The 57,671-nt window shown below is 70.1% G+C and carries 20 protein-coding genes (1 of these 20 running past the window's edge); 11 read left to right on the top strand and 9 right to left on the bottom strand.

From position 1 onward, the window contains the following. Positions 1 to 348: the 5' portion of a 50S ribosomal protein L14 gene (gene rplN, locus ACFVHY_RS18110; RefSeq protein WP_004019493.1), read on the bottom strand. The gene continues 21 nt to the left of window position 1, outside the view; only the first 348 of its 369 coding nucleotides appear in the window; its start codon is at positions 346 to 348; its stop codon lies beyond the left edge, outside the window. A gap of 601 nt (positions 349 to 949) precedes the next feature. On the opposite strand from rplN, the gene ACFVHY_RS18105 reads away from it, so the two are divergent. From ACFVHY_RS18105 to ACFVHY_RS18075, 7 genes are all read left to right on the top strand, one after another. Beyond that, entirely contained in the window at positions 950 to 14,818 is a 13,869-nt protein-coding gene (locus tag ACFVHY_RS18105) for an amino acid adenylation domain-containing protein (protein ID WP_390274348.1), read from the top strand. Further along, positions 14,815 to 15,072: an MbtH family protein gene (locus tag ACFVHY_RS18100; protein ID WP_159371338.1), complete on the top strand. Its 258-nt coding sequence runs from the start codon at positions 14,815 to 14,817 to the stop codon at positions 15,070 to 15,072. Before ACFVHY_RS18105 ends, ACFVHY_RS18100 begins: the two co-directional genes overlap by 4 nt. Then, positions 15,050 to 16,309, top strand: coding sequence for an ABC transporter ATP-binding protein (locus ACFVHY_RS18095; RefSeq protein ID WP_390274346.1), 1,260 nt, complete (start codon positions 15,050 to 15,052; stop codon positions 16,307 to 16,309). The genes ACFVHY_RS18100 and ACFVHY_RS18095 overlap by 23 nt, the downstream gene beginning before the upstream one ends. Continuing rightward, entirely contained in the window at positions 16,299 to 17,081 is a 783-nt protein-coding gene (locus tag ACFVHY_RS18090) for an ABC transporter permease (protein WP_390274343.1), read from the top strand. The genes ACFVHY_RS18095 and ACFVHY_RS18090 overlap by 11 nt, the downstream gene beginning before the upstream one ends. Before the next feature lie 91 nt (positions 17,082 to 17,172). Next, entirely contained in the window at positions 17,173 to 17,781 is a 609-nt protein-coding gene (sigK, locus tag ACFVHY_RS18085) for an ECF RNA polymerase sigma factor SigK (protein WP_058252002.1), read from the top strand. Between the two features lie 7 nt (positions 17,782 to 17,788). Continuing rightward, positions 17,789 to 18,727, top strand: a complete 939-nt coding sequence (locus ACFVHY_RS18080) for an anti-sigma factor (protein ID WP_390274340.1) — start codon at positions 17,789 to 17,791, stop codon at positions 18,725 to 18,727. A 144-nt stretch (positions 18,728 to 18,871) separates the two neighbouring features. After that, positions 18,872 to 19,921, top strand: coding sequence for an alpha/beta hydrolase (locus ACFVHY_RS18075; RefSeq protein WP_390274337.1), 1,050 nt, complete (start codon positions 18,872 to 18,874; stop codon positions 19,919 to 19,921). Positions 19,922 to 19,979: 58 nt separating this feature from the next. On the opposite strand, the gene ACFVHY_RS18070 is transcribed toward ACFVHY_RS18075, so the two are convergent. Together ACFVHY_RS18070 and ACFVHY_RS18065 are read right to left on the bottom strand one after the other, a co-directional pair. Then, complete coding sequence (locus ACFVHY_RS18070; RefSeq protein WP_390274335.1) at positions 19,980 to 20,345, bottom strand: response regulator transcription factor; 366 nt, start codon at positions 20,343 to 20,345, stop codon at positions 19,980 to 19,982. Positions 20,346 to 20,569: 224 nt separating this feature from the next. Further along, complete coding sequence (locus ACFVHY_RS18065; protein ID WP_390274333.1) at positions 20,570 to 21,286, bottom strand: helix-turn-helix transcriptional regulator; 717 nt, start codon at positions 21,284 to 21,286, stop codon at positions 20,570 to 20,572. A 321-nt stretch (positions 21,287 to 21,607) separates the two neighbouring features. Here ACFVHY_RS18065 and ACFVHY_RS18060 point away from each other — a divergent pair, with 321 nt between their 5' ends. Then, a complete protein-coding gene (locus ACFVHY_RS18060) occupies positions 21,608 to 22,363 on the top strand; it encodes an acetoacetate decarboxylase family protein (RefSeq protein ID WP_390274331.1) in 756 nt (251 codons plus the stop codon). 57 nt (positions 22,364 to 22,420) lie between these two features. Next, positions 22,421 to 23,437, top strand: coding sequence for a pirin family protein (locus tag ACFVHY_RS18055; protein WP_390274328.1), 1,017 nt, complete (start codon positions 22,421 to 22,423; stop codon positions 23,435 to 23,437). A 7-nt stretch (positions 23,438 to 23,444) separates the two neighbouring features. Here the strand turns inward: ACFVHY_RS18055 and ACFVHY_RS18050 are convergent, their stop codons facing one another. Then, positions 23,445 to 24,116 carry a CE1759 family FMN reductase gene (locus tag ACFVHY_RS18050; protein WP_390274326.1) on the bottom strand — a complete coding sequence of 224 codons (672 nt, stop codon included), beginning with the start codon at positions 24,114 to 24,116 and terminating at the stop codon, positions 23,445 to 23,447. Then, positions 24,113 to 25,213: an LLM class flavin-dependent oxidoreductase gene (locus tag ACFVHY_RS18045; protein ID WP_390274324.1), complete on the bottom strand. Its 1,101-nt coding sequence runs from the start codon at positions 25,211 to 25,213 to the stop codon at positions 24,113 to 24,115. The genes ACFVHY_RS18050 and ACFVHY_RS18045 overlap by 4 nt, the downstream gene beginning before the upstream one ends. A gap of 132 nt (positions 25,214 to 25,345) precedes the next feature. Here ACFVHY_RS18045 and ACFVHY_RS18040 point away from each other — a divergent pair, with 132 nt between their 5' ends. Next, positions 25,346 to 25,879: a DUF4878 domain-containing protein gene (locus ACFVHY_RS18040; RefSeq protein WP_390274322.1), complete on the top strand. Its 534-nt coding sequence runs from the start codon at positions 25,346 to 25,348 to the stop codon at positions 25,877 to 25,879. A gap of 80 nt (positions 25,880 to 25,959) precedes the next feature. Then, positions 25,960 to 26,595, top strand: coding sequence for a DUF4190 domain-containing protein (locus tag ACFVHY_RS18035; RefSeq protein WP_390274320.1), 636 nt, complete (start codon positions 25,960 to 25,962; stop codon positions 26,593 to 26,595). Between the two features lie 121 nt (positions 26,596 to 26,716). Here the strand turns inward: ACFVHY_RS18035 and ACFVHY_RS18030 are convergent, their stop codons facing one another. The 4 genes from ACFVHY_RS18030 to ACFVHY_RS18015 all read right to left on the bottom strand — a co-directional run. After that, the gene (locus ACFVHY_RS18030) at positions 26,717 to 27,034 is read right to left on the bottom strand and encodes a hypothetical protein (protein ID WP_006360233.1); all 318 of its coding nucleotides are present in this window, start codon (positions 27,032 to 27,034) and stop codon (positions 26,717 to 26,719) included. A 304-nt stretch (positions 27,035 to 27,338) separates the two neighbouring features. Continuing rightward, positions 27,339 to 27,566 (bottom strand): MbtH family protein, encoded by a 228-nt coding sequence (locus ACFVHY_RS18025; protein ID WP_006360234.1) that lies wholly within the window; start codon positions 27,564 to 27,566, stop codon positions 27,339 to 27,341. Between the two features lie 121 nt (positions 27,567 to 27,687). Next, positions 27,688 to 41,571: an amino acid adenylation domain-containing protein gene (locus ACFVHY_RS18020; RefSeq protein WP_390274316.1), complete on the bottom strand. Its 13,884-nt coding sequence runs from the start codon at positions 41,569 to 41,571 to the stop codon at positions 27,688 to 27,690. A gap of 97 nt (positions 41,572 to 41,668) precedes the next feature. After that, the coding region (locus ACFVHY_RS18015) for an amino acid adenylation domain-containing protein (RefSeq protein ID WP_390274314.1) at positions 41,669 to 57,671 on the bottom strand (16,003 nt) is incomplete at its 5' end.

The following is a 57,671-nucleotide window of genomic DNA, read 5'->3' as shown; positions in this document are numbered from 1 at the left end:
CGACACGATCTTCATGAACTTCTTCTCACGCAGCTCGCGGCCGACCGGGCCGAAGATGCGGGTGCCGCGGGGGTCGCTCTCACCCTTGAGGATGACGGCGGCGTTCTCGTCGAAGCGGATGTAGCTTCCGTCCGCACGACGGCGCTCCTTGGTGGTGCGCACGATGACGGCCTTGACGACCTCACCCTTCTTGACGTTGCCGCCCGGGATGGCGTCCTTGACAGTGGCGACGATGACGTCGCCAATGCCGGCGTAGCGCCGCGAGGAACCGCCGAGCACGCGGATGCACAAGATCTCCTTGGCACCGGTGTTGTCGGCGACTCGCAGGCGGGATTCCTGCTGAATCACTCGTTAGTCTCCTTGACCTGGCTTCTTATGTACGGCGGATTTCCGACCCGACGCACACGGTCCGTTGCCATCGAACACACGCCTGCCTGGGGTTTTGACCAGGTTGTGACACCTGAGCGGTCCGCCCCAGTGGGTTCGTGAGCCGACTCGCGACACAGCGGTGCCGCAGGCAACCCCACAAGTGTAGGGGAATGCCCAGGTCCGGGCCAAATCGATGGCCCCGGCGACCGCGCGGGGTTTCGGAGGACGCCGGGCCGGGAAAGTTTTTCGCGCACTGACCCATCTGGGGTGCACCGCCACGCGAAGCACCCATGAGACGAGATCGACCAGACACAAGCCCGTCCGGCGAGCAATCAGTGCGAGCCGGAAGGGAGCGAAACACGGGGGGCGTGTCAGCGCCGGGGGTAACTCTCGGCTGCCGATCGTGAGCCGAACGATCACCATGCTCCCCGGCTCCGCAGTTCAGTCCGACAACCGCGGGCCTGACGGCGAGTCCTCGACTCCGGGCCACCCGCCCCGAGTTCGTGGACCGGAGTTCGAATCCCCACGCTCGATCCGGGTTCGACGCTGCCGTGCGGGCGCATTCACAGGGGAGGCACGCGTGACCACAGACGACGCGGTCCGGAACACCGTTGCTACCGACATCGACGCCGGCCTGACGATCCCGATGACCGCCGCACAACGCGGCATCTTCTACGCTCAGCAACTCGAGCCGGACGTGCCGATGACCATCGACGCGTACGTCGAGTTCCGCGGCGACACATCGGGTCCGCAGGCCGAGGACGGTGACGACCCCCTCGTCGACGTCGATCCGGACATCATGCAACGTGCGGTCACCCTGACCGAGCGGGAGACCGAAGCCCCACTGCTGCGGTTGATCCCGACCGACGACGGCGAACCGATGATGGTGCTCGACCGGTCGCAGGGAGTGGTACTCGGGCGACAGGACTTCTCCGACGCCGACGACCCGCGCGCGGCAGCGCTGGCCTGGATCGACCGCCGGCGAAGCGCGAGTTCGGACGTGTTCGAAGACCGCATCCTCGAGACCCACCTGCTCAAGATCGGTCCCGGGCACTCGATCTGGTACTGCCACGGTCACCACATCGGCTTCGACGGCTACGCGGCCATGTACATGATGTTGCGGGTCGCCTCGCACTACACCGCGATCGTGAACGGGACCCCGCCCCCGATCGCGGACACCGCGTCGATGGTCGACATCGCGGAGTTCGACCGTGAGTACCGCGCCTCCGCGAAGTTCGTCGAGGATCGCGAACACTGGGCGTCGCATCTGGCCGACATGCCCGAGATGACCACTCTCACCAGCCTTTCGGCCTCGGCGGCGCCGTTGTCGGACGTACGGTCGGCAGTGCTGGACGACACGCTCGTCGCGCGCATCCGCGATCTCGGCCGCACCCAGCGGGTCCGGCCCGCCTCGGTCATCACCGCCGCCGTCGCCGCCTACGTCGCGCGCTACACCGATCGCGACGAGGCGATGCTGAGCCTGCCGGTCGCCGCCCGCGATCGCGATGTCCTCCGTACCTCGGCGGGCCTGACCTCGAACGTCGTCCCGCTGCGCATCGCGCTCGACGACGACACCGCCACCCTGGCCGATCTGTTGAAGTCGGCCAATTCAGAGATCAAGGTCGCCGTCCGGCATCAGAAGTTCCGGCATGAGGACATCACCTCTCAGATCCTCGGTGCGGCCGGTGCGCGACGAGGATTCTTCGGACCGCTCGTCAACGTCATGCTCTTCTTCCAGCACATCGACTTCGGTCCGCTCAAGGGAGAATTGCACGTCCTGTCCACGGGCCCCATCGAGGACCTGTCGGTGAACGTCTACGACAGCCTCGACGGCGGGATGACCCTCGACCTCGAGGCGAACCCCAACATCTACCCGGCCGAGGAGATCACCACCCACCACCGGCGCCTGGTCGACTTCGTCACCGCCTTCGTCGGCGCGCCGGTCGAGACCAAGGTGTCGGACCTGCACGTTCTCACCTATGCCGAACGAGCCGAACTCCCCGAGCGCATGACCGGGGAGCAGGTCGAGCACGGCGACACCACCCTCGTCGACCTGCTCGACGACGCGGCCCGGGCCCACCCCGATGAGACCGCGATCACCGACGCACAGGACGGACACTCGCTCACCCACCGCGAGTTCGCCTGCGCCGCAACACAGATCGCATCCGCGCTCGTTCGTCGCGGGATCGGCCCCGAGAGCGTCGTCGGCGTTCAGCTGCCCCGCAGCACCGACCAGGTCGTGTCGTTGCACGGCGTCGTCCGGGCCGGTGCCGCGTTCCTGCCGATCGATCCGGCCGAACCGGCCGACCGGCTCGGTCACATCCTCGAGGTGGCCGCCCCCGACCTCGTCATCACCGAGTCGGTGCTCGCCGAACTGCGCGCCGACGACGATTCCGACGTAGCCGCACCGACGCCCCCGAGCCCCGACACGGCCGCCTATGTGCTGTTCACCTCCGGTTCCACCGGCAAGCCGAAGGGCGTGGTCATCACCCACCACGCCATCGTCAACCGCCTCGCGTGGATGCAGGCCCGCTACGAGCTCGCACCGGACGACCGGGTGCTGCAGAAGACCCCGTCCACCTTCGACGTGTCGGTCTGGGAGTTCTTCTGGCCGTTCACCACCGGCGCGGCACTCGTCGTCCCGACTGTCGACGGTCATCGCGACCCCTGGTATCTGCGTGACGTGATCGCCGAACACCGCGTCACGACACTGCATTTCGTGCCATCGATGCTCGCCGCCTTCACCGCGGCACTCGACGCCGACGATGCATCGGAGCTGACGAGCCTACGCCGCATCTTCACCAGCGGTGAGGCTCTGACTCCCGCGACGGTCGGTGCCGCCGCGTCGCTGACGTCCGCTCCGATCCACAACCTCTACGGCCCCACCGAGGCCGCGATCGACGTCACCCACCACGACCACTGTCGCGCCGACGTCCCGGTGATCCCGATCGGCTCCCCGGTGTGGAACACCGGTGTCCACGTGCTCGACCACCGCCTGCGGCCGCAACCGCCCGGCGCGATCGGCGAACTCTATCTCGGCGGCGTCCAGCTGGCCCGGGGCTATCGCAGCCGCGCGGACCTGACGGCATCGCGGTTCGTCGCCTCGCCCGCGGCGCCGGGCGAACGGCTCTACCGCACCGGCGATCTCGTCCGTCTGAACGCCGCCGGCGAGCTGGAATACCTCGGTCGCACCGACTCACAGGTCAAGATCCGCGGCCAGCGGGTCGAACTCGGCGAGATCGAGTCGACCCTCAGCCGGCTGGACGGCGTGACCGCCGCGGGCGTGGTCATCCGGGATGATCTGGTCGCCGGTGAGCCCACGATCGTCGGTTACGTCACCGGCACCGGACTCACCGACAAGGACCTGCGAGCCGAACTCCGAACCGCGCTACCGGATCACATGATCCCCACCGCGATCATGGTCCTCGACTCGCTGCCCACCACCGCCAACGGCAAGCTCGACCGCCGTGCGCTGCCTCGGCCCGACCTGCGGACCCACCGCGAGTTCGTCCGGGCCCGCACCGCGCTCGAACGCTTCGTCGTGGCGACCGTCGCCGATGTGCTCGACCTGCACGACGACACGTCCGACGAGGTGGCGAACGAGGCCCACGCCACGGCTCCGGCGTCGATTTCTCTAAGCGACAACTTCTTCGAGATCGGCGGGACGTCACTGTCAGCGACACGGATGGCCTCGCGGCTGTCCCGCGCCACCGGCCATCGGATCGGGATCCGTACGGTGTTCGACGCCGACGACCTCGCCGGCCTCGTCGCGGCCCTGTCCGACCTGGGCGTCGACACCGATGAGCCGGCCGTCGGCTCCGCCTCGGTCCCCTCCGACGACACCGCCGGGCGGACCGTCTCCGGAGCCGTGCCGCTGTCCCCGGCCCAGCATCGGCTGTGGCTCGCGACACGGCTGGACCCCGCGTCCTCGGCGACCTACAACATGCCGTTCACCGTCCGCTTCGTCGGCGCACTCGACACCGACGCACTCCGGACGGCCCTGGTCGACGTCGTCCGGCGACACGAGCCGCTGCGCAGCGTCGTCACCGAGATCGACGGTGTGGCGTGCATCTCCGCGATCGACCCGGACGCGGTCGACGTCGACCTGCCGGTCCTCGCGACCGGTGACGTCGCCCAGTGCGCGGACCGCGACTTCGCCTCGCTCCCCTTCGATCTGGCCGCCGAGATCCCCGTCCGTGCGCGCCTCGTCCGAACCGCCGACGACGATCATCGACTCACGATGGTCATCCATCACATCGCGGCCGACGGCTGGTCGCTGGCCCCCCTCGCCGGCGACCTGGCCACGGCCTACCGCGCCCGCCGCGACGGCATCGAGCCCGAATGGACGCAGCTGCCGGTCTCCTACTCGCAGACCAGCGCCGCACGTCACGCATGGCTCGACGAGAGTCCGCATGCCGCAGCCGAACTCGAGTTCTGGCGGGACACCCTCGACGGGGCGCCGGGCGAGACCGAGCTGCCCCTGGACCGTCCCCGAAGCCGGGATTCAGAGGTGACCGGCCGGTCCGGATCGTCGGTGACCTCTACCATCGGCCCCGACACCTACGGCGCGATCCGGACCATCGCTACCGAGGCCGACGCCACGGTCTTCATGGTGCTCCACGCCTCGGTGGCGGTCCTGCTCCGTTCCCTCGCGCAGTCCTCGGACGTCATCATCGGCACACCGGTGTCCGGACGCGGCGACGCCGACCTCGACGATCTCGTGGGCATGTTCGTCAACACGCTGGCGTTGCGCACCGTCGTCGACAAGGACCTGCCGTTCGCCGACCTGGTGGCAAGTGTCCGGGAAACCGATCTGAACGCGTTCGACAACGCCGACATGCCGTTCGACCGGCTGGTGACCGAACTGAACCCGGCCCGTTCGGGCAATGTCCACCCGTACTTCCAGGTGTCGATGGCCCTGGAGGACCGTTCCGCCATCCGGCTCGACTTCGCCGGGCTCTCGGCGACCGCATCCCGCGTGGACACCGGTCGCACCACCTTCGATCTGCAGTTCACGTTCACCGAGGTGCGCGGGGCGACCGGCGAGCCTGCCGGCCTCACACTCGAGATCGGTTACGCCACCGCTCTCTTCGACCGGGACACGGTGGCCGGACTGGGTTCGCGCCTGGTCCGCATGCTGGGGGCGGCGACCGCGGACCCGAGCGCCCCGATCGGCGACCTGCCGGTGCTCGACCTGCACGAGCGTCTCGATCTCGTCCCGGCCGTCGGCGAGGGCCGCCGTCCGGTCGAACACCTCACCCGGCTGCTGTCGGCGGCCGCGGAATCCTCGCCGCACCGCGTGGCGGTCACCGACGGCACCCGGTCGCTGACCTACCGTGAACTCGACGCGGCGTCGAACCGACTGGCACGGGCGCTCATCGACGGTGGTGCCGGACCTGAAAACCTTGTGGCCGTGGCACTTCCGCGCAGCGTCGAGTGGATTGTCACGATGTGGGCGATCGCCCGCACCGGAGCCGCCTGGCTCCCGGTCGATCCCGCGTATCCGTCCGGCCGCATCGAACACATGCTGACCGACTCGGGCGCACGACTGCTCGTCACCGATCGGTCGTCCGATCCCGGCGCCGGGCCCGCTCTGAGCACAGTTGTCCTCGACGACCCCGCGATCCGCGAATGGATCGAAGCCGAATCAACGGCGCCCATCGCGGACTCGGAGCGACGAGGCGTCCTCGACGTCGACCAGCCCGCCTACCTGATCTACACATCTGGGACCACCGGCACGCCCAAGGGCGTCGTTGTCAGCCACCGCGGACTCGCCGACTTCGGCGCGCAACAGGTCACGCAGTACGGGATCACGCCCACCAGTCGAACGATGCACATGGCGTCGCCGAGTTTCGATGCGTCGGTACTCGAGATCCTGATGGCGGTCTCGGCCGGGTCGACGATGCACATCGTTCCGCCGGGGATTGTCGGCGGCACCGAGCTCGCCGAGCTGATGCGCGATGCGCGGATCACGCACGCGTTCCTGACCCCGTCGGTGCTGACGACCATGTCCCCGGACGACGTCCCCGATCTCGAGGCACTCGTCATCGGCGGCGAACACCCGAACTCCGAGGTGGTCCGCACCTGGTCGACCGGCCCGAAGCTGTTCAACGCCTACGGTCCCACCGAGACCACCGTGGTGGCCGCGGTGTCGGCGCCGATCAGCCCCGACTACACGACGCTGACCATCGGCCGGCCCATCCGCGGCATCTCTGCGCTGGTCCTGGACGAGCGCCTGCGTCCGGTCGCCCCCGGCGCGATCGGCGAGTTGTACATCGCCGGTGAGCATCTCGCCCGCGGGTACCACGGCGTCCGACCGCTGACATCCAAGCGCTTCATCGCCAACCCCTACGGCGATCCCGGCGAGCGCATGTACCGAACCGGCGACCTCGTCCGGTGGACCTCCGATCACGAACTCGAGTTCCGCGGGCGGGCCGACCATCAGACCAAGATCCGCGGGCATCGCATCGAACTCGGTGAGATCGACGCCGCCCTGGTTGCCGACGAGTCGGTGCGGGCGGCGGTCACCACCACGCATGGCGAGGGCGACCGCGCCCATCTCGTGTCCTACGTGACCGTGACCGCGGGCGCCCACGGGCAGGCCGCCGCGGTGCGAGACCGATTGGCGCAGCGCCTGCCCCGGCACATGATCCCGTCGACGATCATCGAGCTCGACGAGATCCCCACGACCCCGATCGGCAAGGTCGACCTCCGGGCACTGCCCGCGCCGGAGCCGGGATCGGTGGACGGCGACGTGGCGTTCGTCGCGCCGCGCAACCCCCTGGAGCAGGCGGTCGCCGACCTGATCGCCGAGCGTCTCGAACTGGAGCCCGGCACCATCGGCCGCGACCACGACTTCTTCGACCTCGGCGGCAACTCGTTGCTGGCGACCCAGATCGTCGGCGCACTCGAGAATCTCACCGGGCGACGCATCCCCGTCCGTGAGGTCTTCGACCACTCCACCGTCGCCGGCATCGCCCGGCTCGGCGGCGCCGACGAGGGTGACACCGCCCTCGTCGAGGCGCGGACACTCGCCGACCTCCGGCACGATCCGGACAGCCCGGCGCGACCGGGACCCGCGCAGCAGCAGCTCTGGTTCCTCAACCAGCTCGCGAGCGGAGCCGACGCCGATCCGGGGCGAGTCGACTCCGACAACGGTTCGTCGACAGCCGATTACGCCATCGCCTTCGCGCTGGATCTCCGTGGCGATCTCGACGTGGACGCTCTGTCCGGCGCGCTCCGATACGCCGTCGACCGCCACGAGATGCTGCGCACCGTCTACCCCGAGCACGACGGGCGCCCCGGCCTGGACGTACGTCCCACCGACGAGGTGCAGACCGAACTCACCGTCGTCGAGACGACGTCGGCGGAGTGGCCGGCCCAGGCGCAGGCGCTGGCGCGTCGTCCGTTCGACCTGACCGTCGACGTACCGCTGCGCGTCGCGCTGCACCGGATCGACGGCGACACAGCGCATCACAAGCTGAGCCTCGTCATCCACCACATCGCGGCCGACGGTTGGTCGATGGTGCCGCTGCACCGCGACATCACCACCGCCTACGCCGAACTGCGGACGGCGGCCGAGAACGGCACCGAAGCCGCGGTCACCGCCGCTCCGCCGGCCCTGGACTATCGCGACTACCTGCGCTGGCAGGCCGATCACCTCGAGACCCGCACCGATCTGGCCGACCGGTGGCGACAGGACCTGGACGGGATCGATGTCGGTCCGATCCTCGTACCCGACGCGCCGAGCGGGTCCGCCCGCACGGCGAGCGTGGTCGAGGTCGACTTCGACGCCGAACTGCGCAACCGCCTCTCCGCACTGGGCGGCGGCCGGGCCACCGAATTCATGTGCGTGCATGCGGTGTTCGCCGCGCTGCTGCACCGGCTGAACGCCGACCCGCAAGTGCATGTCGCCGGTTCCGCGTCGGACATCGTGATCGGCACCCCCGTCGCCGGACGCGCCGATCCCCGGCTCGCCGACATCGTCGGCATGTTCGTGAACTCGGTCGTCCTCCGGACCCCGGTCGACGGGAGCCAGGGGTTCGCGGCCCTGCTCGACTCCGTCCGCAGCCGCGATCTGGACGCGCTGGCGGGCGCCGACATGCCGTTCGAGCAGATCGTCTCGATCCTCAATCCGCCTCGCACGGATCGGCATCCGATATTCCAGATCGCGCTGGCATTCGACGCCGGGGTCTCCGACACCCTCGAACCCGACCACACCAGGGTTGATCTGCCCGGTCTGCAGGTCGTCGCCGAGGAGATCGAGACCGCGGCCGCCCGGTTCGACCTCGAACTGCGAATCCGTAACGGGCGCGCGCGGTTCACCTATGCGACCGATGTCCACACGCATGACCGCGTCAGCGAACTGGCCCGGATGTTCGTCGATCTCGCACGCGCGGTCGCCGCGGATCCGTCGACACCTCTCGACGACCTGGCCGGGACGGCCGAGCTGGTGGACACCGTCGATTCGGCTGTGCGCGAACACCGCTCGATCGAGCCGAGGCATCTTGCCGACATCCTCGCCGACACCGTCATCGACCACTCCGATCGCATGGCGGTCGAGGACGGAGACCGCACGCTCACCTACGCCGAGATCGATCGGATCTCCGCGCGCTGGGCACTCACGCTGCGCGAACTCGGGGTCGGCACCGAGGACGTGGTCGCGATCGCCGTCGATCGCAGCCTGGAGTCGGTGGTCGCCACGTGGGCCGTGACGAAGGCGGGCGCGGCCGCGCTGCCGGTCGACATGCGTTACCCGGCCGAGCGGATCGCCCACATGATCGCCGATTCGGGCGCCATCCTGGGCATCAGCAGCTCCGACCACCGTCGCGATGTGCCGCACGACATCTGGTGGCTGACCCCGGAGGATCTGAGTACCGGCGAGCGCGCAGGCTTCCGACCCCCGGCCCGGCACCCGGACTCGATCGCCTACATCGTCTACACCTCCGGCTCCACCGGAAAACCGAAGGGCGTGAGCGTGTCCCATCGCGGCCTGGCCGCGTTCGCCCAGACCCAGCGGGAGCGGTACGAGGTCGGCCCCGGCGATCGCACCCTGCTGTTCGCCTCCCCCTCGTTCGACGCATCGATGCTGGAGTTCCTCCTCGCCGTCGAGTCCGGCGCGACGATGGTGGTGGCACCGACGACGATCTATGGCGGCGACGAACTCGTCGAGTTCCTCGACGAGCGCGAGGTCACCCACGCGTTCATCACGCCGTCGGCCCTCGCCGCCGCGGCACCCCATCCACTCCCCCACCTGAAGACCCTCGGCGTGGGCGGCGAGGCCAGCACCCCGGAACTGGTGGCGCGCTGGGGAACCGGCCGTCGCTACATCAACTCCTACGGGCCGACCGAGACGACCATCGTCGCGACGATGTCGGCGCCGCTGCACCCGGGTGAGCCGATCACCATCGGCACTCCGGTCCACGAGTGCACCGCACTCGTCCTCGACCACCGGTTGCGCCCGCTGCCCGACCACGTCCCCGGCGAGCTCTACCTCACCGGGCCGGGAGTGGCACGGGGCTACCTGGGACGGCGCAGCCTGACCTCCGGCCGGTTCGTGGCCTCCCCCGTCGGAAGCGGCGCCGTCATGTACCGCACCGGCGACATCGTGCACCGCGACGCCGACGGCGCGCTGACCTACCACGGTCGCAGTGACAACCAGGTGAAGGTCCGCGGTTTCCGCATCGAACTCGACGAGGTGAGTGCGGCACTGGCGGCCGTGGACGGAATCGACTTCGCCACCACCGTCGTCCGCGGCGAGAGCGCATCGGCCACCCTGGTCGGTTACGTGACGCGCTCCGCCGGGGCGGCCGGCGATCCCGAGTCCGCAGACGCCCCTGAAACACTGAACACCGCAAGGGTGTTGGAGTCGGTCCGCAGCCGCCTGCCGCGCCACATGGTCCCGTCCGCGATCGTCGTGCTGGACGAGATCCCGCTGACCGGCAACGGCAAGCTCGACCATCGGGCACTGCCGGAGCCGTCGGCGAGCAGCATGTCGTCCGTCGGTCGCGCACCGCGCGGTGATGCCGAGACCGCACTGGTCGGCATCGTCGCCGACGTGCTCGGCCTCGCCCGCGAGGAGATCGGAGCCACCGACGACTTCTTCCTGCTGGGTGGCACCTCGCTGCAGGCGACCACCCTGGTCAGTCGGATCAACCGCGTGTCGGCCGAGGGCCGCCTCCGCGTGCGGGACGTCTTCGACCACCCGACCGCCGAAGCCCTCGCGGACCTGATCAGCCTGCCGGCCGACTGGGCACCGACCGCGGAGTCCGACGAGTCGTCGGGTCGCCCGGTCCGACGGGAGACATTCCCGCTCGCGCCGGTCCAGCGCCGCCTGTGGTCGCTGGCGGCGGCCGACCCCGCGTCGACCGAGTACCTGATGCCTTTCGTCCTGCGACTGACCGGGGACATCGATCTCGCGGCCCTCCGCGGTGCACTCACCGATGTCGTCGCCCGGCATACCAGCCTGCGGACGGTCTTCGAGGCGGTCGACGGGACACCGACGGGCCGGGTGCTCGACGATCCCGCGGCCGTCGTCGGCCCGCTGACCCCCGTCGTCCCCGCGGACCCCGACGCGCTGATGAGCGAGATCGCGCGACTCGCATCGACGCCCATCGACCCGACCACCGAGGCGCCGCTGCGTGCCACGGTCGTCGCCGACCCCGGTGCGCGTGGCGAGACCGCGACGCACATCCTCCTGCTCGTCGTCCATCACATCGCCGCCGACGGCGCGTCGTTGCCGACCCTCGTCGGCGATCTGGCGCAGGCCTACCGAGAACGACGCGCCGGCCGCGCCGAGACCTGGGATGCGGCGGCTCTCGACTACCGCGACCACGCCGTCGAGAGTGCGACGGCGCCCGCGGCGACCGACGAGTTGGGATTCTGGACCGAACACCTCGCGGGTGCGCCCGCCGAGAGCACGGTGGAACCGGTCGGCGGCGGCAGACGCGGTTCGGGTGCCCGGTCGGTGAGTCTGCCGCTCCCGGCACACACCCGGGCCGGCCTGACCGCCTTCGCCCGCGAACAGTCGACGACGCCGTTCTCCGTCCTGCACACCGCACTGGCGATCCTGCTGCACCGTCTGGGTGTCGGCGATGACCTGGTCATCGGCAGTCCGGTCGACAACCGCACCGGTATGACCGGCGTCGACCGCGACTACAGCGGCGTGGTCGGCATGTTCGTCAACATGGTGCCGCTGCGCAGCCACCTGCACAGCGCGGAGACCGTCGCCGCACTCGTCCGCCGGACCCGCGACACCGACATCGACGCCCTCGATCACCGGGGGGTGCCCTTCGACGACATCGTGACCGCGCTCAATCCCGAACGCGCGCACGGTCGACACCCGCTCTTCCAGGTGGCGTTGTCGGTGCACGACTTCGCCGGTGGCGCGCCGACCCCGGTGGGCGGTGCGGATTCCCTCGCCGGGACCGCCGTTGCGATGGACGACGACCTGATGGCCGAGGTGGCCGAATTCGACTCCCTCGCAGCCAAGTTCGACCTGCAGTTCACCGTCACCGGCCTGGGCGCGACCGACTCCGACACCGACGCCGCGGTCCAGATCACCTACGACGCGGCGCGATACGGCCACGACGACGCCCAGATGCTGGGAACGCGGCTCATGCGCGTGTTGCGCGGCATGCTCGGCGACCCCGGGCGCGCGATCGGCGACATCCGCATCACCGACCCCCTCGAGGTGGCCGAGCGCACCCCCGCTCTCGGACCGCGCGGCAACGCACCGACGACGCTGGACGTGCTGATCGCCGATGCGGTGCGGCGGCACCCCGACGGGCTCGCCGCGATCGGGCAGCCCACCGCGGACGGCGAGGGCCCCGAGACTCTCACCTACGCCGAACTCGACGCCCGCTCGAACCGGCTGGCCCGGGTCCTCCTGGGCCGCGGGGTGGGGGCCTACTCGCGCTCGGACGACGAGCCGGGGACCGAGGGTCCCGACGTCCGGTCGTCCCGCGAACCGGTGGTCGCGATGGCGATCAGCCGTTCCATCGACTCCCTGGTGGCGATCTGGGCGATCGTGAAGGCCGGCGCCGCATACGTTCCCATCGACCCCGAGTATCCCGCCGACCGCATCGCGCACATGCTCGACGACAGCGGCGCGCAGCTGGTCGTGACGACCTCGTCGTCGTGGGAACGCATCGCGGAGAGCTCGGCCGGGAGCGAGGTACCGACCCTCGTCCTGGACGCCGCGTCGACCCGGACCCGCATGAAGCACTCCTCGCCGGCGCCGATCACCGACGCCGAGCGGGCGTCGACGATCCGCCCGGATCAGTTGGCGTACATCATCTACACGTCGGGATCGACCGGTAAGCCCAAGGGCGTCCTGGTCCCGCACAGCGGGTTGCGCGCGGTGCACGACGAACTCGCGGAACGGATGACCCCCGGACCCACGTCCCGCGTGTTGCACTTCGCCTCACCGAGTTTCGACGCCTCGGTGCTGGAGATGCTGCTCGCGCTGGCCGGTTCGTCGGCACTGACCATCGTCGAACCCCACGTCTACGGCGGTACCGCGCTCAGCGACGTGATCAGGACGCGCCAGGCGACGCATGCGTTCATCACCCCTGCCGCGGTCGCCAGCATGGATCCCGCCGCCGTGCCGTCACTTCGCGCACTCGCGGTCGGTGGCGAGGCCTACGGAACCGACCTCGTGCGGCGCTGGTCGCCCGGTCGCACGATGATCAACGTCTACGGACCCACCGAGACGACGATCATCACGACCGGCAGCCGGTCGCTGACCCCGAACACGCCGCTGACGATCGGCACGCCGAACAACGGCGTCGGCGCGCTCGTCCTCGACGATCGGCTGCATCCGGTGCCGCCCGGTGTCACCGGCGACCTGTACCTGACGGGCGTGCAGCTCACGCGCGGTTATCACCGTCGACCCGGCCTCACCGCGGTCCGGTTCGTCCCGGCTCCGATGGTCACCGGGCCCCGGTTCGCCGGCCAACGGATGTACCGCACCGGCGACCTGGTCCGCTGGACCGGCGACGGGCAGCTCCTCTACGTCGGCCGCAGCGATTCCCAGGTGCAGGTCCGCGGATTCCGCATCGAACTGGGTGAGATCGACGACGCGCTCGCCGCCGAACCCGACGTCGACTTCGCCGTGACACTCGTGGACGGCACCGGGGCCCAGGCGATCCTGCGCAGCTACGTGACAGCGACGCGCGGGCACGAACCCGATCCCGCCGACCTGCGGCGCCGGGTGGGACGACGGCTGCCGCGGCACATGGTGCCGGCGTCCGTCTCCGTGCTCGAGGACATCCCGCTGACCCCCACCGGCAAGCTCGACCGCGCGGCGCTGCCGACCCCGGCCGTCTCCGCCTCGGGCCGAGCGCCGGCGCCCGGGACCGAGGCGACCATCGCCCGCCTCTTCGCGGAGGTCCTCGAGGTCGACCTCGACGCCATCGGTGCCGACGACGGATTCTTCGACCTGGGTGGCAACTCCCTGATGGCCACCGCCGTGACCGGCAAGCTGAGCGAGCTCACCGGGCAGCATCTGGCGGCGCAGTCGTTGTTCGGGGCCCCGAGTCCCGCCGAACTCGCCGAGCTGCTCGACGGCGGGGAGCACTCCGACGGGGACACCGGACCGTCGGTCTCCGGTCTCGACACCCTCCTGCCGTTGCGCCGCACCGGCGACGACGCCGGAAGCGATGCTCCCGCACCGCTCTTCGTGGTCCACCCGGCGATCGGACTGTCCTGGAGCTTCACCTCCCTGCTGCCCCACCTGCCTGCCGACCGCGCGGTCTACGGCCTACAGCACCCGGCGTTCGCCGGTGATCCGTGCCCGCAGACGATCGCCGACCTCGCCCAGGTGTACGTGGCCAAGCTGCGCACGGTGTCACCGGAGGGGCCGTACCACCTGCTCGGGTGGTCGCTGGGCGGGTTGATCGCCCACGAGATGGCCGTGCAGCTCCAGGAGGCCGGCGAGACCGTCGAGCAACTCGTCGTGCTCGACAGTTACGTCGTCGCCGAACGGCCCGACCTCGACACCGAGGCGTCGATCGCAGAACTCATGCGCGAGTTCGGACTCGACGTCCCCGACGGTGGCGAGGAGGGCACCGAGCCCTCGGTCGCGGACGCGTTCCGCGTCATCTCCGCGGCGGGCGGCGCGCTCGGCGGCTTGTCCGAGGAGACGCTCACGACCGTCCACGAGGTGTTCCGCCACGCCTCGCCGCTGGCGCGGAACTGGCAACCTCGGGTCTTCGACGGCGACCTCACCTTCGTCACCGCGACCGTGGACGCGCACGACGGCCCGCCGGCGATCGCCGACTGGCGCACCAAGGCCACCGGTCGCGTCGTCGAGGTCCAGGCGACCAGCACCCACGCACGCATGTTGCTGCCGGAGAACGTCTCCGAGTGGCTGACCGCGATCGAATCAGGTCCGATCGAATCAGGCCCGGGCACACCGGGAATCGCAGCACAGGAAGAGGAATCATGACGAACCCGTTCGACGACACCGAGGGGACCTTCCGCGTCCTCGTCAATCACGAGAACCAGCATTCCTTGTGGCCGGACTTCGCCCCCGTCCCCGACGGTTGGACCGTCGTGTTCGGTCCGTCGGGTCACGACGAGTGCCTCGAGTACGTCGAGGAGAACTGGCGAGACATGAGGCCCGCCAGCCTGATCCGCGCGATGGAACGTTCGCAGAACAGTGAAAGGGAGGTCACACATGGGGCGGCACAGTATGGCTGACACGACGTCGGCCGAAACCACTCCGGGGACCACGGCGTCGCCGGCCGGTCCGGTCACGTCTTCCGGCGAGACATCCACCGATGGCGTCTCCCCCGCCCGCAACGCCCTCGAGCTGCGCGGCCTGCGAAAGACGTTCCGCACCGGGTTGTTCGGCCGGGGTCGCCGCGTCCATGCCCTCAACGGCCTGGACCTGACCGTGCCCGCCGGCACCGTCCACGCGTTGCTCGGCCCCAACGGAGCCGGCAAGACCACCACCGTCCGCGCGGTGGCGACGCTGATGAAGCCCGACGAGGGCAGCGTCGTGGTCGACGGCGTCGACGCCCTCGCCGATCCCGGCGCAGCCCGCAAGATCATCGGCGTGTCCGGGCAGTACGCCGCCGTCGACGGGAACCTGACCGGTTTCGAGAACCTGCGGATGGTCGGTCAGCTGTACGGACTCTCCCGGGGCGAGGCCTCGGCACGGGCGCGCGAACTGATCGCCGACCTCGCCCTGCAGGACGCCGCCGACCGCCCGATGCGTACCTACTCCGGCGGCATGCGCCGGCGGCTCGATCTCGCCGGCGCCCTGATCAACCGACCGTCTCTGGTCATCCTCGACGAACCGACGACGGGGCTGGATCCCCGTGGGCGACGCCAGATGTGGGAGGTCATCACCGAACAGGTCGCGAACGGCGCAACGGTCCTGCTCACGACGCAGTACCTGGAGGAGGCCGACGCCCTGGCCGACGAGATCACCGTCATCGACCACGGGACGATCCGGGCCCAGGGCAGTGCCGCCGACCTCAAGGCCTCCACCGGTGCGTCGATCCTCACCATCGAGGTGCGTTCGGACGGGACCGCTCACGACGAGCTGGTCGCCACGACCCTCGCCGAGGTCGGACTCGGCATGCCCGAACGACTCGACGAGTCGGACCGCCCCGACCCGGCACACACCGACAACTCACGGTGGTCCCTGCCGGTCGGCGACGGGAGCCGCAGCGCGGTCGCCGCCGTCCGGGCGCTCGACGCCGCCGGAATCGTCGTCGTCGACGCCACCGTCGCCACGCCGACCCTCGACGACGTGTTCCTGGCCCTCACCGAGCGGGACACGCCAGGCAGCGAAGGCGGCAGTGACCTCGGTGTCGAGACACCGGTCACGACCGATGCCGAGACCACCGTCATCCCGAGGTTGTCCGACGCAGATCCCGACCTCTCCCACGCCCCGACGACCAGATCGGACCGACTTCATGCTCACTGACACCGCAGTCCTGGTCGAGCGGAACCTGCTCACCGTCAAGCGAATTCCCACCTTGCTCATCGGCGCCACCATCCAGCCGCTGATGTTCGTGTTCCTGTTCGCCTACGTCTTCGGCGCGACCTTGGGCGGGGGTTCCTACCGAGAATTCCTGATGGCCGGCATCTTCACCCAGACCGTGGTCTTCAACGCGGCCTTCACCACGGTCGGCCTGGCGAACGACACCTCCGACGGCATCGTCGACCGGCTGCGGTCGCTGCCGATGTCCCGGCTGGGCGTCATCAGCGGACGTGTCACCTCGGACATGCTCCTGGGCGTCGTCGGCCTCGCGGTGATGGTCGCCTGCGGTCTGGCCATCGGCTGGCGGGTCCAGGGCAGTGCCGGCGACGCCGCCCTCGCCTTCGGCATCATCGGACTGTTCGCGCTCGCCATGGCGTGGGTGGGTGCGGTGACGGGTCTCGCCGCGCCGAATGTCGAAGCCGCGCAGAGCATCGGGTTCTTGTGGATGTTCCCGGTCACGTTCCTGTCGAGCGCGTTCATCTCCGCCCAGAGCCTGCCGGGTCCGCTGCGCGCGATCGCCGAGTGGAACCCGGTGACGGCAGTGGCGACCGCGTCCCGGCAGCTCTTCGGCAACGAGGCACCGCCGACCTTCCCCGAGGCCACCGGATGGGTCGCCGACCACGCGGTCGGATACTCGGTGGGATCGGCACTGGTCATACTGGCGGTGTGCATACCCGCCTCGCTCATCCTGTACCGCCGCGCCGCCAACCGGTGATCTGCAGGTCAGTGATCCATGAATTCGCGATCGGTAGCCCCGGGATCGACGATCACCCGAGAAATCCCTACGTCTTCGTTACCGTGGAACCGTGACACCGGACGATGGCAGCGCGGCCACCGACGCGCACCACGGACGCGGAGGCGAAGCACAGATGCTGCGGGAGTTGCTGGCCGCAGCCGCGACAGGCGACCGGACCGCGTTCTCCACGTTGTACGACCGCACGAGTTCACGGATCTACGGACTCGCGTTCCGCGTCGTGCGGGACCGTCAGTACGCGGAGGAGATCGTCCAGGAGGCGTACCTGCAGTACTGGCAGAAGGCCGGCGAGTACCAGCCCGGGCGCGGTTCGGTCATCACATGGATGATGACCATCGCCCACCGGCGGGCCGTCGACCGAGTCCGATCCGAGGAGCTGCAGCAACAGCGCATGTCGCAGTATGGAGCGGTCTCGGTGGAGACACCGCGGAACATACCGCTCGAGGTCGTTGTGCAGACCGACGAGGCGCGTACGCTACGAACATGTCTCGGCACGCTCACGGAACTGCAACGGAGCTGCATCGAGATGTCGTATTTCGGGGGCCTGACCTATCCCGAGGTCGCCCGGCACACCGATACCCCCTTGCCCACCATCAAATCTCGGATTCGAGATGGCCTGCGTCGGTTGAGAACCTGCCTGAGGACGCACGAGGACGCCTGATCCCACAATGACCACATCCGATACGACCGGGGACCGCGGGGCCACCTGGCTCGACGACCACGTCGAATTGTTCGCCGTCGGCGCGCTGACCCCCGACGAGACCAGACGCGTCGAGTCAGAACTCGCCGCACTTCCACCGCACGAGCGGGCGGAACACGACGCCCAGATCGCCGACATCCAGGCGGCCATGGCGGGTTTCGCGACGACCTATGCGCTCGACGCACCGCCCGAACTCCGGGACCGGGTGCTGCAGCACGTCTTCGAGGGTGCGGCGCTGACCCCGGAGTCCTACGTACCCGCAGGCATCGGCCCGCAGAACCCGGCCGCGCCCGCGGTCCATCCCGTCCCGCCGGCGGCCCCGGCGGGAACGGGCCGGTCCGGCGAAAGCGACCTCGCGCCGCCACCGCCGGTCGAATTGCGGTCCCGCGACTCGCGCCACGGACAGCATCGATCGGGCGGAACCGCGCGGCGTCCGGCACGCGCAACGGCGATCCTGGCGGCCGCGGCGGTGACCGTGGCCGTGGCGCTGGGGGCAGGCGTGCTCATCGGTCGCACCACCGCCCCCGAATCGTCCACCTCGTCGACGGCCCTCAGCGACTCCCAGCGTGAGGTGCTCGGGGTACTCACCGCCGCGGACGCGTCCGTGAGCGTCGAGCCATTGGCCGACGACCGGGGCACCATCGCGGTGGTGACGTCCGAATCGGCCGACCAGGCGGTCGCGCTCCTGCGGGACCTGCGCACGCCCATCCCGGCCGACAGCACCTATCAGTTGTGGCTGGTGGGCGGCGCACCGCAGCCGGTGCCCGCCGGGCTGATCCCCGGGGACGACACCGCCCCGGTGGTGGTGGACGACGTGCGCGGGTCGAGCGTGCTCGCGGTCACCATCGAACCGGCCGGCGGTTCGCCGCAGCCGACGACGCCGATCCTCGCCCAGGTCGCCCTCTAGGCCGGCGAGAATTCGATCCTGCGGGTGACAGCCGTGGCGATCTCCGCTCGAACCGTTCTTCGGTGTGCGGGCGATCCATAGACTGTGGGGCCGGCACGTCGGCGCGTCCGAGCCGACGGGATCTCGAGAACGAGTAGGTGCGATGTGAACGGAATCGGTCGTCGGGAACAGCGGCAGCGACATCCCGGCGGGTTGAGTCTCCTCGCCGGGATGCTGACGGTGGGTGCGGTCATCGCGGGCCTCGCGACCGCTCTCGGGGCGCCGGCGACCGCCGCGCCGTCGTCCCCCGACGGTTCCCGCATCGTCGACTCCTACACCGATGACCCGCGGCAGGTGACGCTGCTCGTCCACTCCGCCTCGATGAACCGCGCGGTCCCGGTCACGGTGCTCACGCCACGGGATCGGACCCGGCCGGCGCCCACCCTGTACCTGCTCAACGGCGCCGGTGGCGGGGAGGACTCCGCGACCTGGGACGCACGGACCACCTACAAGCGGTACTTCGCCGACCGACACGCTTATGTCGTCACCCCGATCGGTGGCGCCTACTCGTACTACACCGACTGGCAGCGCGACGATCCCGCTCTCGGGCGCAACAAATGGCAGACCTTCCTCACGAGAGAACTGCCGCCCCTCGTCGACGACGAATTCGACACCACCGGCGTCAACGCGATCGCCGGGATCTCGATGGCGGGGACATCGGTGCTCAACCTCGCCATCGCCGCCCCCGGGTTGTACCGATCCGTCGCCGCCTTCAGCGGGTGCGCTCGGACCAGCGACCCGGCCGGCCAGCAGTACATCCGGCTGGTCGTCGAGGACCGCGGTCAAGCGGACATGACCAACATGTGGGGCCCGCTCGACGGTCCCGGCTGGCGAGCCAACGATCCCTACCTGAACGCGGCGAAGCTGCGCGGCAGCAAGGTCTACATGACCACCGGCACGGGAGCACCGGGAGTCCACGAGCAGCTGACCGACCCGAGTATCGCGGGCGACGGTTTCACGCTGGCGAACCAGGCGATCGTGGGCGGCGGGATCGAGGTCGCCATCGACATCTGCACCCGGCAGATGGTCGAGCGTATGCGTGCGCTCGACGTCCCGGTCCAGGTGAACTTCCGCCCGACCGGCACCCACTCATGGGGTTACTGGCAGGACGACCTGTACCGGACCTGGCCGCGTATCGAACGCGACCTGCGCTGAGCTCGTCCACCCACCGGACCGCCCCCTCCGCCCTGGGCGGACCGATCCGCGGACGAACTCACCACGAGTCGAGGCCGGTGTATCCGTCCTGGAGGGCGCGCGCGAACAGGTGCGTCTTGGTCGGGGCGCCACGGCCGACCGCGGTGTACTTGGCACGGATTCGTGCAAGATGTGTGCTCACCGTCGACGCCGAGATGAACAGGCGCGCCGCGGCATCCTCCTTGGAGTCGGCGGCCAGCCACGCCAGCAAGACCTCGATCTCCCGGTCGGACAGGCTCGGCCGCGGGATCGCGGCGGTCACCTCCCCGCTCCCCCGATAGTCGGCGAGGCGCGCAACCCTGTTGTGCGCCACCATGTCCGCAGTATCAGCACGGCGTGCCGCCGACGACCCCCCGGTCGTGAAGAAATCTGTCGTCGCCGTCATTGATCCATCCCCTTTTCGATCGGCGCATCGCTCACGTCCCCGACGCCGCACGCTCCACGCGTTCTCATCGTTGCCCCAACGGTAGGTCGGCCGAGTGTCGGTCGGTAGACCCAGAACTGGGGACCTCGGCACCGGTCGAGTCGGTCTCGCAGCCGCTTCCCCATCGCTCCCCTCCTCTGTCCTCGATGTGGTGTCACCGTCGCCGCCCTGTGGGCGGGCGCCGTTCACCGTCCGCTCCCGCGCGAGTCGTCGGACACGACCCCGGTGGCTCGCCGAAGTCGCTGCGGCACCGGGAGCCAACCGTCTTCGACGGCACGCTTGAACAGATCCACCTTGGTGTGGGTCGGTCTTCCCGCATCCGCATATTTCTGGCGAATCCGTTTGAGGTACTCGTTGACCGTCTCGGCGGACACTCCCAGGGCGGCCCCGACCCGCGTCGAGGTCTCGCCGGATGCGTACAGCGCCAAGACTTTCTGCAGCTGTGGCGACAGGTCCACCGCTGCGAGTTCGGGGTCGCCGTCGATCGCTGCGGCCCACTCGGTGGTGAGGACCGCCCGACCCCGGGCGGCCGCCCGGATCGCGTCGATGATGACCGCCTCGTCGGCCGACTTGAGCACGACGCCGAGCGCTCCGGCGCGGGCCGCCGAGCGCAACAGCGCCGGGTGCTCGCCGGAGGTGTAGACGACGGTGGCGACCCCGGCCGCGGAGAGTGCGTTGACGTTCTCGCGTGGTGTCGTGCCGTCGTCGAGACGGAGATCCAGCAGCACGACATCGAGCGGCATCCCGCCCAGCACACCATCGACGGTGGACGCCGCACAGACCAGCGAGATGTCGGCGATCGGATCCAGCACGCGCTCGATTCCCCAGATCGGCGAACGGTGGTCGTCGACCATGCCCACGCGGACGAGAGATACGCCGTCCGCCGACGTGTCGTCCGCCATCGCGTTCACCCCCTCGGACCCGCCCCCGCGATCGACCTCACCCGTGGCCGCGATGGTCGACGCTCTCAGCAATTACACAGCAGTTTGCGACCGTGTACTCAGCGAACAGTATCCGACGAGTCGGACACTTCACCCCGTCGACGGCATCACCAGCGATGATCCGTCCCAATCTGAAACCTGATGTGTCCACATTCTTGGGGACACCACCCGGATCGGTCACACCGGGAGCGAAAGCATGCAAGACTAGAACGTGTTCTAAAAAAGTGATCGTGCCGGGCGTCGTCCGGCGACGACCCGACCCGACACGCAGGAGCAGAAAAGGTGAGCGCACCATCGACGCACGATGTACTCGGTACACCGGTGACCATGCCGGTCGAGATCCGGCACGCGCGGTGCTTCGTGGCCGGTTTCACCGCCGACACCCGGGCCGTGACACGGGCCATCGACGCCGAATCGACACAGCCCGGGACGCTTCGCCCGTTGCGCATCCGACCGGGTCGCACCATGTGCATGCTCGTGTTCGTCGACTACGTCGACGGCGACCTCGGACCGTACAACGAATTCGGCGTGTGCTTCCTCGTCGAGGACCCGACCACCCCGCCCGCCTCACCGATCCGGGCGTTGCGCTCCCTGCTGAAAGGGGACGCGCGTGCGCTGGTGCACCGACTCCCCGTCGACGGCGACTTCACCATGGCCGCCGGGCGCGGCATCTGGGGGTTCCCGAAGACACTCGCCGAGTTCGAGGTCGACCACTCCTCCGCCACCAGACGCGGACGCCTCGTGTCCGACGGCGCACTCGTCGCCGACCTGAGTGTGAAGCCGGGACTCAAGGTCCCGGACTCGACCGCCGACACCGTGTTGCACGCCTATTCGCAGCTCGACGGGGTCACGCGGATGACACCCTGGCGACTCACCTCGACCACCGGGACCCGCACCCGCATCGGCGGCGCGCGCCTGACGCTCGGCAACCACCCCATCGCCGACGAACTGCGCTCTTTGCGACTGGGGCGACGCGCCCTGATGTCCAGCTCGGTCGATCGGATCACGATGCGATTCGAGAACCCCACGCTGGTCTGACCCGGATCTCACCTCGGGTTCGCGGACGTCCGGGCCGCGGTCGCGGACAATGGTTCCATGAGCAATCTCGAGACGGACCCGGTCGAGGTCGAGTGCCATGCCGATGCCGGCGTCGCCGCGGGCCCGGGCCTCCTCCACATGGATGTCCTGACCGCGCGCGACGTACCCCTCGGCGGCCCGCGCGCGATGACGGTGCACCGGACCCTCCCGCAGCGGTCACGTTCGCTGATCGGAGCCTGGTGTTTCATCGACCACTACGGCCCCGATGACGTCGCGAGCAGCGGCGGGATGGACGTGCCACCACACCCGCACACCGGACTCCAGACGGTCAGCTGGCTGTTCACCGGCGAGGTCGAGCACCGGGACACGATGGGCAACCACGCGATGGTCCGCCCCGGCGAGATCAACCTCATGACCGCCGGGCACGGCATCGCGCACACGGAGGTCTCCACACCCGACACCACCACCCTGCACGGGGTACAGCTGTGGGTTGCGTTGCCGGCCGAGAATGCCGACACCGCACGCGACTTCGCACACCACCGGCCCGACGCTCTCGACCTCGGCGGGGTCACCGCAAAGGTCTTTCTCGGCGAACTGTTCGGCACCCGCTCGCCGGTGCACACGTTCACGCCGTTGACCGGCGCCCAGCTCGATTTCGCACCCGGCGCCACCGTAGACATCGACGTCGACCCCGAACACGAACACGGCGTTCTCGTCGACACCGGCACCGTCGAGGTCATCGGCGCCGACACCGCACCGCTGGCCCGCACCGAGCTGGGTTACATCGGCTTGGGCGCGCGTCGGATCACGCTCACCAACGTCGCCGAGACCGACGCCCGGGTGATCTTCCTCGGCGGCGCACCGCTCGCGGAGGACATCGTCATGTGGTGGAACTTCATCGGGCGCACACACGACGACATCGTCGGCCACCGGGACCAGTGGGAGGCGCGCAGCGAACGCTTCGGGCAGGTGCAGGGTTACGTCGGTTCGACGCAGCACCTGCCCGCGCCGCCGCTGCCGCAGTCACGGCTGCGCGCCCGGGCCAACACCCCGGGGCGCGCCGCCCCCGAGTGAGAGCGCATCACGCCGTTCCGAGCAACCTCGCGAAGTTCGCGATCCCCGCCGCCTCGACCGCCTGCTGCCTGCCGTCGATCGCGGGCGCGCGCGACGGTTCCCGGCCGCCTTCGGCGTCCACCGGCCCCGCATCACCCCTCGGTCCGAGGAGTGAGACCAATTCGGCTGCAGCACGGCCGATCCGGTCGTTCAACGACGTGGTGTCGCCACCGGCGCCCGCCCAGTCCGCCGACGCGGCGTAGACGCCGGTCGGCAGGACGACGGCACGTAGGTAGGCGAACAACGGTCGCAGCGCGTGGTCGAGCACCATCGAGTGGCGCGGACTGCCGCCGGTCGCCCCGATCAGCACCGGTTTGCCCGACATGGCGTCGATGTCGACGAGATCGAAGAACATCTTGAACAGTCCGCTGTAGGACGCGTTGAAGACCGGCGTCGCCACGATCAGGGCATCGGCCCCCTCGACCGCGTCGAGTGCCGCGCGCGCCCGGCCCGAGGCGAAGCCGACCGTCATCGCCTGCCCCAGCTCGGCGGCGAGGTCACGCAGGTCGACGATCTCGACGTCCACGCGGCCCGCCCCGAGTCCTTCGGTGACGGCGGCGACCATCCGGTCGACGAGCAGTCGCGTCGACGACGGTTCGGAGAGACCGGCATTCACCGCGACGATCCGCGGGGCGGTCACGAGGACACCTCCACATCCTGATCGGCTTCCTGGCGGGCGGCGACGAGCGAGGCGTGCGTCGGCGCGTCGGGGACGTCGTCGGGACGTCCCTCCGCGAACCCGGCGCGCAGGTCCGGCAGCACCTCGCCCAGCAGGTCGAGCTGCTCCAGCACGGTCTTGAGCGGCAGTCCCGCGTGATCGACGAGGAACAGCTGACGCTGGTAGTCGCCGAAGGTCTCCCGGAAGGTCAGCGTCTTGTCGACGAACTCGGCCGGGCTGCCGACGGTCAGCGGCGTCTGCGAGGTGAAGTCCTCGAGCGACGGACCGTGTCCGTACACCGGCGCGTTGTCGAAGTACGGGCGGAACTCGCGCACCGCGTCCTGCGACTTCGGCCGGATGAAGAACTGTCCGCCGAGCCCGACGACGGCCTGGTGTGCCTTGCCGTGGCCGTAGTGCTCGTACCGTTCCCGGTAGAAGTCGATCAGCCGCTGGAAGTGCTCGTTGGGCCAGAAGATGTTGTTCGCGAAGAACCCGTCCCCGTAGTAGGCGGCCTGCTCGGCGATCTCGGGACTGCGGATTGAACCGTGCCAGACGAACGGTGCCACGTCGTCGAGCGGACGGGGCGTCGAGGTGAAGGACGTCAGCGGGGTCCGGAACTGCCCTTCCCAATCCACCACATGCTCGGTCCACAACCGATGCAGGAGGTGGTAGTTCTCGATCGCCAGCGGGATCCCCTGGCGGATGTCCTGGCCGAACCACGGATAGACCGGGCCGGTGTTGCCGCGCCCGAGCATCAGGTCGACGCGCCCGTCGGCCAGATGCTGCAGCATCGCGAAGTCCTCGGCGATCTTGACCGGGTCGTTGGTCGTGATCAGCGTGGTCGCGGTACTCAGCTGCAGGCGCTCGGTCTGCGCCGCGATGTAGGCCAGGGTCGTGGTGGGCGACGACGAGACGAAGGGCTCGTTGTGGTGCTCACCGAGCGCGAACACGTCGAGCCCGATGTCCTCGGCCTTCTTGGCGATCTCCACGATCGCCTTGATCCGCTCGTGTTCTGTGGGCGTCGTGCCCGTGGTCGGGTCGGTGGTGATGTCACTGACGCTGAAGAGTCCGAACTGCATGTCGCGCCTCCTTGTGATGGTTGCACCGAGCATAACCGGACCGCGGTCCGATTAATTCCGGTGGCCGGTGAGTTAGTGTTGGCTCACTGCGGAGAAGCGCCGCGGATAGACAACTGCATCGAGGAGAGTCGCATGAAGATCCGGAAGTCCGTCGCTGCCGTCACCCTCGCCGGGGCCGCTTTGTTCGTCGCCACCGGCTGTTCGGAGTCCACCGACACCGTCGACGAGGCGACGAGCGCGGTGTCCACCGCCGTCGAGTCCGCGGCGAGTCAGGTCGAGACCGCCGCCAGCGACGCGGTCGACGAGGTCACCGGCCTCAGCAATGACGACGCACAGGAAACCCTGCGCCAGGCCATCGACCCGAACACCTCCTCCGAGGAGCTCGACCAGGTCATCGACGTCACCAACCCCGCGACCAAACCGGCCGCGATGGCCTTCGCCAAGGGCGCCTCCGCCGCGGGATACACCCCGGACGCGTTCTCGGTGAAAGAGGTCACCGAGGACGGCGACAAGGCCACCGCGACCGTCGCCGTGAAGAGCCCGCATTCCTCGACGCCGGTCGACATCCAGCTCGGCTTCGTCAAGGTCGACGGCGACTGGAAACTCAGCGGCGACGCCATTCAGCAGATGATCAACCTGAATCCCGGCCAGCAAGAGGGCAACTAGACCCACGGCGTACGTCGCCTCCTCGCCTACACTCGGACGGGTGCGGTTCCGACCCGGAGCCGGGCGGCGAGGAGGTGTACGTGCGTACCGATCAACCCACCCAACCGTTCGCTCCGCCGGTGACCAAGCGGCACGCGCGGTGGCCGCTCGTCAACGATCTCGACGACACCGAGTTGCCGGCTGCGGCCGAACCGACCGGCACGCGGGTCGACGTACACGTTGGGGTACCCGCGTCGCCGAAGCCGCCGACCAGGGTCGAGCCCGCGGCGGAATCGTCACCGCGGATGGTGAGGCGCGACGCCGGCCGGCTGCCGGCACGAGAGCATGCCGCATTGCCGCCGGTGGGCGATTTCTGGGACCTGGAGAACGCCGGTCGGGCACCCCTTGCCGCGATGCCGCTGCCCGCGCGGACCTTTCCGGCGCGTCCGGCGCCGTACCTGACCAGGCCCGTCGGCGGCCGTTCCGTCGCTCCGGCTGCCTCGCTGGCGCTCACCACCGGGCTGATCTCCATTCCCCTGACCCTCCTGCTGGGACTGGGCGCGATCCTCGGACTGATCGCCGTCGTCGCCGGCGCGGTCGGAGTCCGGCAGGTTCGACGCGCCCCCGCGGAGCGCAAGGGCACCGGTCGCGCGATCACGGGCATCGTGACCGGCGCCGGCAGCGTGATCGTGGGCGGCCCGATCCTCTTTCTCGTTCTGCTCCTCGCCGGGCTGTAGCCGACAGGCGCACTCTTCGAGGCCTGCCGCCGCCACGCTTGTCGCCGCCACAGTCGCACGACCACAGAAACAACGAGACCCGCCTGTCGGCGGGTCTCGTCGGGTATGTCGATGCCGGTCTCTAGCTGACCGCGCGGAGTCGGGGCCGGACCGAGGCGACCTCGCCGCGCTCGCGGCCGAGCCAGGCCTGGATCTCGCCAATGACCTGCAACCGGGAATCAACCGGGTCGATGTCCACGAGAGACGGCATGCAGTGCATCAGGGCGGCGTAGAACGCCGAGGTCGGCGACATCCCGTACTCGGCCAGCACGCTGCCGTAGTCCTCGACGCGATCGGCGAGTTCACCGTAGGTGAGAGCGTCATCGCCCAGCCGAACTGCGGTCAGGTGGGGCGTGATCGCCCCTCGTGTCTGGATGTCATCCAGTAGTAGCTGGTCCATGATTACTGCCTTCCCGCCCGTGGAGCGTCGATCGCTGTGTCCCCGCCTCCCCTGACGTTGGTACTCATGCGATCCTTCAACCAAGTGTGCCCTACCTCATTCAACTAGTAGAACACTGACTCAACATGTGTGGGATATTCCACAACAATTTCGGTAACTGTGCTGCACTCCGATGTTACGGCTGTGACTGCAGTTGCGACAGGTCACCACTGGGTTGATTCTTTACCTGTTATCCACGTGCAACTGTCCTGACATTCGAGCACGACCGACTTTCGCGATCGCGAGTGTCGGGCCCGTCGCCGACTCAGGCGTCGCCGCTCTTGTCCGCCTCCATCGCCTCGATGAGGCTCTTGGGCCGGAGGTCGGTCCAGTTCTGCTCCACGTACTCCAGGCACGCGGCGCGGCTGTCCTCGCCGAAGACCTTGGTCCACCCGGCTGGGATGTCGGCGAACGTCGGCCACAGCGAGTGCTGGTTCTCGTCGTTCACGAGCACGTAGAAGCGGCCGTCCTCGTCGTCGAATGGGTTCGTCATGGGTGTCCTTTCTCCATCGGCACGGCGACTGTCGTCACCCGCCTGCTTTGTTGTTGTCGAACGTAGTGGCTCGCCGCCCGGATTCACGCGAGGTCAGGTCGATGATGTCACGCAAATCCCCTCATTCCGGTGTCCGCTCGCCGGCGCCGTCGACCTGCGACAGCTGGGCATCGAGCGCCGGTCCGACGACCGCGAGGGCGTCGGCGTTCGCCATCCCCAAATGGTGGGTGGCCACGTCGACGTTGTCGACGGTGCCGGTGACGAACGGCCGCCAGGCCGCGGCCAGGGTGGACGGGTCGTCCTTGTCCTCGGTCGCGGTGAACACGTGTATGTCGCCGGCGAAGACATCGGGCCGGTAGTCGAGGACCACCTGGGTCGAGGACTCGAAGCTGTCCATGATGCGCTCCACCTGATCCTCCGCGAGCAGGCCCATGCCGGAGATCTGCTGCCGGATGATCGCGGTGACCTCCTCGGAGGTGGACGCCTGCATGTCGTCGCCGAGATCGAAGAGATCCCGCCAACCGCCGAGGACATCGACCACGGTGGACGCGTCCGGCTCGATCGCCGGCCCGGGCTCCGCCGCGGCCGCCCCCCCGTGCTGCGGGACGTCGTGGACGATCACCGGTTCGTCCTCTGGGCGGGAGTCCATGATCCCCAGGTAGGCGACCTGCTCCCCGAGTTCCACGAGGTGTACGGCCATCGCGTGGGCGATCACGCCGCCGACCGACCAGCCGAGCAGATGGTAGGGGCCATGCGGCTGGACCCGCCGGATCTCCTCGACATAGCGCCGGGCCAGCACCCGCGCGTCGGTCACGCTCGGCTCTCCGGTCACCACATGCGGGTCCTGCAGTCCGTAGATGGGCCGGTCCCGCAGATGTGGTGCCAGCCCGCCGTAGAACCACGCCAGGCCGCCGGCCGGGTGCACGCAGAAGAGCGGCGGCCGCGAACCCTCGCCGCGGAGGCTGATCACCACGTCGTTGCTCACCGCGTTGTCCTCGGCCAGTCGGTGGGCCAGGCCACGCACCGTCGGATCGCTGAACAACCACGCGAGTTCGATCTCGAAGCCGTTTCGGTCGCGCAGCGCCGCCGCGACCCGGGTGGCCGAGAGTGAGTTGCCGCCGAGGTCGAAGAAGCTGTCGGTGGCACCGATCTGTTCGACGCCGAGGACCTCGGTGTAGGCATCGGCGATCGCCTGCTCGACCGGGGTGGCCGGGGCGACGAATTCGACGGAAGCCACCTCGGGAGAAGGCAGCGCCGCTCGGTCCAGCTTGCCGACCGGGGTCAGCGGGAACTCGTCGAGCACCGTGATCGACGCGGGCACCATGTGTCCGGGCAGCTGCGCGGCCAGCAGACCACGCAGAGCGTCCACCTCTACACCGTCACCGACGACATAGGCGGCGAGGCTCGACGCCACCGAACCCGGGGTCCCCGACGAGCCGATGCCGACGACGACCGCGGAACGCACCTCGGGCGCCGAGCGCAGCACCGCCTCGATCTCGCCGAGTTCGATGCGCAGGCCGCGTAGCTTCACCTGGTCGTCGCTGCGGCCGGAGTACTCGAGCGTGAGGTCGCCCGACGGTGACTCGCGCCAGCGCACGACGTCGCCGGTCCGGTACATGCGGCGTCCGGACCCGGCGAGCGGACTGGCGACGAACCGCGCGGCGGTCAGGCCGGGCTGGTCGAGATAACCGCGCGAGAGTGCGGGGCCGAGGACGTAGAGCTCGCCGGCCACACCGACCGGCACCGGACGCAGGTGGGCGTCGAGCACGAGGAACTCGAGGCCGGGCAGCGGACCACCGAGGCGGACCGGGTCGCCGGGCGTCGCCGCGTCGGAGACCGCGACCATGATCGTCGTCTCCGTCGGGCCGTATCCGTTGTGGATGCGGGTGTGCGGCGCCCAGGCGTCCATCACCGACTGCGGCACGGCCTCGCCGCCGACGGAGACCGCCTGCAGGCTGGGCAACGCGGCCGGGTCGAGCGTCGACAGCACCGACGGCGTGAGGAAGGTCGTCGCGACCTCGTGTCGCTGCATGAACTCCTGCAGGTCCGCACCGCCGACCGCGGTCGACGGCCGATAGACGAGCGTGCCGCCGTTGACCGTCGCGAGGAGGTACTCGAGCACCGAGGCGTCGAAGCTCGGGGACGCGAATCCCAGGACCACCGCCCCGTCCTCGGTTCCCAGCGCCCTCGACTTCGCGACGGCGAAGTTCTTCAGTCCCGAGTGCGACACCGCGACGCCCTTGGGGCGTCCCGTCGACCCCGAGGTGTAGATGACGTAGGCGACGTTGTCGGTCCGGACCGGACCGGTCTGCTCGGCCGGGTCCACCGGGGCATCCGACGTGGCGTCGAGTTCGGCGGCCACCGCGGCGCCGTCGAGGCGGAGCCACTCGAAGCCCTCGTCCGGCAACGCGCCGACGGCGTGGACCGACAGTCCCATCCGGGCGCCGGAGTCCTCCACCATCGTCGCGACCCGTTCGGCAGGGTAATCCGGATCGATGGGAACGTAACCGCCGCCGGTCTTCGCGACCGCCCAGATCGCGACCAACAGGTCGACGGACCGGGGAATCGCAAGCGCCACCAGTGTTTCCGCACCGACACCGCGACCGATCAGCCAGCGCGCCAGGCGGTTGGACCGGGCGTGCAGCGCCGAGTACGACAGGGTGGCTCCCGAGGCGTCGACCACCGCGGTACGACGCCGGTACCGCGTACCGGCCTCGGTGAAGAGCTCGCCCAGCAACACGGCCTCGGCGGCCTGGCCGCCGTGTACCGGCACCAGGGACTCGGCCTCACCGGCCAGCAGGATGGGCGCCGCCGCAACCGGGGCGCTCGGGGTCGCGGTGAGCGCGCCGAGCAGATTGACGAACCGGGCCGTGAAGCCGGTGGCGGTGGATTCCGCGAACAGATCGGTGGCGTATTGCAGTGCCGCCGACCAGGTCTCGCCCGCCTCCGCCTTCGCGATCGAGAACAGCAGATCGACCTTCGCCGGCACCTCGCCCGCGTCGAGCGGGCTGACCGAGATGTCGCCGAGATCGGCCGACAGCGACTGTCCGGCGAGCTCGGGGACCACCGCCTGGTCCAGGGTCAGCCACACCTGGGTGAGCGGGGCGAACGCCTCGGAACGAACCGGGTTGAGCCGGTCGACGAGGGTCTCGAACGGCAGATCGGCATGGGCGAAGGCATCGAGGTCGACGCGTCGGACGCGACCGAGGACGTCGACGAACGTGTCACCGGCCGCGTGGGCGGTACGCAGCACGAGCGTGTTCACGAACATGCCGACCAGCGGATCGAGTACCGCGGCACCACGTCCGGCGATCGGCGTGCCGATCGCCACGTCGTCGGTTCCCGACAGGTCGGCGAGCAGGACCGCCAGCGCCGCGTGCAGCACCATGAACGGGGTGACCCCGAACTCATCGGCGACGGTGTCGATCCGGGCGGTGACGTCCGCCGGGATCGGAAAGGACACCCGCGCGCCACGCTGCGACGCGACCGCCGGGCGAGGCCGATCCGTCGGGAGTTCCAGGAGATCGGGCATCCCGGCCAGGTGCGCGCTCCAGTACTCCAGCTGGGCACCCATCACCGACGCCGCGTCGTCGACATCGCCGAGGGCGCGGCGCTGCCAGATGGCGTAATCGGCGTATTGGACGGGCAGCGGCTCGAACGACGGCTCTGTACCGGCTGCCCGTGCCAGGTAGGCGGCGGTGAGATCGGTGACCAGCGGCCCGAGGGATTCGCCGTCGGACGCCACGTGGTGCAGGACCACCGCGAGAATGTACTCGGATGCTCCGGAACCGGTTCCGATCTCGATCAGCCTGGTCCGCACCGGCCAGTCGACGGCGAGGTCGAATCCCGTTGTGACGGCGGCCAGTACGACCTCTCCCCCGTCGCGCCCGGCTGCGGCCGGCACGAACTCGTGGTCGAGCCGGGTCGCGATGTCGGCCACCGGGGCGATCAGCTGTACCGGCTGACCGCCGGTTTCGGGATAGGTGGTGCGGAGGATGTCATGGCGCGCGACGACGTCGGCGATCGCGGCGCCGAGCGCGGCCGGATCGAGATCACCGGTCAGGCGCATCACCGCCGGGATGTTGTAGGCCGCCAGCGTCGGATCGAAGCGGTTGATGAACCACATCCGCTGCTGGGCGTACGACAGCGGGATCCGGTCGGGACGAGGCGTCACCGCGACGATGGGCGGGAGTCCGCCGGTACGGTCGCCGAGGCGTTCGGCCAGCAGGCGCGGCGTCGGCGCCTCGAAGACGTCACGCACCGTCACGTCGACATCGAGGGCGTCCCCGAGCCGGGCGGCTGCCCGCATCGCCGACAGCGAATTGCCGCCGATGTCGAAGAAATTCGTGGTGGCGCCGACGTTCTCCGGCGACATCGACAGCAGCTCGGCGAAGACCGACGCCGCCGCCGCTTCCCGCGGGCCGGCGACCGGCACGATCGCGGCGGTGTCGACGGTCGGCGCGGGCAACTGCTGTCGCACGATCTTGCCCGCGCTGCTCAGCGGCATCTCGTCGAGCAGCATCCACATCCCGGGACGCATGAACTCCGGGAGCGCTTGCGCCACAGAGTGTTTGACCGCATCCAGGTCCACCGAGGCCGGCGTCAGGTAGGCCACGAGTTGCTGCCCCGCCGGGGTCTCGACGACGGCCGCCGCCGCGTACACGACGCCCGGCGCCGACGTGAGGGCCGACTCGATCTCGCCGAGCTCGATCCGCTGGCCACGCAGCTTCACCTGGAAGTCCGTGCGGCCCTGGTATTCCAGCTCGCCGTCGGCTCGCCAGCGGACCAGGTCACCGGTCCGGTACAGACGGGACCCCGGCGCGCCGTAGGGGTTCGGCACGAAGCGTTCGGCCGTGAGCGCGGGTCGCGAGGTGTATCCGCGTGCCAGCTGGATGCCGCCGAGGTACAGCTCGCCGGTGAATCCCGGTGCCACCGGTCGCAACCGATGGTCGAGCACCAGCGCGGTGGTGTTCGCCACGGGCCGCCCGATGGAGACCGAGTCGCCCGCGACCCGCGCGACGGTCGCGTAGATCGTCGCCTCGGTCGGTCCGTACTGGTTGCGGATCGGCGCGTGCGGGATCAGCTCCCGTACCGTCTCGGCGACGCTCTGCGGGAGCGCCTCGCCGCCCGTGTGCAGGTAGCGCAGCCGTGCGAGACCGCGCAGCTGTTCGGGATCGGCGACCTCGGTGAGCACGGCGAGCATCGAGGGCACCAGCGTCGCCGACGTCACGCCGAAGTCCGCGAGGTAGCGCAGGACGGCGACCGGATCCCGGTGGGCACCGGGCTCCATCACGACGAGCCGTCCACCCGAGAGCGGCGGGCGCAGGATCTCGCCGACGGACGGGTCGAAGGTCAGCTCCAACACCTGCAGGAAGACATCATCGGAGCCGAAATCGTAGGCGCCGCGGTCGTAGTCGAGATGGGCGCGCAGGGTTTCGTGACTCACCGTGACGCCCTTGGGTCGACCGGTCGAACCCGACGTGAAGATGGTGTAGGCCGGATTCGCGCCGACGACTGCCGACGAACGCTCCGCCGGCGCGAAGAGCGACGCCGGCTCACCGGCATCCGAGTCGTCGTCGACGGCCACGACGGTCACACCGGGGTCGAGGGCCTCGATGCCCACCGGGACCTGTCCCGGACCGATCAGCACCGCCGCGACATCGGCGGTGCGCGCCAGATAGTCGATGCGATCGGCCGGCGCGGCCGGGTCCATCGGCACGAATTGCCCACCGGCGGCGAGAATCGCGTGGACGGCGACGATCATCTCCGTCGACCGCGGGATGCACACGCCGACCGCGACCTCCGGTCCGACCCCCAGAGCCACCAGCCGCCGGGCGAGAACGCTCACCCTGCTGCCCAATTCGGCATAGGTCCATTGCGCGTGGGTCGAGGCCCCGGCCGGACTCTTCACCGCGATCGCGTCGGGTGACGCGGCGACGCGCTCGAGAAGGAGATCGGCGACATGGGTGCCGGACGGGATCAGCTCCGGGCCGGTCGCCCACGTGTCGAGGCGGGCCTCGTCGTCCTTCGACATCGGTGGGATGTCGGCGATCCGGGTCTGTGCGTCGCCCGCGATGGCCTGCAGGATGCGCTCGAGGGACCGCGCGAAGACCGCGATCTCGTCGGTGGCGAAGGCATCGGGAAGGTAGGTCAAGCGGACCGCGATGCCCGACGCGGTCGGCGAGGTCGCGAGGTTGAGCGGGTAGTGCGTGGCGTCGGAGACCTCGACGTCCCTGATCGCCAGTCCCACTGCTGCACTGGCGGCACCGCCGGCCAGTGAGTCGTTGTCGACGGGGTAGGACTCGTGCACGGTCAGGGTGTCGAACAGCTGTGGCCGTCCGACGGCGGTGAGGATCTCGGGCAAGCCGATGTGCTGATGATCGAGCACGGCGGTCTTGTCCGACTGCAACCGGCCGAGCACCTCGGCGATCGTCGCCTCCGGGTCGACGTCGACGACGGCGGGCAGCGTGTTGATGAACAGGCCGACCATCGACTCGACGCCGTCGAGTCCGGCGGGACGTCCGGACACGGTCTCGCCGAAGGTGACCACCCGGTTGTCGGTCAGCCGGGACAGCAGCACCGCCCAGGCGAGCTGCAACACCGTGGCCGTCGTCGAACCGGATTGCCGCGCCGTCCGCTCGAGCCCCGAGACCAGGTCGGGTTCGAGGACCCAGCGATGCTCGCGCGGCAGATGGTCTGCCGCGGAGTCGTTCTCGGCATCCTCGACGGCGTGGCCGGTGAGTCCGGGGGCGACCAGGGTCGGCTCCTCGACCGGTTCGAGGACTCGTCGCCACGCCGCGAGACCGGCGTCGAGATCGGTGTCGGCGATGCGGGCCAGGTAGTCGGCGAAGTCGGTGCGTTCGGTCGTTCCCTGACCGGTGAACGGGGTCCCGGTCGCGTAGAGCGCCAGCAGGTCGGCCAACACGAGTGGCCCGGACCAGCCGTCGAACAGGATGTGATGGTTGGTGATGACCACGCTCGTGCCCTGTGCGTGGCGCACGACCACCGCTCGCAGCAGCGGCGGGTCGGCGAGGTCGAACGGTTCGGTGCGCTCGGCCGCCGACACCTCGTCGACGGCAGCCCGGACATCCACCTCGGCGGTGGTCGGCACGTCGAGCACGCGCCAGCGCAGCGGCACCGTCTCGGGCACGACGGTGACCACGTGCCCGCTGGGCACCCGGACGAAGCCCGACTTGAGGGTGCGGTGGTGATCGAGCAGTGCGACCACCGCGGTGCGCAGCCGCTCGAGGTCGACCTCGCCCTCGAGGTGCAGAACCGCTTGCGTCACGTACACATCGAGTTCGTCGCTGCCCGCCAGTTGGGACTGGAAGTACAGTCCGCGTTGCAGCGGCGACAGGGCCCAGACATGCGCGCCGGGGAACCGCTGCGCCACGATGTCCAGATCGTGCTGGGTCACCTCGGCGCCCGGGACGTCCGACGGCGAGCGGCCGACGTCGACGCCGTCGGTGACGAGGCGGACGACGTCGGCGAGTTCCGCGGTCCACCGTCGTGCGATGTCGCGGACGTCCTCCGGCGACAGGATCGCCGCGGGGAACTGCAGATCGGCCGAGAGCACACGACCCTTCGAAGACGCACCGGTGCTCGCGTTGACCGTCAGCACGCTCATGGCCGCGACCCCGTCGGACACCGTGGCCGGCAGGAACGGCGCGTCGGGTGCGGGCAGGAAGCCCGCGCCGGCCGGTGCTGCGGTGTCGGACGACGGGGCGACCGACGACAGGGGGTCGGCCCCGTCCGGGGTCGTCGGGTCCTCGCGCTGACCGGTCGTACCGCGGGTCCCGAGATAGTTGAACGCGATCGTCGGCAGCGGACGCGAATGCAGTTGCGCGGCCGGGTCGCCGGGGCCGCGGCCGTCGGCGGCGTAACGCAGCAGGCCGAAACCGATCCCGGAGTCGGGCATGCCGAGACGTTCTTCCTTGGCCGCCTTGACCGCGTGGACGACGTCGTCGGCCGGATCGAGGGCGAGCGGGGCGATCGAGGTGAACCAGCCGACCGTGCGCGACAGGTCGGCGCGACGCGGGTCCGGGCCGGTGAGCAGGACGTCCTCGTATCGGCCGTGCCCCTCGGTGAGCACGGTGACGGGAGCGGCGTCGGCGATGCCGCGATCATGTTGCCAGGAGCGGACCGCGCGCGCGAGGGCGCCGAGCAGTACGTCGACCACCGACGCCGAGAATGCCTCGGGCACAGTCGTCGTCAACGGGTCGACGATGGCCGGGTCGACGCGGTGGACGATCGAGGTCAGGGTGCCGTATCGGTCGCGGTCGGGGTCGAGCGGCGCGCCGAAGTCGGTCGGGACGGCCGGGGAGCGCTCGAGCCAGTACCCGGCTTCGCCCCGACGGGCGTCGAGTTGCGCGGTGAGTGCCCTCTGCCACGCACGTTGCGAGGTCTCCTCGGCGCGAACCGCCGCCGGTTGCCCCGCGGTCAGCTGGGCGTGGACGGTGAGCAGATCCTCGATAAGGATCGGCCAGGACACCGCGTCGACGCCGAGGTGGTGCAGTACCAGCACGATTCGTACGGGCCGATCCGCCTCGTCGGGAGAACCCTGTGGGGCGGCGCCGCTGACCACCGTCGCGGCGACCAGCCGCCCGGCGGCCGGGTCGAGGCGGCGCGCCGCCTGCGCATGCGCGTCGACCAGCGCATTCGCGAACCCGGCCTCGCCGGGCACGGTGTCCGTCGCCACCGACACGATCGAGGCGCCAGGATCGAAAGGTGTTCCGGTCGTGAGGGTCCAAGTGTCACTGGTCTGGGTGTCACTGGTCTGGGTGTCACCGATCCGGGTGTCACCGGCGGACTCCAGGCGCGCACCCAGCATCGGATGCGCGTCGACGACCGCGCCGAGCACCTCGCCGAGGTGGGCGACGGTGAGTCCGGCCGGTGCCGTGAGCACCATCGACTGGTTGAAGTCGGCGAGGTCGGCCGGCGTCCGCGCGGCGTCGACGAGCCAGGACACGATCGGCGGGAGATCGACCCGGCCGGCGGGATCGTCGGTGGGCTCCGCGAGCAGCGGCGCCCGGTCGCCACCCGTCGACGCGACCCGCGCCATCGCGCGAATGGTCTTCTGTTCGAAGATCTCTCGCGGCGACAGGGACAGTCCGGCGGCCTTCGCGGCGGACGCGAGCTGAATGGACATGATCGAGTCCCCGCCGAGTGCGAAGAAAGACTCGGTGACCGAGACGGTGCCGAGCCCCAGCAGCCCCGCGACGATCGCCGCGAGGGTCTCCTCGGCGGTCGTCGCCGGTGCGACGTACCCGTCGGCGGGCGTGGTGAACTCGGGCACCGGCAGCGCGCGCCGGTCGAGCTTGCCGCCCGGGGTCACAGGCAGCTCGTCGAGCACCATCGCCGAGTGCGGGATCATGTGTCCGGCAAGCCGATCCGCCGCCCCGGCCAGGACGGCGCCGGCGTCGAGGCGGTCGCCGGCGGTGTCGTCGCCCACGAGGTAGGCGACGAGCCGGGTGCGACCGTGGTCGTCGTCGACACCGGTCACGACGACCGAGCCGACGCCCGGCTGGTCACCGAGGACGGACTCGATCTCGCCGAGTTCGACGCGCTGGCCGTTGATCTTGACCTGGTGGTCGGCGCGCCCGGCGAACTCGATCTCGCCGGTCGCGGTGATCCGCACCAGGTCGCCGGTGGCGTACATGCGGTGGCCCGCCTCGCGGGCGAACGGGTCGGCCACGAACGACGACGCGGTGAGGCCGGGGCGGCCGAGGTATCCGCGCGCCAGCGCGTCGCCGCTCGACAGGTAGAGCTCACCCACCACGCCCTGGGGTACCGGGTGCAGGCGGCCGTCGAGCACGTAGGCGGCGAAGCCGCGGACCGGTCGTCCGATGGTCACGGGCGCGCCGGGCTCGGATCGTCCGGTGGTCGCCCAGACGGTGGCCTCCGACGGGCCGTAGAAGTTGAACATCCGGCGGCCGGATTCCGGTGTGGCCCACCGCGCGATCAGCTCGGGCGGGCAGGCCTCGCCACCGGTGACGAGGTTGCGGACGGTGCGGCCCCGGCGCGGGTCGACGGTCGCCAGCACCGTGGGGGTGATGAGGGTGTCGGTGACCCGATCGCGCTCGAGGATGCGGCCCAGTGCATCGCCGGCGTACTCCGACGCGGGCGCGACGACGAGGGTGTGTCCTACCGCGATCGACCACATCATCTCCAGCACCGAGGCGTCGAAGCTCGGGGAGGCGACGTGCAGGACACGGGTGTCGGGGGCCTGCGCCGGCGTTCCGGTGACCTCGGTCAGCGCGGCGACGAAGTTCGCGATGCCGCGATGCGGAACCCCGACCGCCTTCGGCCGTCCGGTGGAACCGGAGGTGTAGACGAGGTAGGCCAGGTCGTCGAGAAGGACCGGCCGATGACGCTCGGCGTCGGTGACGGGTCCACCCGTGACGGCCGGATCGTCGAGCGAGGCGAGTTCGAGCCATTCGCAGGATGATTCACCCAACCGGTCCCGCGTCGGCGCATCGGTGATGCCGAGGCGCACACCGGAATCGGCCACCATGAACGCGATCCGGTCGCTCGGGTAGGCGGGGTCGATCGGCACGTAGGCGGCACCCGCCTTGATGACACCGAACACCGCGACCACCGACCCGATCGACCGCTCGAGGCCGACGGCGACCACGTCGCCGGGCCCGACCCCACGGGAGATCAACTGGCGTGCGAGACGATTGGTTCGTTCCTCGAAGTCCGCGTACGAGATCTCGGTGCCGTCGTGGACCAGTGCCGGACGATGCGGGTCGAGGTCGCGCCGCGCGAGGAGTTCGGTGAGGGTCACCGGCTCGGTGATCCCGCCGTCGGCGGCCGGCCCCGTCTCGCCGACGGAGTTGCGGCTCGGCGCGCTGAGGGCGGCGGCGTCGATGCCGACGATGTCGACGTCCCCGACGGGCAGCGAGGGGTCGGTGGCCATCGCGGCGATCACCTGCAGCCAGACCTCGGCGAATCGGCGGATGGTCGCGGCGTCGAACAACGAGGTGGCGTACAGGAAGTCGGCCCGCATCGGCGACGACCCGGTCCGTTCGGACACCGAAACGGTGAGGTCGAACTTGGCGATCGGGGCGGCGGCCCCGAGCGGTTCGGCACTCAGACCCGAGAGCTCCACCCGGTCGATCTCCTCCGGCCGTCCGCCGGCGGCGACGAGGGTGTAGGCGATCTGGACCAGCGGCGGATAGGCCGTGGACCGCTCCGGCGCGAGTTCCTCGATCAGATCATCGAATTGCACGTCGGCGTGCGCGAAGGCATCGAGGTCGGTGGCGCGGGTCGTGGCGATGAGGTCGTCGACGGTCGATGCCGGGTCGACGTCGGTGCGCAGCACGAGCGTGTTGACGAACATGCCGACGAGGTCGTGGAGCGCGGCGTCGGGGCGGCCGGCGATGGGTGTGCCGATGACGACGTCCCGGGTCGAGGCGAGCCGCGCGACGGTGACGGCGAGTGCCGCGTGCAGGACCATGAACAGCGTGACGTCGCGGTTGCGCGCCAGGTCTTCCAGTGCGGCGGCGAGCGCGTCGTCGACGGTCACGGACTCGACGGCGGCCGCGGTGTCGAGCACGGCCGGTCGCGGGCGATCCATCGGCAGGTCGGTCACCGCGGGCAGATCCGCGAGGACCTCGCGCCAGTGCGCGAGCTGACGCCCCATCGGTGCGCCGGGATCGTCGGCGGCGCCCAGGTATTCGCGCTGCCACAGCGCGAAGTCCGCGTACTGGACCGCGGGCGCGGCGACCGGTGGCGCGGCGTTCGTCCGGGCCAGGTACGAGCCGAGCAGGTCGCGCACGAAGACCGGGGTCGACTCACCGTCGAAGGCGATGTGGTGCACGGTGACGACCACGTCCACCTCCTCAGGACCTCGACGGAGGACCCGGACCCGGAGTGGGAAGTCGGCGGCGACGTCGAAGCCGGTGGTCGCCGAGACGAACAGGTCCTCCTCGGTCTCCGCCGCCTGCCAGTCGAGGCGGGCGCGGGCCGTGTCGGCATCGGTGACGAGCTGGAACGGCCCCTGCTCGTCGCTGGGGTAGGTGGTGCGCAGGATCTCGTGGTTGGCGACCACGTCGCCGACCGCGGCCGCGAGCGCGTCGAGGTCGAGGGCTCCGGTCAGCCGCAGGGCCATCGGGATGTTGTAGGCCGCCGAGGCGGTGTCGAACTGGTTGATGAACCACATGCGACTCTGCGCCGTCGACAACGGCAACCGCGCGGGCCGCGGCATCGCGGTGACCCGCGGGACGCTCCGGCCGCGTCCGGACACCAGGGCGGCCAGATCCCGCACCGACGGCGCGTCGAACAGGTCGCCCACCGACACGTCGACGTCGAGCAGGTCGGCCACGCGCGCCGCCACCCGCGCCGCGGACAGCGAGTTGCCGCCGAGGTCGAAGAACGACTGCGTCACGCTGACCCGGTCGGTGCCCAGCACATCGGCGACGATGGCCGCGATCGAGGCCTCGGCGTCGGACTCGGGTGCGGCGAACTCCTCGACGGTCAGTTCGGGGACCGGCAACTTACGCCGGGCGACCTTGCCCGCACTGTTCAGCGGCAGTTGCTCGAGTGTCATCCACACCGTGGGCCGCATGTACGCCGGCAGGGTCTGCGCGACAACCGATTTCACCGCGTCGACGTCGACGGACGCCGGCGAGACATAGGCGACGAGGTGCGATTGCCCGGACACCTTCGCCACGGTGGCCGCCGCGTGGAGGACACCCGGCGCCGACATGAGGACGGACTCGACCTCCCCCAGCTCGAGTCGCTGTCCGCGAAGCTTCACCTGGAAGTCCGTGCGGCCCAGGTATTCCAGCTGGCCACGCGCATTCCATCGGACGAGATCGCCGGTACGGTACAGACGTTCACCGGGTTCACCGAAACCCTCGGTGTTGCCGGCCGCCTCGCCGCGTGCGGGAGCCGCGAAGGGACTGGCGACGAAGCGTTCAGCGGTCAGGCCGGGCTGCGAGGCGTAACCGCGGGCGAGTTGCACGCCCCCCAGATACAGCTCACCGGGCACGCCCGAGGGCACGAGCTGCAGTCGCGAGTCGAGGACGAAGGTGGTGGTGCTCGGCACCGGGACGCCGATCGGCACCGACGTCTCCCCCGCCCGCACCTGATGGGCGGTCACGTCCACCGCCGCCTCGGTCGGACCGTACAGATTGTGGACCTCGTTGCCCGGCAACGCCGCCACCAACGCCTGCGCCACCGGCGCGGTCAACGCCTCACCCGAGGTGAACGTCAACCGCAACGACGACAGCTCACCCACCCGGTCGCCCAGGACATCCAGGAACACCGACAACATCGACGGCACGAAATGGATGACCGACACCCGCTCAGCCGTGATCAACTCCGCCAGATACCGCGGATCACCGTGCCGCTCCGGCTCGGCCACCACCAGCGTCGCCCCCACCGCGAACGGCAGGAACAACTCCCACACCGACACATCGAACGTCACCGGGGTCTTCTGGACGAAGACATCCGAGTCCTTGATCGAATACCAGTCCCGCATCCACTCCAGGCGGTTCACGATCGCCGCATGCGACACCGTCACACCCTTCGGCCGCCCCGTCGACCCCGACGTGAACAGGGTGTACGCCGCATCGGCGGGCTGCAGGGGCGCGAGCCGTTCGTCGTCGGTGACCGGTGCGGTGGCGAGGTCGACCTCGGCGGTCGTGTCGATCACCAGCACGGTGACGCCCGCCGGCAGTTCGACGTCGGAATCGGCGGCGACGAGGGCCAGCCGGGCGTCCGCGGTGTCGAGCATGTACCGCGTGCGGTCAGACGGCGCGTCGATGTCGAGCGGAACGTAGTGACCACCCGCCGCGACGATGCCGTGGATGGCGACGAGAAGCTCGACCGACCGTGGGATGGCGACCGCGACGGCGACGTCGGGTCCGACACCGATGGAGATCAGATGACGAGCCAGTGAGTCGACCCGTGCACCGAACTCGGCGTAGCTGACGCGACGCGAACCGAACACGATGGCCGGTACGTCGGACCTCGTCGCCACATGCACCACATCGGTCACCGTTGGGCCTCCATCTCGCCTCGTCGCCTGCCGTCTCGTCCTGCGTTCCCCATTCCCCCCGTGTGTTCGCTGCGCCCCGGGTGTTCTCTTTGCTCAGTCATCCCCGACCACTGCCATCGGAACCATCGTCACCGTAGCGACCCGCGTCCCCGTTCAGGCCGTTGTACCTGTCGTGGTCGTCTTGGCCGTTGTACCCGCCGCGACCGTTGTACCCGACCTCGCGGCCGGTCACACCGTTCTCGCCGGCTCCCGGCTCCCCCGCGCCGGGCTGCCGGGGTCCGATGATGCCCGGCAGGGTCGCACCGGTCGGCCGCGTCGCGGCACCCGCCGACCAGGCCAGCACGCGATCACGTTCCGCGGGCGTCACGAGCGGACACTCCCCGACCGCGGCATCCGGCCGGGCGGTGAGCCCGTCGAGGAGCGTAACCAGGCGCTGCGCGAACAGCTCGACCGTCCCCTCGTCGAACAGGTCCGTGGCGTACACCATCGACGCCGACCAGGACCGGTCCGGACGGGCGACCACCGCGACCGTCAGGTCGAGCTGGGCGGACGTGACCGGCGACTCGAGTGGCGCGACCCGCAGCCCCTCCGCCTCGAGCACCGGTGAACCGCTGCCGGCGTTGGTCAGCGTGAGCATGACCTGTGCCAGCGGCGAGAACGCCCGCGACCGGGTCGGGTTCAGACGTTCGACCAGTGTCTCGAACGGCACGTCGGCGTTGGTGAAGGCGTCGAGGTCGACGACCCGGGTGTCCTCGAGCAGTTCGGCGAAGCTCATCGACGGGTCGACCTCGGCCCGCAGGACCAGGGTGTTGACGAACATGCCGATCAGCTGATCGATCTCGGCGCGTCCGCGACCCGCGATGGGCGTGGCCACCGCGATGTCGTCGGTCGCGGTGACCCGGGCGAGCAGCACCGACAGGCCCGCGTGCACCACCATGAACGGCGTCATCCCGCGGTCGCGCGCCAGCGCCGAGATCCGCGTCGCGACCTCGTGCGGGATCTCGAAGTCCACCCGCGCACCCCGCATCGACGCCACGGTCGGGCGCGGGCGGTCGGCGGGCAGCTCCAGCACGTCGGGCACCCCGGCAAGCTGACGCAACCAGTACGACAGTTGCCGGCCGACCACCGACGTCGGGTCGTCGACCGCCCCGAGCTCGCGTTGCTGCCACAGTGCGTAGTCGGCGAACTGGACCGGCAGCGGCGGCAGCTCCGGCGCGCGGCCGGCAGCACGGTCGCGGTAGGCGGTCACGACGTCGGCCATCAGCGGCCGCATGGACTCACCGTCACCCACGATGTGATGCAGCACCGCGAGCAGGACCCACGAACCCTCGCCGCGCTGCCACAACCGGATCCGGACAGGCACCTCGGTGGTGACGTCGAACCCGGCCGACAGCGCGTCGAGAAGCTCGGTCTCCGACGCACATTCGACGAGCCGGGGCAGCGCGGCCGGACCGTCGGCGTCGTGGACGACCTGCGTCGGCCGGCCGTCGACGGCGGGGAAGGTGGTCCGCAGGATCTCGTGCCGGGCGACGACGTCGCCGATCGCCGCGCCCAGGGCCTCGACGTCGAGCTCGCCGCCGAGTTCGACACCGATCGGCAGGTTGTACGCCGCCGACGCCGGGTCGAGGCGGTTGATGAACCAGATCCGCTGCTGCGCGAACGACAGCGGGATCTCCGCCGGTCTGGGCTCGACCCGGATCACCGGAGCGCGCAACCCGCCGCGGTGTTCCCCGAGAGCGGCCAGGGCCCGCGGGGTGGGCGACTCGAACACGTCCCGGACGCCGATGTCGGCGTTCAACGCGTCGCCGACGCGTGCGGCCAAGCGGGTCGCCGACAGCGAGTTGCCGCCGAGGGCGAAGAAGTCACCCGTCACCGACACCGCGTCGACGCCCAGCAGGTCGGCGAAGACGGCCACGATGCGCGCCTCGGCCGCCGTCTCCGGGGCCACGAGGTCGTCCGCCTCGACCTCCGGGGCGGGCAGGGCCCGCTTGTCCAGCTTGCCCGTCGGGGTGAGCGGCAGGGCGTCGAGCACCGTGATCGTCGCCGGGATCATATACGTGGGCAACCGATCCGCGAGATGGTCGCGCAGATCGCCGACGTCGACGGCAGGCGCCTCCGACGCCGACACCACGTAGGCGGCCAACGACGACGCGACCGACCCGCCGACCCCGAGCACCACCGCGGTCTTCACCGCCGCATGCGAGGTCAGCGCGTTCTCGATCTCGCCCAGTTCGATGCGCAGCCCGCGCAGCTTCACCTGGTCGTCCGAACGTCCCAGGTACTCGAGCACCAGCTCACCCGACGCCGAGCGCACCCACCGGACACGGTCGCCCGTGCGGTACATGCGATCGCCGGGCACCCCGAACGGGGACGCCACGAACCGTTCGGCGGTCAGTTGCGGGCGCCCGAGGTAACCGCGTGCCAGCGAGACGCCGGTGGCGTACAGCTCGCCGGCCATCCCGACGGGCACCGGCGCCAGGCGCTGGTCGAGGACCAGCAGGCCGGTACCCGGCACGGGCGCGCCGATGGTCACCGGTCCGTCCGGATCGAGCGGACCGCTGATGGTGACCGCCACCGACGTCTCCGTCGGACCGTACGCGTTGTGGAACGCGACCCGGTGCGACCACGCGCGGACGAGGGCGGTGGAAACCGCCTCACCACCCGAGGCGAGCATCCGCAGTGCGGGCAGCTCGTCGGGTTCGACCGTTGCCAGCACACTCGGTGTCAGGAAAACGTGCGTCAGCGCGTGCTCGCGGAGGAATCCGGTGAGCACCTCGCCGCCGACGACCTCGTCCGGCCGGTAGACCAGCGTCGAACCCGAGGTCGAGGCGAGCAGCCACTCGAGCACCGAGGCGTCGAAACTCGGTGAGGCGTAACCGAGTACACGTGAACCCGGACGGATACCGAACCGCTGCGCCTCGGCGACCGCAAAGGCGTGTGCACCACGATGGGTGACCGCGACACCCTTGGGCACACCGGTCGAGCCGGAGGTGTAGATGACGTAGGCGAGCGCGTCGAGACGCGGGACACCCGCCACCTCACCCGGGGTGAGCGGACTGCCGTCGACCTCGCGCACCGCCTCGGAGAGGGTGTGCACATCGATCGACTCGACGTCGCCCGGGACGTCGACGCCCGAGTCCGGGCCTCGTTGATCGGACGTGATGACCAGTCGCACACCGGAATCGGTGATCATGTGCGCGATGCGGTCGGCGGGCAGCGTCGGGTCGACGGACAGGTACGCCGCACCCAGCTTCGCCAGGGCCCACTGCCCGACCAGACGGTCGACGGTGCGTCCCACCGCGAGCCCCACCACGTGATCGACGCCGATGCCCCGACCGGTCATCCACCGCGCGAGACGATTCGACCGCTCGTCGAGCTCGGCGTAGGTGAGCGATGCGCCGGTGCCGTCGGTGACCGCGACGATCTCGGCATGCGTGGCCGCGACGTCGGCGAAGACCTCGCCCAGCAGTCGCGGCTCCGGCGCCGCCGGACCGTTCACCGGGGCGAGCTCGGCGGCTCCCGCTGCGTCGAGCAGGGCGATCGACGAGGTCGGCCGGTCCGCATCGCCGACGGCCGCCCGCAGGATCTCGCGCAGCGCCGCACCGAACACCCGCACCTGGTCGTCGGCGAAGGCCGACGGGAGGTACTTGAGCTTCAGCAGCAGGCGATCGCCCGACGGTGACGACGAGAGGTTGAGCGGATAGTGCGTCGAGTCGTCGGCATCCACGCCGACGATCTGCAGACCACCGGCCAGCGACGTGTCCGCCGTCGACAGCGAGTCGGAGTCCACGGGGAACGACTCGAACACGGTGAGGGTGTCGAAGAGGGCGCCCATCCCGGCCAGCGCGGTGAGATCGGCGAGGCCGACGTGCTGATGGTCGAGGACTGCGACCTTGTCGGCCTGCATCGCGGCGAGCACGTCACCGATGGCGGCGTTCGGGTCGACGTCGACGACGCTCGGGACCGTGTTGATGAACAGGCCGACCATGCCCTCGACACCATCGAGGTCCGACGGGCGGCCCGACACGGTCTCACCGAAGGCGACGACCCGGTTACCGGTCATACGCGACAGCAGTACCGCCCACGCGAACTGCAGGACTGTGCTGACCGTGACCCCGCGCTCGCGGGCGAGCCGGTTGATCGCGGCCGTCGTCCCGGCGTCGATCCACTCCTCGTGATTGCGCGGCAACGAGGTGGTCGTGGCCTCCTCGCCGCCGGACACCAGCGTCGGTTCCTCGAGCGGCGACAGCACCTCCCGCCACGCGGCGAGACCTGCGGCCCGGTCGGTGGCGGCGAGACGCCGGACGTGATCGCCGAAGTCGGTCTCCGCGGCGATGGTGGCCGTGTACGTGCCGACCCCGGCGTAGAGCGCGAGCAGGTCCGCGAGGACCAGCGGCCCGGACCAGCCGTCGAGCAGGATGTGGTGGTTGGTCACGATCAGGCTCAGCGTCGTCGCGGAACCGGCGGCGTGCTCGACACCGACGAACCGCATGAGCGGCGGATTCTCCAGATCGAACGGCGTGATCCGTTCGGCGTCGGCGATCTCGCGCACCCGCTGTGCGGCCCCGAGGTCGTCGAGACCCGCCTCCAGGGACACCTCGGACCACGGCAGGTCGACGCGCGGGGGCACGACGGTCACCAGTGCACCTCCGGGCGTACGCACGTACCCGCTGCGCAACACCCGGTGGTGGGCCACCAGTTCCTCTGCGGCCGACCGCAATCGCGAGCGGTCGACGTCGCCCCCGAGGTGCAGGACCGCCTGGGTGACGTAGACGTCCACGCTCGCGGCTCCCGCCGACAGCCCATCGTCGACGGCCGACGGGTCTCGCGACGCCATCTGCGACTGGAAGTACAGACCGGACTGCAGCGGCGTGAGTGGCCAGACGTCCGCACCCGGGAAACGCACCGCGAGCGCGTCGAGTTCGGCCTGGGTGACGGGCGTGCCCGGCACGTCCGACGGCGAGCGGCCCGGGTCGCCGACCGCGGCGACGTGCTGCGCGAGCGCGACGAGTTCATCCGCCCACAATTCGGCGAGCGAGGCGATGTCGTCGGTCCCGAACAGTGCCGACGGGAAGGTGAAGTTGGCCGTCAGGCGCCGGGCATCGCCGTCGCTCTGCGTTCCGACGTTGACGCTCAACGGGTTCAGCGCGACCATCGCGCCCGACACCGACGGCGGCATCCCCGGTGCGCTCGGCGCGCCGGTGAACGGGATGACGTCGTGCTCGGGTTCGGCCGCGGGGCGTCCCGCGCGTCCGGCGCCGAAGAAGTTGAACCCGATGCTCGGCAGCGGACGCTGCGACAGCTCGGTATCGGCGCCGTAGCGCAGCACACCGAAACCGAGCCCGCCGTCGGGTTGCCCGAGGCGTTCCTCCTTGGCCGACTTCACCGCATGGGCGACGTCGGTGGAGGGATCGACGGCGACCGGGGCGATCGTGGTGAACCAGCCGACCGTGCGGGACAGGTCGACGGCGCGTTCGCCGTCGGCGGTGACGATCTCGTCCTTGCGGCCGTGGCCCTCGACCAGGACCGTCACGGGTGCGACGTCGGCGATGCCGCGCGCGGCCTGCCACGCCCGGACCGCACGGGCGAACGTACCGAGCAGGACGTCGTTGGCGTTGCCGCGGAACGCTTCCGGCACCGAGGTCAGCGCGGCCTCGGTCACCTGCGCGTCGAATGAGTGGACCACCGACACCTCGGTGGCGAACCGGTCCCGCGACGCGTCGAAGTCGATCCCGAGATCGGTGGGCCAGGCCGGGAGCCGCTCGAGCCAGTACGGCAGCTCGGTCGCGCGCCAGTCGGCCTGTGCGCCGACCGCGTGGGCCCACGCCCGCTCGGACGTCGCCTCGGCCCGCAGCGCGATCGGCTGACCTGCTGCCCGCTGCGCCCATCCGATCACCAGGTCCTCGACGATGATCGGCCAGGACACCGCGTCGACACCGAGATGGTGAATCGCCAGGACCACCCGACCGACGCCGTCGACGTCGGTGACGATGCCGGCTGCGACGAGCACGCCGGTCGACGGATCGAGGTGTGCCAGCGCCTCGGCATGCGCGGCGCGCACGTCGGCGTCGTGGCCGGGGGTACCCACCGGTGCGGTCGAGGACCGCGCGAACACGTACGGCGCTGCGCCCGGACTGTCGGTGTGCGAACCATCTGGGCTCTCGCCGGAACCGGCGACGAGTTGCCAGCGGTCGCCGTCGCGGGCGAGACGGGCGGACAGCATCGGGTGTACCGCGATGAGCTCGGACAGCAACTCCGACAACGCGTCCACGGTGAGTCCCGACGGCCCGTGGAGCACCCGGTACTGCGAGAAGTCCGCGAAATCGCCGGGCTCCGATGAATGCTCGATCATCCACGACATCACCGGCAGGAGCGGCATGTCGCCATGCGCACCGCCCGTGGGTTCGTCGAGCGACGGCAGGCGATGAGCCTCGCCGGCGACCACGCGGGCCATCGCCCGGATGGTGCGTTGCTCGAAGATGTCTCGCGGCGTGAGCGTGAACCCCGCGGCGCGAACCGCCGAGGCGAGCTGGATCGACATGATCGAGTCGCCGCCCAGCGCGAAGAACGACTGGGTGACCGACACCCGCTCCAGTCCGAGCAGACCCGCCACGATGCTCGCCAGGGTCTCCTCGGTCGCGTTGGCGGGCGCGACGTAATCGGCGTCGAGCCCCGCGAAGTCGGGTGCGGGCAGGGCGCGGCGGTCGAGCTTGCCCGCGCTGTTCAGCACGACGTCGTCGATCGGCATCCACAGGGTCGGACGCATGTACTCCGGAAGTGCCTGCGTCACCGCGTCGCGCAGGACCTCGATGTCCACGGTCGACGGCGCGACATAGGCGACCAGATGCTGTCCGCCGCCCGGCGCGTCGGCCACCGTCACCGCGGCGTGCACGACCCCGGGCGCAGCCGCCACGACGGACTCGATCTCCCCGAGCTCGATGCGCTGGCCGCGCAGCTTCACCTGGAAGTCGGTGCGGCCGAGGTATTCGATCTCACCGTCGGTGTTCCACCGCACGAGGTCGCCGGTGCGGTAGAGCCGCGAGCCGGGCCGGCCGAACGGGTCGGCCACGAAGCGTTCGGCGGAAAGTCCCGGTTGCGCGGCGTACCCGCGGGCCACCTGCTCGCCACCGAGATAGAGCTCGCCCGGGACTCCCGTCGGGACCGGGTTCAGCCGCGCGTCGAGCACGTGGGTGGTCGTGTTCCAGACCGGCACGCCGATCGGCACGACCGACGGTGCCCGGGTGACGTCGGCGTAGGCCACCTCGACCGCTGCCTCGGTGGGACCGAACAGGTTCACGATCTGGACGTGCGGCAGCAGCTCGTGGGCACGGGCCACCACCGCGGGCGGCAGCGCCTCACCGGAGGCGAAGAGCCACCGCAGCGTACCCAGGCGCGAGACCGTCTCGGCCGGTACGACATCGAGGAACACCGACAGCATCGACGGGACGAAGTGCACCGAGGTGGCGCCGCTCGACGCGATCAGGTCGGCGATGTAGAGCGGATCGGCGTGACCGCCCGGTTCCGCGATCACCATCGTCGCACCGGTCAGCAACGGCGCGAACAGCTCCGGCACCGAGACGTCGAAGGTGTACGGCGTCTTCTGGATGATCCGGTCACCCACGGTCCAGGGGTACTCGTCGAGTCCCCACCACAACCGGTTGGCCACGGACGCGTGCGAGACGGTGACGCCCTTCGGCCGTCCCGTCGAACCCGAGGTGAACAGGGTGTACAGCGCGTCGTCACCGCGGATCGGCCGCACGCGCTCGGCGTCGGTGACCGGCGGAGTCGACGGATCGATGTCGCGGGTCGAATCGACGACGACACGCTGGATCCCGTCGTCGAGACCGGACAGGTCGGCCGCCACGGGCCGCGGTCCGACGAGGAGGACCCGCGCGGCCGCGGTCTCGACCATGTAGCGCACGCGGTCGCCCGGGGCCGCGGTGTCGATGGGCACGTACTGCCCACCCGCCGCGGTCACCGCGTGGACCGCCACGACCATCTCCACGCCGCGATCGATGCACACCGCCACCGCGACGTCGGGACCGACGCCCAGCGCCAGCAGCTCGCGCGCCACATCTGCGACCCGGGCTCCGAATTCGCGATAAGACAGCTCACGGTCAGCGAAGGTCAGCGCGATCGTGTCGGGATGCCGGGTAGTGCCGGCCTCTACCCCGGCGACAACGGATTCCGCTGCGATGACGATCTCGGTGCCACGGGACCGACGCAGTATGTCCGCAACCTCGGCGGGTTCGAGGAGCGCCGCCTCGGCCACCGGCGCCTCGGTCCGCGCCGTCAGCTGATCGAGGATCGCGACGAACCTGCGGGCCAGCTGAGCCACGGTGTCCTCATCGAAGAGGTCCCGTGCAAACACGAATTCAAGCGGCCAGTCGCCGTCGCCCTCGGGGACGGTGACACCGACGGTGAGGTCGAGTTTCGCCGGCGGGTCCGCGGGCGACATCGGTTCGATGTCAAGACCGGCGACCGAGGCCGGCGCCGTGTCGGCTCCCATCTCAGGTATCGCGGTCTGGCCGAAGGTCAACATCACCTGTGCGAGGGGTGCGAACGCTTCGGATCGCACGGGGTTGAGTCGTTCGACGAGCGTCTCGAACGCGACGTCGGCGTTGGCGAACGCCTCGAGATCGGTCTCGCGCGCCTGCTCGAGGAGTTCGGCGAACGTCATCGACGGGGCGATCTGCGTGCGGAGGACGAGGGTGTTGACGAACATACCGACCAGCGGGTCGAGGACACGCTGGCCGCGTCCGGCCACCGGCGTCGCAATCGCCACGTCCTCCCCCGCCGACAGACGCGCCAGCAGAACCGCGAGCGCCGCATGTACCACGATGAACGGCGTCGCGTCGGCCTCGCGAGCGAGGTCGCGCACGCGGTCGCCGATCTCGGCCGGTATCACCGCACCGACCCGGCCGCCCCGCTGCGAGGCGACGAGCGGCCTCGGCCGATCGAACGGCAGCGTGAGCACCTCGGGCAGATCGGCGAGTTTGTCTGCCCAGTAGGACAACTGGGCGCCGATCACCGAGTCCGGGTCGGACCCGTCGCCGAGGACATCGTGCTGCCAGAGCGCGAAGTCGGCGAACTGGACCTCGAGCGGTTCGAAGTCGGGTGCCCGCCCGGCGACCCGCGCGTCGTAGGCGTTCATCACGTCGGCCAGGAGCGGATTCATCGATTCGCCGTCGGCAGCGATGTGATGGACGACCACTGCGACCACGGATCGGCCCGGCTCGACCGGCCAGACCCGCGCACGGACCGGCCAGTCGGCGCTCACGTCGAAGCCCGCGACGATCGCGCTCTCCAGTTCGCGCTGATCCGCCACGATCCCCCAGTCGAGGCGTTCGGCGATCTGCTCGCGCGGATGGATGAGCTGATACGCCGCCCCCTCGACGGAGGGGAAGGTGGTGCGCAAGACCTCGTGGCGGCCCACCACGTCGGCCATCGCCTGGCGCAGTGCGTCGGTGTCCAGAGGTCCGGTCACCTGCAACACCACCGGGATGTTGTAGGTCGGAAGCGACGGATCGAACTGGTTGATGAACCACATCCGTTGCTGTGCGAACGACAGCGGAACGAGTTCCGGCCGTTCGGCATTCGCGACGATCGGGGGCAGCGCCGCGGCGTGTCCGGACACCTCGCCCACCAGCGCACGTACTGTCGGCGCCTCGAACAGGTCACGCACCGAGGTCTCGACACCGAGTACCTCGCCCACCCGGGCGGCGACGCGCGTCGCCGACAGCGAGTTGCCGCCGAGATCGAAGAAGGACTCGGTCACGCTGACCTCGCCGAGGCCCAGCACCTCGGCGAACACCGCGGCGACCGCGGCTTCCTGATCGGTCTCCGGTGCCACGATCTCGCCGGCCTCGATGACCGGTTCGGGCAGCGCCGCCTTGTCGAGCTTGCCCACCGGGGTGAGGGGGAGCTCGTCGAGCACCGCGACCGACGCCGGCACCATGTGCGCCGGGAGACGTTCGCCGACAAACGATCTCAGCTCTGCCGGATCGACCTCGGCCCCGGTGGTGACCACGTAGGCGGCCAGTGCGGTGGCGACCGAACCGCCGACACCGACGACCACGGCCGAGCGGACCGCCGGATGCTCGGCGAGAACTGCCTCGATCTCACCGAGTTCGATGCGCAGACCGCGCAGCTTCACCTGGTCGTCGCTGCGCCCGGAGTACTCGATGACCGGGGCGCCGGCGGAATCCTGCTTCCAGCGCACGATGTCGCCGGTGCGATACATCCGGTCACCCGGGTGACCGTGCGGGTTCGCCACGAACCGATCGGCGGTCAGGCCCGGACGGTCGAGGTATCCGCGCGACAGCGCGCCGCCGTTGACATACAGCTCACCTGCGACCCCGATGGGGACCGGACGCAACTGCGCGTCGAGCACCATCAGGCCCACGCCGGCGAGCGGGCCGCCGAGCGAAACCGGCTCGCCCACCGCCATCGGCGCACTGATGGTCACGCCGATCGTGGTCTCGGTGGGGCCGTAGAGGTTCTGGATCCGCCGGAACGGCGCCCAGCTGTCCTTGAGCGCCTGCGGCACGGCCTCGCCACCGGCGTAGACGACCCGGAGGGCCGGGACGGCCTGCGGTTCGATGGTCGCGAGCACGGTCGGCGTCAGGAACGTGTGGGTGATCGCCTGCCGCATCATGAGGTCCTGCAGCGGCGGGCCGCCGACGGCGTCGGCGGGGCGGTAGATCAACACGCCGCCGGACACGATCGCGAGCAGGTACTCGAGCACCGACGCGTCGAAGCTGGGCGAGGCGAAGCCGAGCACCCGCGAGTACTCGTCGGCACCCGACCGGCGAATCTCCTCCGCGGCGAAGTTCGCGAGGCCGGAGTGGGTCACGGCGACACCCTTCGGTCGCCCGGTGGAGCCCGAGGTGTAGATCACGTAGGCGACGTTGTCCACCCGCACCGGCCCACGACGATCCGCTGCGGTGATCGGCGCGTCGGACAGTGTCTCGATCTCGGCGGACAGCGTGGCGTCGTCGAGACGGAGCCACGAGAAGCGTTCCCCGGGAAGGGTTCCCGACGCCTGGACGGCCAGGCCCAGGATCGCACCCGAGTCCTCGACCATGTTCGCCACCCGTTCGGCGGGATAGTCCGGGTCGATCGGCACATACCCACCACCGGTCTTGGCGACCGCCCAGATCGCGACGAGCAACTGCGCGGAGCGGCCGATCGCCAGAGCGACCAGCTTCTCCGGGCCGATGCCCTGACCGATCATCCAGCGCGCCAGGCGGTTCGACCGCGCGTCGAGATCGGCGTAGGACAGCCAGACGTTGTCGGCGTCGACGACTGCCTGGCGTGGTCCCCACTTCGCGGCGGCCCGGGCGAATAGGTCGCCCAGGACGACCGGCTCGGTTCCCGGTCCCCCGGTGACAACCGCGTCGGAGTCGGCGATCGACACCGTCTGGCGCTGCGGCTCGGGTTGCGCTGCGGAGCGGGCGAGTTCGGCAACCGACACCGTGTCGCCGAGTGTGATCTGCCGCAGCGGGGTCTCCGGCTCGGTGACGGCCTCGGTCAGCAATCCGACGAGTTGCTCGCCCAGTCGGACCGCGGTCGACTCGTCGAAGAGATCCGTGGCGTAGGTGATGGAGCCCGCCCACTCCTCGCCACGGCCGGGCTGGGTCATCCCGATGAGCAGGTCGACGCGCGCCGGGGTCTGACCGGTGTCCACCGGACTCACCTGGATGCCGGCGACCTCCCCCACCGACAGGTCGGCGCCGGCGAGCTCCGGCAGGGTCGATTGGTCGAAGGTGAGCCAGACCTGGGTGAACGGAGCGAAGGCAGCCGACCGTTGGGCACCGGCGGCATCGACGACGATCTCGAAGGGGACATCGGCATTCGCGAACGCGCCGAGATCGGCCTCTCTGGCGGCCTCCAGCAGATCGGCGAAGCCGCGGTCGAGGTCGACGCGGGTGCGCAGCACGAGCGTGTTGACGAACATGCCGATCAGCGGATCGAGCACGCGCTGACCTCGACCCGCGACCGGGGTGCCGATCGCGATGTCATCGGTCGCCGACAGTCGCGAGAGCAGCGCGGCCAACGCCGCGTGCACAACCATGAAGGGCGTGGCGCCGGTGTCCTGGGCGACGCGCGCGATCCGGTCACCGACCTCGGCCGGCACCGTGAAGGAGACGCGTCCGCCGCGCTGGCTGGCACGGGCCGGGCGGGGGCGGTCGGTGGGCACGTCGATCACGTCCGGCAGACCGGCCAACCGCTCGACCCAGTAGGCGAGCTGGCGACCGACAACGGATTCCGGATCGTCGGGCGAGCCGAGCACGTCGTGCTGCCAGATCGCGAAGTCGGCGAACTGGACCTCGAGATCTGCGAAATCCGGGTCGGCATCCGCGGTTTCGGCCAGATAAGCGGTGACGACATCGCTCACCAGGGGCATCATCGACTCACCGTCGGAGGCGATGTGGTGGGTGACGACCGCGAACACGTGCTCATCCGGCGCCACCTCCCAGATCCGGGCGCGGATCGGCCAGTCGCGCGAGACGTCGAAGCCGGCCGACACCGCGGCCTCGATCTCCTCTTGCGAGGAGACCACATCCCAGTCCAGACGCGCGGCGACCGAGGTCGCGCGGTTGATCTTCTGATACGGCGTGCCGTCGGCGGACGGGAACGTGGTCCGCAGCGACTCGTGGCGCGACACCACGTCGATCAGGGCGGCGTGCAGAGCGTCTTCGTCGAGGGAACCGGACAGACGCAGCACCACCGGGATGTTGTAGGCCGGCGACGTGGTATCGGCTTGGTTGACGAACCACATCCGTTGCTGCGCAAAGGCCAGCGGGATGCGTTCCGGACGCGGACTGACCGCGACGATGGGCGCCCGGGCTGCGTCGAGATCGGCGCTGGCACGGGCCAGTTCCCGCACGCTCGGCGCGTCGAACAGGTCGCGGACCGAGATCTCGCTGCCGGTGACCTCACCGACGCGCGCAGCCAACCGCATCGCCGACAGCGAGTTGCCACCGAGGTCGAAGAAGGAGTCGGTGACGCTCACGCGGTCGAGGCCGAGGACGTCGGCGAACACGGCCGCCACCGCGGCCTCCGACTCATCGGCGGGCTCGATGTACTCACCGGCGGAGAACACCGGCTCAGGCAGTGCACGACGGTCGATCTTGCCTGCGGTGTTCAGCGCGATGTCCTCGACGGGCATCCACACGCTCGGCCGCATGTACTCCGGGAGCGACGCCGCGACAACGGACTTCACCGCGTCGAGGTCGAGACGTTCGCCCGGGACCCCCGCCACGTAACCGACGAGGTGTTCACCGCCACCGGGCGCCGTGGCCACCGTCGCCGCAGCGTGCACGACGCCGGGCGCCGACGCGATGACCGCTTCGATCTCACCGAGTTCGATGCGCTGTCCGCGCAGCTTGACCTGGAAGTCGGTGCGGCCGAGATACTCCAGCACGCCATCGGGACGGCGGCGCACCAGGTCGCCGGTGCGGTACAGACGCGAGCCCGGCTCGCCGTACGGGTCGGCGACGAATCTCTCGGCAGTGAGGTCCGGGCGGGCGGCGTAACCGCGGGCGAGTTGGACCCCGCCGAGGTAGAGCTCGCCGGGCACGCCGGGAGGGACCCGGCGCAACCGCGAATCCAACACCACTGCAGACGAATTCCAGACCGGAACGCCGATGGGCACCGTCGGATCATCCGCGGCGACGGAGTGAATCCGCTCGAACGTGATCTCCACCGCGGCCTCGGTCGGGCCGTACAGGTTGAAGAACCAGGCATCCGGCCACAGTTCGCGCGCCGGTGCCGCGACCGCCGGCGGCAACGCCTCACCCGTGGTCGAGACGATCCGGAGGGTGTCGAGCGCGGCGAGCTGTTCGCGGTCGACGACCTCGAGGAACACCGAGAGCATGGACGGCACGAAGTGCACCATCGTCGTGCCGGTGCGGGCGATCTCGTCGGCCACCTGCCGCGGATTGAGGTGACCACCGTCGGCGAGGACGACCACGCGCGCGCCGATCGCCAACGGCGCGAACAGTTCCGGCACCGAGCAGTCGAAGGTGTACGGCGTCTTCTGCATCACGACGTCGTCGGGGCCGATCGGCAGCGCGTCCAGGCCCCACCACAGGCGGTTGAGCACGGCCGCGTGTGAGAGGGTCACACCCTTCGGACGTCCGGTCGACCCGGAGGTGAAGAGGGTGTATGCCGCATCATCCGGGCGCAGCGGCGCGAGTCGCTCGTCGTCGGACACCGGGGCGGCGGACGCCGCGTCGACGTCCAGCAGCGCCGAGGCGTCGACGGTCATGACACGGACCCCGGCCTCGTCCGCGGCGTTCACCGCGCCGGGTACCCCGTCCGCGTCGGCGACCAGCAGCACTCGCGCACCGGCGGTCTCGTACATGTAGCGAACGCGGTCCGCGGGTGCGGCCACGTCGACGGGTACATACTGACCACCGGCGGCGACGACGGCATGGATGGCCACCATCATCTCGACCGATCGCGGAACACACAGCGCCACAGCGACATCGGGACCGACCCCGGCGGCTATCAGGGCACGGGCGAGCGTGTTGACCCGGGCCGAGAACTCCGCGTAGGACACCTCACGCTCACCGAAGACGAGCGCGGTCGCGTCAGGAGTGCGTCGGGCCTGCGCGGCCACGGCGTCACTGACCGTCTGCACGGCCGGCAACTCCACGGGATCGCCCCATTCGGCGGTCTCGATCTCGGCCACCGTCGCCGGCGCGACGAAGGGCGCGTCGCCCACTGCGGTTCCCGGAGCCGCGGTCAACGCGGCGAGCAAGCGGGTGAAGCGGTCGGCGAACTCGACGACGGTCGCTTCCTCGAAGAGGTCGGTCGCGTAGATGATCGACAGCCCCCAGTCCTGGCCGGCCGCCCCGGACGCCACCGTGATCCACAGGTCGGTCTGCGCGGTGACCGCGACCTCGCCGTACGGTGTGACCGTCAACCCGCCGGCGTCCCCGAGCGCCTCGGCGGCCGAGGCCGCCGGATCGAACGAGAAGGTCACCTGCGCCAATGGTGAAAACGCCTCGGAGCGAACCGGATTGAGACGATCGACCAGGGTCTCGAACGGGACGTCGGCATGCGCGAAGGCGTTGAGATCGGTGTCGCGGACCTGCGCGAGCAGACGGTCGAACGGCTGGGCACCGTCGACCGCGGTGCGCAGCACCAAGGTGTTCACGAACATGCCGACGAGCGGATCGAGCACCGCCTGTCCACGACCGGCGATCGGGGTGGCGATCGCGATGTCGTCGGTGGCCGACAACCGAGCCAACAACACTGCGAGCGCCGTGTGCACCACCATGAACGGCGTCACATCGGCCCCGCGTGCCACCTCTGCGACACGCGCACCGATCTCAGCCGGGATTCCCACGTCGTACCGGTCACCCCGGCCCGACGCGACCGCCGGACGCGGCCGATCCGCCGGCAGCTCGAGCACATCCGGCAGACCGGCCAACTGTGCAGTCCAGTAGGCCAATTGACGTCCGACAACCGATTCCGGGTCGTCCGCGGAGCCGAGCACGGAGTGTTGCCAGATCGCGAAATCGGCGAACTGCACCGTGAGCGGCACGAAACCGGGAGCCTCGCCGACGACGCGGGCGCCGTACGCGGCAACGAGATCGGAGACGAACGGCGCCATCGACTCCCCGTCGGCGCCGATGTGGTGCAACACGATGGCGAGCACATGCTCCCCGGCCGCGGCGCGCCAGAGGCGGACACGGATGGGCCACTGGGTCGTGACATCGAAGCCGGCGGTCACGGCTGCGACGAGCTCGTCCTGGGAACCGGCGATACCCCAGTCGAGCCCATCGGCGACCGATGCCTCGGGATGGATGAGCTGATAGGGCACGCCGGCCTCGTCCGGGAACGTGGTTCGCAGCACCTCGTGACGAGAGACCACATCCACCAGTGCCGCACGCAGTGCCTCGACATCGAGGCCACCGCGCATCCGCAGTACCGCCGGGATGTTGTAGGCGACCGAGTCGGGCTGGAACCGGTTGATGAACCACAGGCGTTGCTGCGCGAACGACAGCGGGATCCGGTCCGGGCGCGGCGACACCGCCACCACGGGTGGCAGATTCGCGCCGCGTCCGGCGACTGCCTCGACGAGG

It is taken from the genome of Gordonia sp. NPDC127522 (assembly GCF_042672305.1).
GTDB lineage: Bacteria > Actinomycetota > Actinomycetes > Mycobacteriales > Mycobacteriaceae > Gordonia > Gordonia hongkongensis.
This window is presented reverse-complemented; position numbering and strand designations above follow the sequence as displayed.

What these genes read in the sequence shown, in the direction of transcription:
- ACFVHY_RS18040 (WP_390274322.1), top strand. Translation starts at nt 25,346, where the DNA reads ATGAAGATCCGGAAGTCCGTCGCTGCCGTCACCCTCGCCGGGGCCGCT.
- ACFVHY_RS18070 (WP_390274335.1), bottom strand. Translation starts at nt 20,345, where the DNA reads ATGACGGCGACGACAGATTTCTTCACGACCGGGGGGTCGTCGGCGGCA.
- ACFVHY_RS18095 (WP_390274346.1), top strand. Translation starts at nt 15,050, where the DNA reads ATGGGGCGGCACAGTATGGCTGACACGACGTCGGCCGAAACCACTCCG.
- ACFVHY_RS18055 (WP_390274328.1), top strand. Translation starts at nt 22,421, where the DNA reads ATGAGCAATCTCGAGACGGACCCGGTCGAGGTCGAGTGCCATGCCGAT.
- ACFVHY_RS18080 (WP_390274340.1), top strand. Translation starts at nt 17,789, where the DNA reads ATGACCACATCCGATACGACCGGGGACCGCGGGGCCACCTGGCTCGAC.
- ACFVHY_RS18030 (WP_006360233.1), bottom strand. Translation starts at nt 27,034, where the DNA reads ATGGACCAGCTACTACTGGATGACATCCAGACACGAGGGGCGATCACG.
- ACFVHY_RS18065 (WP_390274333.1), bottom strand. Translation starts at nt 21,286, where the DNA reads ATGGCGGACGACACGTCGGCGGACGGCGTATCTCTCGTCCGCGTGGGC.
- ACFVHY_RS18100 (WP_159371338.1), top strand. Translation starts at nt 14,815, where the DNA reads ATGACGAACCCGTTCGACGACACCGAGGGGACCTTCCGCGTCCTCGTC.
- ACFVHY_RS18090 (WP_390274343.1), top strand. Translation starts at nt 16,299, where the DNA reads ATGCTCACTGACACCGCAGTCCTGGTCGAGCGGAACCTGCTCACCGTC.
- ACFVHY_RS18045 (WP_390274324.1), bottom strand. Translation starts at nt 25,213, where the DNA reads ATGCAGTTCGGACTCTTCAGCGTCAGTGACATCACCACCGACCCGACC.
- ACFVHY_RS18025 (WP_006360234.1), bottom strand. Translation starts at nt 27,566, where the DNA reads ATGACGAACCCATTCGACGACGAGGACGGCCGCTTCTACGTGCTCGTG.